Annotated in this window: 60 protein-coding genes, 1 tRNA gene and 1 pseudogene (1 of these 62 running past the window's edge); 30 read left to right on the forward strand and 32 right to left on the reverse strand. The window is 56.0% G+C overall.

Annotation, left to right across the window (positions count from 1 at the left end; genetic code table 11):
- On the forward strand, positions 1-813 hold an 813-nt coding region (locus tag BN1135_RS15160; RefSeq protein ID WP_052443853.1), incomplete at its 5' end, for a FimV/HubP family polar landmark protein.
- On the opposite strand, the gene BN1135_RS15165 is transcribed toward BN1135_RS15160, so the two are convergent.
- The 17 genes from BN1135_RS15165 to BN1135_RS15250 all read right to left on the reverse strand — a co-directional run bounded on the left by BN1135_RS15165 (position 810) and on the right by BN1135_RS15250 (position 8,399).
- Entirely contained in the window at positions 810-1,223 is a 414-nt protein-coding gene (locus BN1135_RS15165) for a type IV toxin-antitoxin system YeeU family antitoxin (protein WP_082186815.1), read from the reverse strand. The genes BN1135_RS15160 and BN1135_RS15165 overlap by 4 nt on opposite strands.
- A gap of 2 nt (positions 1,224-1,225) precedes the next feature.
- Complete coding sequence (locus tag BN1135_RS15170) at positions 1,226-1,540, reverse strand: hypothetical protein (protein ID WP_042022555.1); 315 nt, start codon at positions 1,538-1,540, stop codon at positions 1,226-1,228.
- An 89-nt stretch (positions 1,541-1,629) separates the two neighbouring features.
- Positions 1,630-1,926 (reverse strand): hypothetical protein, encoded by a 297-nt coding sequence (locus BN1135_RS15175; protein ID WP_042022559.1) that lies wholly within the window; start codon positions 1,924-1,926, stop codon positions 1,630-1,632.
- A 32-nt stretch (positions 1,927-1,958) separates the two neighbouring features.
- Positions 1,959-2,300: a hypothetical protein gene (locus BN1135_RS15180; protein WP_042022561.1), complete on the reverse strand. Its 342-nt coding sequence runs from the start codon at positions 2,298-2,300 to the stop codon at positions 1,959-1,961.
- Between the two features lies 1 nt (position 2,301).
- Positions 2,302-2,844 (reverse strand): hypothetical protein, encoded by a 543-nt coding sequence (locus BN1135_RS15185; RefSeq protein WP_042022563.1) that lies wholly within the window; start codon positions 2,842-2,844, stop codon positions 2,302-2,304.
- A 203-nt stretch (positions 2,845-3,047) separates the two neighbouring features.
- On the reverse strand, positions 3,048-3,209 hold the full coding sequence (locus BN1135_RS22470; protein ID WP_223290144.1) for a hypothetical protein: 162 nt from the start codon (positions 3,207-3,209) through the stop codon (positions 3,048-3,050).
- Positions 3,206-3,568: a hypothetical protein gene (locus BN1135_RS15195; protein WP_042022566.1), complete on the reverse strand. Its 363-nt coding sequence runs from the start codon at positions 3,566-3,568 to the stop codon at positions 3,206-3,208. Before BN1135_RS15195 ends, BN1135_RS22470 begins: the two co-directional genes overlap by 4 nt.
- On the reverse strand, positions 3,565-3,780 hold the full coding sequence (locus BN1135_RS15200) for a hypothetical protein (protein WP_042022569.1): 216 nt from the start codon (positions 3,778-3,780) through the stop codon (positions 3,565-3,567). Before BN1135_RS15200 ends, BN1135_RS15195 begins: the two co-directional genes overlap by 4 nt.
- Entirely contained in the window at positions 3,780-4,286 is a 507-nt protein-coding gene (locus BN1135_RS15205; protein ID WP_042022570.1) for a hypothetical protein, read from the reverse strand. The genes BN1135_RS15200 and BN1135_RS15205 overlap by 1 nt, the downstream gene beginning before the upstream one ends.
- Before the next feature lie 153 nt (positions 4,287-4,439).
- Positions 4,440-4,913 (reverse strand): hypothetical protein, encoded by a 474-nt coding sequence (locus BN1135_RS21735; protein WP_082186816.1) that lies wholly within the window; start codon positions 4,911-4,913, stop codon positions 4,440-4,442.
- Positions 4,910-5,407, reverse strand: coding sequence for a RadC family protein (gene radC, locus BN1135_RS15220; protein ID WP_042022573.1), 498 nt, complete (start codon positions 5,405-5,407; stop codon positions 4,910-4,912). The genes BN1135_RS21735 and radC (BN1135_RS15220) overlap by 4 nt, the downstream gene beginning before the upstream one ends.
- A gap of 91 nt (positions 5,408-5,498) precedes the next feature.
- Positions 5,499-5,807, reverse strand: coding sequence for a hypothetical protein (locus BN1135_RS15225; protein ID WP_042022575.1), 309 nt, complete (start codon positions 5,805-5,807; stop codon positions 5,499-5,501).
- Positions 5,782-6,210 carry a hypothetical protein gene (locus tag BN1135_RS15230; RefSeq protein WP_042022577.1) on the reverse strand — a complete coding sequence of 143 codons (429 nt, stop codon included), beginning with the start codon at positions 6,208-6,210 and terminating at the stop codon, positions 5,782-5,784. Before BN1135_RS15230 ends, BN1135_RS15225 begins: the two co-directional genes overlap by 26 nt.
- A 10-nt stretch (positions 6,211-6,220) precedes the next feature.
- Positions 6,221-6,646 (reverse strand): DUF2787 family protein, encoded by a 426-nt coding sequence (locus BN1135_RS15235; protein WP_042022696.1) that lies wholly within the window; start codon positions 6,644-6,646, stop codon positions 6,221-6,223.
- 35 nt (positions 6,647-6,681) lie between these two features.
- The gene (locus tag BN1135_RS15240; protein WP_042022579.1) at positions 6,682-7,245 is read right to left on the reverse strand and encodes a lecithin retinol acyltransferase family protein; all 564 of its coding nucleotides are present in this window, start codon (positions 7,243-7,245) and stop codon (positions 6,682-6,684) included.
- 84 nt (positions 7,246-7,329) lie between these two features.
- Positions 7,330-8,016, reverse strand: coding sequence for a hypothetical protein (locus BN1135_RS15245; protein ID WP_042022584.1), 687 nt, complete (start codon positions 8,014-8,016; stop codon positions 7,330-7,332).
- Between the two features lie 17 nt (positions 8,017-8,033).
- On the reverse strand, positions 8,034-8,399 hold the full coding sequence (locus BN1135_RS15250) for a hypothetical protein (RefSeq protein ID WP_042022585.1): 366 nt from the start codon (positions 8,397-8,399) through the stop codon (positions 8,034-8,036).
- 271 nt (positions 8,400-8,670) lie between these two features.
- Here BN1135_RS15250 and BN1135_RS15255 point away from each other — a divergent pair, with 271 nt between their 5' ends.
- From BN1135_RS15255 to BN1135_RS22670, 7 genes are all read left to right on the forward strand, one after another.
- The gene (locus BN1135_RS15255) at positions 8,671-9,015 is read left to right on the forward strand and encodes a helix-turn-helix domain-containing protein (RefSeq protein ID WP_042022586.1); all 345 of its coding nucleotides are present in this window, start codon (positions 8,671-8,673) and stop codon (positions 9,013-9,015) included.
- Between the two features lie 261 nt (positions 9,016-9,276).
- The gene (locus BN1135_RS15260; RefSeq protein ID WP_042022588.1) at positions 9,277-10,047 is read left to right on the forward strand and encodes an RNA polymerase sigma factor; all 771 of its coding nucleotides are present in this window, start codon (positions 9,277-9,279) and stop codon (positions 10,045-10,047) included.
- Complete coding sequence (locus tag BN1135_RS15265) at positions 10,047-10,616, forward strand: hypothetical protein (protein WP_042022590.1); 570 nt, start codon at positions 10,047-10,049, stop codon at positions 10,614-10,616. The genes BN1135_RS15260 and BN1135_RS15265 overlap by 1 nt, the downstream gene beginning before the upstream one ends.
- 2 nt (positions 10,617-10,618) lie before the next feature.
- Positions 10,619-14,002: a UvrD-helicase domain-containing protein gene (locus BN1135_RS15270; protein WP_042022592.1), complete on the forward strand. Its 3,384-nt coding sequence runs from the start codon at positions 10,619-10,621 to the stop codon at positions 14,000-14,002.
- Positions 14,003-14,086: 84 nt separating this feature from the next.
- The gene (locus BN1135_RS15275) at positions 14,087-14,836 is read left to right on the forward strand and encodes a multiubiquitin domain-containing protein (RefSeq protein WP_042022594.1); all 750 of its coding nucleotides are present in this window, start codon (positions 14,087-14,089) and stop codon (positions 14,834-14,836) included.
- Positions 14,811-15,992 carry a ThiF family adenylyltransferase gene (locus tag BN1135_RS15280; RefSeq protein WP_034165690.1) on the forward strand — a complete coding sequence of 394 codons (1,182 nt, stop codon included), beginning with the start codon at positions 14,811-14,813 and terminating at the stop codon, positions 15,990-15,992. Before BN1135_RS15275 ends, BN1135_RS15280 begins: the two co-directional genes overlap by 26 nt.
- Positions 15,993-16,069: 77 nt before the next feature.
- Positions 16,070-16,444, forward strand: coding sequence for a ubiquitination-like system serine protease family protein (locus tag BN1135_RS22670; protein ID WP_237753739.1), 375 nt, complete (start codon positions 16,070-16,072; stop codon positions 16,442-16,444).
- Between the two features lie 459 nt (positions 16,445-16,903).
- On the opposite strand, the gene BN1135_RS15285 is transcribed toward BN1135_RS22670, so the two are convergent.
- Positions 16,904-17,878 carry a YagK/YfjJ domain-containing protein gene (locus BN1135_RS15285; protein ID WP_223290145.1) on the reverse strand — a complete coding sequence of 325 codons (975 nt, stop codon included), beginning with the start codon at positions 17,876-17,878 and terminating at the stop codon, positions 16,904-16,906.
- Between the two features lie 374 nt (positions 17,879-18,252).
- Positions 18,253-18,456: a helix-turn-helix transcriptional regulator gene (locus BN1135_RS15290; RefSeq protein ID WP_024945106.1), complete on the reverse strand. Its 204-nt coding sequence runs from the start codon at positions 18,454-18,456 to the stop codon at positions 18,253-18,255.
- 491 nt (positions 18,457-18,947) lie between these two features.
- On the opposite strand from BN1135_RS15290, the gene BN1135_RS15295 reads away from it, so the two are divergent.
- From BN1135_RS15295 to BN1135_RS22205, 12 genes and pseudogenes are all read left to right on the forward strand, one after another.
- Positions 18,948-20,021 (forward strand): hypothetical protein, encoded by a 1,074-nt coding sequence (locus BN1135_RS15295; protein ID WP_139245248.1) that lies wholly within the window; start codon positions 18,948-18,950, stop codon positions 20,019-20,021.
- 98 nt (positions 20,022-20,119) lie between these two features.
- Positions 20,120-20,521 (forward strand): H-NS family histone-like protein, encoded by a 402-nt coding sequence (locus tag BN1135_RS15300; protein ID WP_042022607.1) that lies wholly within the window; start codon positions 20,120-20,122, stop codon positions 20,519-20,521.
- 168 nt (positions 20,522-20,689) lie between these two features.
- Positions 20,690-20,765, forward strand: a tRNA-Thr gene (locus BN1135_RS15305).
- A 322-nt stretch (positions 20,766-21,087) separates the two neighbouring features.
- A complete protein-coding gene (locus tag BN1135_RS15310) occupies positions 21,088-21,468 on the forward strand; it encodes a hypothetical protein (protein WP_042022609.1) in 381 nt (126 codons plus the stop codon).
- 168 nt (positions 21,469-21,636) lie between these two features.
- Positions 21,637-22,437, forward strand: coding sequence for a helix-turn-helix transcriptional regulator (locus BN1135_RS15315; RefSeq protein ID WP_042022612.1), 801 nt, complete (start codon positions 21,637-21,639; stop codon positions 22,435-22,437).
- Positions 22,438-22,665: 228 nt separating this feature from the next.
- A complete protein-coding gene (gene hcp1, locus BN1135_RS15320; RefSeq protein ID WP_042022613.1) occupies positions 22,666-23,184 on the forward strand; it encodes a type VI secretion system effector Hcp1 in 519 nt (172 codons plus the stop codon).
- 313 nt (positions 23,185-23,497) lie between these two features.
- Complete coding sequence (gene tssI / locus BN1135_RS15325; protein WP_042022616.1) at positions 23,498-25,351, forward strand: type VI secretion system Vgr family protein; 1,854 nt, start codon at positions 23,498-23,500, stop codon at positions 25,349-25,351.
- Between the two features lie 9 nt (positions 25,352-25,360).
- On the forward strand, positions 25,361-25,768 hold the full coding sequence (locus tag BN1135_RS15330) for a DUF1795 domain-containing protein (RefSeq protein ID WP_042022619.1): 408 nt from the start codon (positions 25,361-25,363) through the stop codon (positions 25,766-25,768).
- Between the two features lie 132 nt (positions 25,769-25,900).
- Positions 25,901-30,172, forward strand: coding sequence for an HNH/ENDO VII family nuclease (locus tag BN1135_RS15335; RefSeq protein WP_082186818.1), 4,272 nt, complete (start codon positions 25,901-25,903; stop codon positions 30,170-30,172).
- A complete protein-coding gene (locus tag BN1135_RS15340) occupies positions 30,169-30,600 on the forward strand; it encodes an SMI1/KNR4 family protein (RefSeq protein ID WP_042022622.1) in 432 nt (143 codons plus the stop codon). Before BN1135_RS15335 ends, BN1135_RS15340 begins: the two co-directional genes overlap by 4 nt.
- Before the next feature lie 209 nt (positions 30,601-30,809).
- Positions 30,810-31,859: pseudogene (locus tag BN1135_RS15345) on the forward strand (SEL1-like repeat protein); the annotation flags it as partial.
- Between the two features lie 162 nt (positions 31,860-32,021).
- On the forward strand, positions 32,022-32,321 hold the full coding sequence (locus BN1135_RS22205; protein WP_189987092.1) for a hypothetical protein: 300 nt from the start codon (positions 32,022-32,024) through the stop codon (positions 32,319-32,321).
- A 175-nt stretch (positions 32,322-32,496) separates the two neighbouring features.
- On the opposite strand, the gene BN1135_RS15350 is transcribed toward BN1135_RS22205, so the two are convergent.
- From BN1135_RS15350 to ilvY, 5 genes are all read right to left on the reverse strand, one after another.
- A complete protein-coding gene (locus BN1135_RS15350) occupies positions 32,497-33,273 on the reverse strand; it encodes a substrate-binding domain-containing protein (RefSeq protein WP_042022624.1) in 777 nt (258 codons plus the stop codon).
- Positions 33,274-33,435: 162 nt separating this feature from the next.
- The gene (locus tag BN1135_RS15355; protein ID WP_042022626.1) at positions 33,436-34,644 is read right to left on the reverse strand and encodes a tyrosine-type recombinase/integrase; all 1,209 of its coding nucleotides are present in this window, start codon (positions 34,642-34,644) and stop codon (positions 33,436-33,438) included.
- Between the two features lie 442 nt (positions 34,645-35,086).
- Complete coding sequence (locus tag BN1135_RS15360) at positions 35,087-37,669, reverse strand: bifunctional acetate--CoA ligase family protein/GNAT family N-acetyltransferase (protein WP_042022629.1); 2,583 nt, start codon at positions 37,667-37,669, stop codon at positions 35,087-35,089.
- 73 nt (positions 37,670-37,742) lie between these two features.
- Positions 37,743-37,934 (reverse strand): hypothetical protein, encoded by a 192-nt coding sequence (locus BN1135_RS15365; protein ID WP_005339486.1) that lies wholly within the window; start codon positions 37,932-37,934, stop codon positions 37,743-37,745.
- Positions 37,935-38,260: 326 nt separating this feature from the next.
- Entirely contained in the window at positions 38,261-39,154 is an 894-nt protein-coding gene (gene ilvY, locus BN1135_RS15370; protein WP_042022630.1) for an HTH-type transcriptional activator IlvY, read from the reverse strand.
- Between the two features lie 253 nt (positions 39,155-39,407).
- On the opposite strand from ilvY, the gene ilvC reads away from it, so the two are divergent.
- Complete coding sequence (ilvC, locus tag BN1135_RS15375; protein ID WP_042022632.1) at positions 39,408-40,889, forward strand: ketol-acid reductoisomerase; 1,482 nt, start codon at positions 39,408-39,410, stop codon at positions 40,887-40,889.
- A 156-nt stretch (positions 40,890-41,045) separates the two neighbouring features.
- On the opposite strand, the gene pgi is transcribed toward ilvC, so the two are convergent.
- The 5 genes from pgi to coaBC form a co-directional block, all read right to left on the reverse strand.
- Positions 41,046-42,695, reverse strand: a complete 1,650-nt coding sequence (gene pgi / locus BN1135_RS15380) for a glucose-6-phosphate isomerase (protein ID WP_042022633.1) — start codon at positions 42,693-42,695, stop codon at positions 41,046-41,048.
- A 347-nt stretch (positions 42,696-43,042) separates the two neighbouring features.
- Positions 43,043-43,879, reverse strand: coding sequence for a mechanosensitive ion channel domain-containing protein (locus tag BN1135_RS15385; protein WP_042022635.1), 837 nt, complete (start codon positions 43,877-43,879; stop codon positions 43,043-43,045).
- Between the two features lie 166 nt (positions 43,880-44,045).
- Positions 44,046-44,642, reverse strand: coding sequence for a nucleoid occlusion factor SlmA (gene slmA / locus BN1135_RS15390; protein WP_033113593.1), 597 nt, complete (start codon positions 44,640-44,642; stop codon positions 44,046-44,048).
- Between the two features lie 68 nt (positions 44,643-44,710).
- Positions 44,711-45,169, reverse strand: a complete 459-nt coding sequence (gene dut, locus BN1135_RS15395) for a dUTP diphosphatase (protein WP_033113594.1) — start codon at positions 45,167-45,169, stop codon at positions 44,711-44,713.
- 86 nt (positions 45,170-45,255) lie between these two features.
- Positions 45,256-46,458 (reverse strand): bifunctional phosphopantothenoylcysteine decarboxylase/phosphopantothenate--cysteine ligase CoaBC, encoded by a 1,203-nt coding sequence (coaBC, locus tag BN1135_RS15400; protein ID WP_042022637.1) that lies wholly within the window; start codon positions 46,456-46,458, stop codon positions 45,256-45,258.
- Positions 46,459-46,605: 147 nt separating this feature from the next.
- Here coaBC and radC (BN1135_RS15405) point away from each other — a divergent pair, with 147 nt between their 5' ends.
- From radC (BN1135_RS15405) to BN1135_RS15430, 6 genes are all read left to right on the forward strand, one after another.
- A complete protein-coding gene (gene radC / locus BN1135_RS15405; protein WP_042022638.1) occupies positions 46,606-47,280 on the forward strand; it encodes a RadC family protein in 675 nt (224 codons plus the stop codon).
- Positions 47,281-47,417: 137 nt separating this feature from the next.
- On the forward strand, positions 47,418-47,654 hold the full coding sequence (gene rpmB, locus BN1135_RS15410; RefSeq protein ID WP_005321271.1) for a 50S ribosomal protein L28: 237 nt from the start codon (positions 47,418-47,420) through the stop codon (positions 47,652-47,654).
- Between the two features lie 11 nt (positions 47,655-47,665).
- The gene (rpmG, locus tag BN1135_RS15415; protein ID WP_005323752.1) at positions 47,666-47,833 is read left to right on the forward strand and encodes a 50S ribosomal protein L33; all 168 of its coding nucleotides are present in this window, start codon (positions 47,666-47,668) and stop codon (positions 47,831-47,833) included.
- A 93-nt stretch (positions 47,834-47,926) separates the two neighbouring features.
- Complete coding sequence (locus tag BN1135_RS15420; RefSeq protein ID WP_042022642.1) at positions 47,927-48,382, forward strand: hypothetical protein; 456 nt, start codon at positions 47,927-47,929, stop codon at positions 48,380-48,382.
- 24 nt (positions 48,383-48,406) lie between these two features.
- On the forward strand, positions 48,407-49,219 hold the full coding sequence (gene mutM / locus BN1135_RS15425) for a bifunctional DNA-formamidopyrimidine glycosylase/DNA-(apurinic or apyrimidinic site) lyase (protein WP_042022644.1): 813 nt from the start codon (positions 48,407-48,409) through the stop codon (positions 49,217-49,219).
- Positions 49,220-49,395: 176 nt separating this feature from the next.
- Positions 49,396-50,268, forward strand: a complete 873-nt coding sequence (locus BN1135_RS15430; RefSeq protein WP_042022647.1) for a VirK/YbjX family protein — start codon at positions 49,396-49,398, stop codon at positions 50,266-50,268.
- Between the two features lie 93 nt (positions 50,269-50,361).
- Here the strand turns inward: BN1135_RS15430 and coaD are convergent, their stop codons facing one another.
- Positions 50,362-50,844: a pantetheine-phosphate adenylyltransferase gene (coaD, locus tag BN1135_RS15435; protein WP_042022649.1), complete on the reverse strand. Its 483-nt coding sequence runs from the start codon at positions 50,842-50,844 to the stop codon at positions 50,362-50,364.
- A 232-nt stretch (positions 50,845-51,076) separates the two neighbouring features.
- Between coaD and BN1135_RS15440 the strand changes: the two genes are divergently transcribed.
- Positions 51,077-52,114: a glycosyltransferase family 9 protein gene (locus tag BN1135_RS15440; RefSeq protein ID WP_042022651.1), complete on the forward strand. Its 1,038-nt coding sequence runs from the start codon at positions 51,077-51,079 to the stop codon at positions 52,112-52,114.
- Between the two features lie 51 nt (positions 52,115-52,165).
- On the opposite strand, the gene BN1135_RS15445 is transcribed toward BN1135_RS15440, so the two are convergent.
- Positions 52,166-52,942 (reverse strand): glycosyltransferase family 2 protein, encoded by a 777-nt coding sequence (locus BN1135_RS15445; protein WP_042022653.1) that lies wholly within the window; start codon positions 52,940-52,942, stop codon positions 52,166-52,168.
- A 389-nt stretch (positions 52,943-53,331) separates the two neighbouring features.
- Here BN1135_RS15445 and waaF point away from each other — a divergent pair, with 389 nt between their 5' ends.
- Positions 53,332-54,366 (forward strand): lipopolysaccharide heptosyltransferase II, encoded by a 1,035-nt coding sequence (gene waaF, locus BN1135_RS15450; RefSeq protein ID WP_042022654.1) that lies wholly within the window; start codon positions 53,332-53,334, stop codon positions 54,364-54,366.
- Position 54,367: 1 nt separating this feature from the next.
- Positions 54,368-55,633 (forward strand): lipid IV(A) 3-deoxy-D-manno-octulosonic acid transferase, encoded by a 1,266-nt coding sequence (waaA, locus tag BN1135_RS15455; RefSeq protein WP_042022656.1) that lies wholly within the window; start codon positions 54,368-54,370, stop codon positions 55,631-55,633.
- Positions 55,634-55,729: 96 nt separating this feature from the next.
- Here the strand turns inward: waaA and BN1135_RS15460 are convergent, their stop codons facing one another.
- Positions 55,730-55,829, reverse strand: partial view of a PTS ascorbate transporter subunit IIC gene (locus tag BN1135_RS15460; RefSeq protein WP_042022703.1) — the 3' end only. Its footprint extends 1,160 nt past the window's final position; only the last 100 of its 1,260 coding nucleotides appear in the window; its start codon lies off the right edge, out of view; its stop codon occupies positions 55,730-55,732.

Here is a 55,829-nt window from a genome sequence, read left to right on the forward strand (position 1 = left end):
ATCGCTTGGGCTTTTTTCTTGCCTGAAATTTGGGTGTGCCACGCAGTGTGCCACAGGGCCTTGGCTGTCCTTCTCCTCTATCGCATCTCTTTGGACACCTTGTGTTCAGCTTTTGGTAAGCTGGTCTGCGGTAACATGGCTGCTGTGTCAGTCATCCGTTACCCTGCAAACCAACCTACAGGAGGAACAACCAACACCGTGAACCGAATGACCGCCCCCCTATTGATCCTCTGCCTTATGGCCATTCCCGCTTTTGCTGCCTCTACGTTCAGCTTTGAACGGTATGATGTGAAAAGCAACCAGCTGTATATGCATCTGGTGAGCCCAACCACGCAGGGGGATGTCTTGTTGCAGGTTGGTGAAAAGATGCTCCCCCTCAAGAACGCCAAGCTGGAAGGCCTGTTCATGCTCAATGTTCAGGTTCCTTGTGAGCAATTGACTGCTGGCACGACGCTTTATTGGGCTACTGGGCGTTCGTTGTTGCATGCCCCTATTCCGCCCCAGAATTGTCAGCTTCCCCGTGAGGTTACCCCTGTCACGGTCTTTGACAAGCAAGGCGAGTGTTGGCTGGATATCGGTGATAACACCTTGTGGCGAGCCGCGACCGAGGTGAGTAAGCTAAACAAAGCGACCGTGTACCAAAATATGTATGCCCTTTTTCTGGCTAATCGTACAGCCTTCTCCGGTGAAGACATCAACCGCCTTAAAAGCCCTTTGCTGCGATGCCCACCAGATCAGTTGATTGAGCAAATCCCCCCTCAAGATGCCCATCGCTTGTTTAAGGAGATGCTGGAGTTTAAAAAGCAATCCTAGGTAGAGGGTACATTTGTGGCATGATCTTTGGCTGTCTGCGCAGCCTGGTAAATCGCAATGTAGATGTATCCGTGGCTGCCCAGGCTATCGGCTTCGCAGGTAAATCCTGCGTGCTGGACGGTAATGCGTTGCTGGCGTTGGGCATCGAGTTCACCCGTCAGCAATTTGCCCTCCAGTTCCTTGATGATGCTAGGAAAGGCAATTTCCAGCTGGTCTATTGCCTCCTCTACCAATTCGCCTACGAGTGATGCCCGATCTGACAGAAAGTGCAGCCGGTGATGCTCCTGAATGAGACGAGCGCCAAAGCGCGGTGTAACAGTATGGGGCAAGCCCCACTGCGCAAAGATCCGGGTGGGCAGGTCTGGTGCTTCAGATTGTTGGCCATTGGTGTGGGTGGTTGTCGTGGTCATGATCAGCGATACCTCAATCGGGTGTGGATGATGGTGCCTGGCACATTGTGGCGCTGGCGCAGTCTGGTCAGGTGATCTGGGAGTTCGATCAGATTTACCAGTCGCCCTCGGTAGAGCTGGGAGAGATTGACGTAGTCGGGATGGCTCACGGTGATAGTCACCTGATGCCCTGGCTGCCAGCAGCCAAACAGGAGAGCTTTGGCCTCTTTGATGGTGGTGATGCCGGGAGCGGGTAACGTTTGGCGGTTGCGCAGATGCAGTTTGTTAAGCTCGGGGGCATAGCGATGTACCTCGAGCCCGGCGATAAGACGGGTCATGTTCGGTGACTCCAATGATGCCAAGGGCCAGCCTGTGAGGGCTGGCCCTTTATGTTGTTTGTGGATGAGCGATGAGATGGTCGCGGTGGCTAGTCGTTGTAAAACAGGATGTAGCTCACCCCAGCTTGCGTTGCTGCTGCGAGCAAGGGCTGTAACGTTGGCGGGTAGGCATCGAGCTCCAAGGCCAGGTTCAACATATATTCGTAGGCGGAGTCATCCTTCACACCGACATGTTCATGGGAGGCCATACGCTTGACCCATTGCCATTCAGGCACCTGGTCTGCGTCATCGTAATCGCCCACGATGGTGCTCATGGCGACATCCAGCATTTTCATCACCGGATAGCCGACCTGTAGGGCGGGTGTTGTGGGGAAGAGAGGGGTCATTGCATCGTTCCTTGTTGTCGTCTGGGCGGTGGTTACTGTTGATTGATAACCGGCTTGCAATTGAGGCGGTCCAGCAGGTGTAGCGAGCCGTACTGGGCTGACAATCGGTCTATGGCTATTTGGGCGCAGGCTGCTCTGCTGGGCTTATTTTCAGGTATTGCGTAACGCGCAGTGAGCCAGCCGCCGAGCAATGCGATGCGGTAGCCACTCGGGATGTGGGTGAGCGAGGTGCCTATGCCCCTCCCGTGAATGAGGAAAGGCACAGCCTGCCCGCCGATGTTGATATCAATGCGCTGGCCCTTGAGCTCAAAGGTGGTGAGCTCGCCAGTTTGCGGATGTTTGCCGGGCACCTTGATAGTGATGTTCTTTGCCATCTCACACCTCCGGCTTGTGTTCAAAGTGGCGAGTCACAACGCCCGCCTCTGGGTCGATACTGATAAACGCCGGGGCCTGCGGGTGGTACTGATAGAGCCGCGCCAGTTCGGCACGAAAGGCCTCGATGTTTGGTGCAATCACATGGTTGGTATCCCCCTCGGCATAGGTAAAGGTCTCGAGCTTCTCTGTGTTAATCCAGATGCCGAAATACCAAGCATCTTCCTCGGTGTCGTACTGCTGCCAGCCCTTGGCTAGCAGTGTCCGGTCGTAGTAGTAGCGGTCAGCCTGATGGCTGCCCCGGTCGAGTCGGCAGCCTGTCACTGTGAGCTCAAGCGGGATACGTCCCGTCTTGTGAGCTTGCTTTACCCGGCGCAGCAGCTTGAGGGCCTTGGCTCTGCTACGGCCATTACCGAGCGGATGGGGTTGCCTGGCCCGCAATGCGAGGTGGGTCATTATCTTCGGCGCGATATTGTGGTTGAGCTGGCCGATGGCGGCGGTGAGCTGCCGGGCAGTCAGGGTGTTGTAATCACGCAGGTCGTGCATGGTTGGGGTTCCTTCAAATGCAAACAGCCCCTCGGCGTGAGGGGCTGCATGAGGTTGTGGGGAGGATTTGTCTATAGCCATTGCTTGAGGCGCTTGATGTCTCGCTGATAACGACGGCGGTGGCTGTGCCAAATCACCCGCTCGGCAGCAGCTTCCAACAGTGCGGTGGTCACGGTGCGAGGCAGGACCAGATTTGCCCCATCTCAGTTATCCAGGTCCAGCACGCCGCAACGCACCAAACTTGCCAACTGCGTGTCGAGCTTGTCGGTCAGCTCCAGTGCGATGAACTCCTCGATATGAGCTCGGAGACTGGCGATAGCGGCCTCGGTCTCCATTGGTGATGCAGTGGGCGTTGCCATGGTCACGTGTGGCTGCTCCAATCCGGCGCATCATTGCTGCCATGGTTGACGTAGGCACCGACTATCATCCGTTGCCACTCGCCGACCGGCTGACCCGCAGCATTACAGGCACAGCGAAAGCGGGCGAAGTGAATCTCTCGCGGCAGGTGCTCACGCATATCACGAGGACTGACAAAGAGCGTGGTCTTGTGCAGTACCGGGTTGGGGGCTATCAGTGGACCACCAATACGCCGTCCCTCCACATCGTGGGCATAGGCAAAGCCCGGCAGCATCAACTGCTTACTGATGAGCTTGGCGAGCCCTGAATGGGCACACATGGCCTCTGCCACGGCGGCCTGGCTAAAGCTGTCATTGAACTCAATCATTGATGTTTCTCCCTTTCTGCTGGTGCACGGTAAGCCGCTGCCAGCAGCGCAAACTGTTCGACTAGGTAACTGATGCTGATGCCCAGTTCATCACTGACCCCATCACCCAGACGGTGATGCAGGTGTGCCATGTCATCGGCGACACGTTGGGCTAGGTGGGCCGTTGAACTCGGTGGCGAGCTTGTCATCGTCAGGGTGATGGAGAGAGCCATCACATCTCTCCCCAGGGGGCTTGTTCCCACAGTGACAACCGGGTCAGCACGTCTTGCGCCAGCGCCTGTTGCAACTGCTCTATCACCTTCACTAGCCGTGGGGCCTGCTCAGGACTCCCGCTCCATTCGCTCGACTGGTACAGGGCGCAGCAGGTGAATTTGTAGAGGGCTACCAGTTCGGCATCGGTGAGTGGTGCCTGATGGTAACGATGGGCAGGTTTAAGCGGCCCCAGCTTGGTCGAGCGGTGCTGACGTGGTTCCTTGTGGTCCTGCTGACGCCCAAGCTGATAGCGATGCCAAACTGCACGCCGGTTGGCGAGCATCATCAGCCGTACCAGCCGGTCTACCCGCCACGTCCAGGTACTGGTGACATCCATTGGCGAGTTCCACCAGAGGGTGCGTAGCAACTCAAGGGTGTAGTGCGGTGGCAACGGGGCATTACAAAAGCGGTGTAACTGCACGGTAAAGGCAAGATAGTCCTTGCGATCGATCATGAAGGCAGACATGGGAATAGCTCCTTGAAATGCAAAAGGCCACCTGTAGTGAGGTGGCCTTGCTGGGGGGATCGGAATATCCGGATCATGGTGTTGGCGCGGATGATCTGGGTGATCGGGTGGACACGTGATCGGCATGAATGTTATTGGGCGATCGACGGTTCGTTATTGGTGATCCTGGAGTGTGTCGGGGAGAGCCGCATCAAACAGGATGGTGTAGAGCGCACAATCAATGCCGTTGACGGCATCGTGATGCGGGTAATAGGGCGGTGCGTCTCGGGATCGCTCGAAGTAGTCGCCAAAGCAACTGAGGCACTCGCGGATCTCGATGGTGGATCCTTGCAGCAAGGTCTCTTCAAGCTGCTTGGCATAACCCTCGTCGTCACGCGCCTTAGTGACGGCTTTTTTCAGCAACGTCTGTGCATCCTCGTTGCAGGCGGTTATCAGGCCATGGCGCAGCTGATGCAGCAGCGCATCGATGGCCTCGACACAATCGCTCTGGGTGAGTTGGTAGCCGCTCGGCAGGTGAGCCACGATGGCGGGCTCTGCCTGCATCTGGACGTTATCTGCCAGCCAGCCGCGCAGCTCGAGGAGGATATCGAGGGCGGTGAGGTGTGCTTTATTTGGGATAAGGTTCATAGCTGACCTCGTTCGGCCAGGGATAGCACGCCCTCAGCACCGACCACCAGATGGTCGAGTAGCCGGACATCGACCAGCGCCAAGGCCTCTTTGAGGGCTTGGGTGAAGACCCGGTCAGATTGACTGGGTTCAGGGTCACCGCTGGGGTGATTGTGCACAGCGATGATTGCCCCGCAGTTCAGTAGCAGGGCACGCTTGACCACTTCCCGTGGGTAGATACTGGCGCTGTCCAAGGTGCCACGAAACAGCTCCTCAAAGGCCAACACGCGATGTTGGGAGTCGAGGAACAGTGCACCAAACACTTCATGCTCCCGGTCCTGCAGCAGGGTTTGCAGCCGCTCAGCGGCCTCGGTGGTGCTGGTGATGGCGGAGCCTTTGGCAAGACGCTTGCGAGCAATCTGATTGGCGATGTGCAGCAGGTCTTGTTCGGTCACGGGTTCGGTGACGACATAGGTGCCGGGGCATTCCCCGGCTTTGAGCTTGTGGTAACGCATAGTGGAGTTCTCCAAATAAACAAAACCCCGGCACACATAAAGCATGTCGGGGTCAAAGGTAGAGCGGTTGTTGGTTCACTTTGAGGGTAGTTCAGTTGGTCTTGGTGGCGGCTTCTGCTCCTGATCCGGCTGTAGGGGCACGCTTCACCGGCATCAGCGGTCCGGGGACCAGTACGTTGAGCGGGATAGCGAGGGCCACACTCAGCTGTTCCGCCAGTTGGTAGGCCGGTCCTATGGTGTCGTAGTCAGCTACCCAGGTGGCCAGCGCCAACCCACTGCCCTCCACAGCCCGCAGGTAGACGCTGTAGCCGTGCACGGTCAGGCCGCTGTCACGTACCACCTGCGTTTCCCCCTCTCGATTGATGGCTTCCAGCTCAACGGCTATCGGATGTTTGGGCATCGCGTGCCTCCTCTTGGGGTAAGGGATCACTCTCCACGCGATAACCGTGATTAGTGCAGGTACGCTGCAGCTCAGCTAGGAAACTTGCCAACACACGAGGTTGCTCAGTGAGAGAAACAGGCCCTGCTTGGCAGCGCCAGAAACACCGATGCTTGGGGTCAACGCAGATTTCATCCACGGGTTGGCTCATGGTGTGCCAGTCCTCGGCATTGGTGAGAGAGATCAGTTGCCACAGCACCCCAGACCAGCGCAAATGCAGCGTGACGGTACGGGCGTTTGGGCTACCAGGAGTCAGGTGCAGTAACCAGCGCTCGCCTTGGCGAGTCGGCAGCAGTTTGGCTTTAGCCGCGACCAGTCCCAGCCACTGGCGTGAGTAGTGGGACAGAGGCAGTTCGTTAGTCATCACACACCTCCTACTCCCCACTGACCGTGACGGTGAAATACCCCAACTGGGCGTAGCTAATGAAATTGCTCTGCCACATTGCAAACAGTTCCCGCGCTTCCACGCCGGGCAGTGGCCCCCAGCCTTGCAGATAGTGCTCGTCGCAGGAGAGGTTGAAGTCGAGCTCCTTGCAGAGCTCGGCATCCTGGCCCAGGCCCTGGTAGCTGAAGTCGGTGATGTAATCGAAGACCCAGCCGTGTAATCCCCGAATAAGCCGCAGCTCTACCGGATGGACACCACCCGTTTCGGCACTGTAGCCGGGGCTGCGAAAGTTAAAGGTCAGGGTCGAGAGGTGGGTGAGGTCGAGCTGTTGTGCCCGCACGACTTTGCGCAGCAAGTCAGGTAGCTCGGGTGAAATCGGCAGGGCCATCCCTGCCAAGTGAAATGGCATGGTCATCATGGTGTGTCCTTTCGTATCGAATGTGAGACGCGTTAATCCCTGAACCAGCGCCAGGCGCGGTAGAGGCCGTAGGTTGCTGCCAAGGGCGCCGCCAGCGAGGTGGCCGAACTCCCAAGCAGCGCACCGACTGCGGCGGTCACAGCGGTAGTTGCTGATGGGTTCAGTGCCGTGCTGGTGGCCATGCCAGGCAGGGCCGCAAGGGTGGGCTGATGGGCCACAGTGCGAAGCGCCTGATGTGCGATACACCCCGTGGCAATCAGCTGGTTAATCTGCTTGCTGTAGTGAAAGCCCTCGATGCACCAGAGCACAAAGTGCTCGCAGTTGTTAAAGAGCGTGCTGTAGTGCGCCTCTCCAAGGCGGGAGTAAGCACGGTCGATACTCTCCTCCCGGTTGAACGCTCGTGCGCTATAGTGCTGGATGCGATAGCCCCGCCCTTGGCTAAACTCGGTAAGCGTGGTGATAGCTATCTGACCGGAATGTATACCGGCACTGACTCCCTGGTAGTGGATGACCTGATGGTCTCCCAGATAGATACCGTGGTGCTGGTAACCGGTGCGGGGGGAAACAAGGTGGTCCCCTGATTGCGGTAATGGCATGAACAGTTCCTTAAATAAAATGCGGCATAAAACAGAGGGCACCCGAAGGTGCCCTGATGGTGGTGAGTGTGTGGTGGCTGGTGGTCAGGATTGCTTGCGCAGCGTCAAGCTGTTGGCATCCCATACCCAGCGCTGGCGAGGATTGCCGGGCAGGTCGAGGATAAAACCGTTGGGTTCGGAGGTCAGCTTGCCTTCATCACTACAGGTACCAAAAGGCGATGAGAGCATGGTCAATGCCCCCGTCTGAACGACCGCTAACTGATAGAGTACCGGGCATGCCACACCGCCACTGTTCAGCTCAAACAAGACCGCCTGCCCGTTAGCCAGCGGCAAACGGTGCGTGAGTTTGATGGCGTCATATTCATCGGTGCGCAGCAGCACCTCACCCCCATGCCGGATCTCGATACTGTCATCGTCATTTTTCACGATGGTAAATGACGTGGTACTTGATGCAGCTGACGCAGGTGCAAAGGAGGGCTCGAAGTAACGACTGCCATCGGAATAGGTGAGCATAAAACCGTTCAGGGCAACCGGCTGGCTGACACTGGGGATGAGCGTTGGCTCATCTTCATCCAGCGGCATCAGCATGATGCGCTCCCCTTTCGAGGTCTCTATCCAAAACTGCATGCTGGCGAAATTGAGGATGCCCTCAACGTTGGCCGGTACCCGTTTAGTGACTGTTGGCACAGTGAATTCAGGCGCAGCCCAGGTCGGTAAAGCAAACAGCGATAACCATGTGCACCACAGTGCCAGTCTGATTTTTTCTGTCATGTCACTCTCCAAACGAGTTATTCAATGGTGTAAGAGGCATTGCCCAGATTGGTGAAGAGGGTGACCTCTCTCAATCGGCACGGCTCGGTCATGACCAGCCGCCAGCTTTCGGTGTAATTGAGCTTGAGTGGGAAATAGGTTCCTCCCACCGACCCCATCAAGTCACTGCGCAGCATCACCCGGCATTTACTCTTGCCGCCATTAATCAGCACTTTTTGAATGGTGACTTGATCGTTGAGCGAGGTGACGACTATCTGAGGTCGCCCGATAGCGGTGTATTCCACTTCCAGACTGAATTCTGGGCTATTAGCGGATGCTGTATCGCAAGCGCTCAGTGATAAGCCACAAGCCAACAGTAAGGGATAAAGCAGTGTGCGATTCATGATTTCTCCTTAATAAAAATGGCAAAAGGATGCCTGACCGACGAGGCGAGCCTGTCGGGCTAACGGGTGTAAACGTAATGGGTTAATGGTGGTGCAGGCTGATAGCCAAATGCCACCAAAGGGATGGGTTGAGGTTAGGTCGTGTCGAACTCCTTTCGATGTTGGGGTAACTATTTCACTGGATTAGATCTAATGAGGTGATCCTCATCGCAAAGGGTCCTTAATGTCAATAAAAGTCCATAGTCAACTATAAGGGTTGACTGGAGGACTTATGAAAAGCATCAACTCTGAAGCGCTGGCCAAGAGCGTGGGCAAAGCGATTGGGCGCCAACGCCAGCAGGCGGGGCTGACTCAGGAGCAAGTGGCAGAGCACTTGAAGATAGGTATGGAAGCCGTCTCCCGGATGGAGCGAGGCCTCGTGGTGCCGACCGTCGTGCGGCTCGCAGAGTTGGCTCAGCTGTTTGGCTGTGAGCTTGCAGACTTTCTGCGTGAGACCAGCAACCGCCCCACCGAACAAGGCATTGTGCTCAGCCAGCAGTTGGCCAAACTCGATACAGCTGACAGAGCGCTGGTGCTAGAGGTGGTAGATAAGCTGGTGGCGCGACTGGCGCCTTAATGACTCACAGTGCGCATCGATGACAGACCGATGGGATACCAGGACCGATAACTTGGGAGGCCGCAATGGCGCTCCCAAGCGGACTTACGGCGATCTTTGCTTGGTGTCTCCTGATGATATCTATCTGAGATTGTATTCAATCGCACTGACTGCGATGATAAGCTCTGTACGGGTACTTATAGCGTAGTAATACACCTAAATTACTTTACTTAGCGTCCTTTACTAAAAGGGCCGGAGTATAAATAAAACAGAGGAATATCTGTGGTTCGCCCTCTTCGCAAAAGCAAACTTGATGGAACCTTGTACTCCCGTCGTGAAATTGTTGAAGCTGAAATTCAAGAGTTGGCAACCGTTAGCCAAGCGGAACTTGAATACAGAACGTCAATTCTCTCACCTACCGATCCCTGCTTTGTTTCATCAGAAGCATTAGTGCATCTTGTTCGGAATTTGGAAGAAGGGGGGCATCGAAAGAAGCTAATCGAATTCTTACTCCAACGAGTTTACTGTCGTCTTCCTCGCGCTGAAAATTCAGATGAATCAACCCTCTCACTTACCAAGGCAAACATCCGAGATGATGTTGTAGACCGATTCATCGATCTATTACTTAGTGACAGGTCGTCGTACGACGACCGGCTGGACTACTACGAGATCAACTTCAATTCGGCCATCGCGAAAGACCGTGCGGATGCTAGCAATCGCCATTGGAAGCATGAAAATCGGAGTGAAGAGTTATTCACAGATGATGTATCTCTTGCTGCTGGGGCAGCAATCAGCGGCTATGATCCTTTTGACCCTCACGATCTCGATCAAAAATCTTACCGGCTACAGCTCGACAATGCGATTGATGGTCTACCTGAAATCCAAAGAAGAATCATCGAAATGCTCCTTCAAGACATTCCCATCGACTCTCAAGAGCCCTCTGCCGTTACCATAAGCAAAGCGTTGGGCAAGAGTGAGAAGACTATCCGTACACACCGTGACAAGGCCTTTGCAACTTTACGATTGCGCCTTGAACGCAAGGGGAAACAGTGATGACTAAGCGTTCGCCTATTTCTAGCGAAGACGTCATGAACGCTTTCGCGATGGATTTCGAGCCTAAGACTGACATCCTCAAACATTATCTAGCTGACTATCCCCAGTTTGCTGCCGATCTTGTCGATCTTGCCAGAGAGCTTTCTCGGGAAATCGACGAGGACCTTCCGTTGAGCGTGCAAGAGCTTGCCGCCATAAGCGCTAAAATGGATCGGCTCCGCGAGTCCACAGTCACGGTAGAAACGCTGCAGACTGCTTCGCCAAAGATCTTCGCTGCCGCAGCCAAAGCTCTCGGATTACCCATACAAGTCGGCGTCGCCATTCGCGAGCGACGAATAGATGTTGCGACGCTGCCAAGCCGGTTTCTCACACGTTTAGCGAACGAGTTACAAACATCAGTAACTGTTATTCAGTCATTTCTCCTTTTGCCTGCGCAGGTCTCATCAGTTCGTTCAAACAAGTCCGATGACAAACCCGCCTTAGCCGAAAAAGTCCCGCTTGAACGCCTTTTAAGAGAGGCGGGAATGGATGAGGCAAGCATTTCAAAGCAACTGCTCGACGATGAGTGACCATGGACCCAATAGAACTTGCTCGACAGTACGCGAAACACTTGCATGATGAAGCTGTCCAACACGGCAGCGATCCATGGTTTCCTTATCGGTTCGCCGAAGACATAGCGGAGAAGCTGGGCATCTTGGTTGAAAGATGCGTCCCCGGTGCTTCAATCCTCGATGGGGCACGCGCAACGTTTGATGCCGCCTTGCCGCTGATTGTTCATGAGGACTTAGGAACTCCGTTCGAGCAAGCCTTTCTCGTAGCTCATGAAGTCGGGCACGCCGTGCTTGGCGACGGTGAGGAAGAGGAAGGGTCAGCATTTCAAATCGATCCAACACGAACCTCTGAGGTCTCGCCAGTTGGGATAGAGCGAGTGGTCGATTACAGCCGACGGCAGCGCCGAGAAGTCCAGATGGACCTCTTCGCGAGAGAGTTGCTGTTGCCAAGGTCGCGAGTCTTCGACTTGCACGTCACTCAAGGGAAGACCTGTTCGGAGATTGCAAACCGGTTGGGGGCTCCCTTCGAGGTCGTCGCACAGCAGATGCTTGATGCGCTTTTGCTCCCCCCAGTGCCAGTAGTTGCAGCAGAAGCGCCTGTCGAAATTCCACTCAACGAGAAGCAACAAACAGCAGCCAACCATCGCGGGGCTGCGTTCCTTCTCCAAGCAGGGCCAGGCACCGGGAAGACCCGTACGCTGGTGGCGCGAGTTGAGAGCTTATTGGATGAGGGGGTTGATCCAAGACGTATCCTTCTCCTAACCTTCTCGAACAAGGCTGCTGCGGAGATGTCCGAGCGGATTGCGCTGAAGCGGCCAGCGGAAGCCGCAGCTCTTTGCATCGGAACCTTCCATAGCTTTGGCTTGGACATCCTCAGACGATTCAACGATCGATGTGGCCTTCCGGTCGATCCCCGCCTAATGGACCGAACCGAAGCAGTAGAACTGCTTGAAAACGAATTTCCTCGGCTAGGTCTGACCCACTATCGCAATCTTTACGATCCATCCCAGACAGCTGCGGATATCCTGACCGCGATCTCACGAGCCAAGGATGAAGTTGTTGATGCGGCGGCCTATCTTGCGCTAGCCAATGCAATGGCTAACGCGGCGAGTAACCCGAGCGAAGTGGAGGCTGCGGAGAAAGCAACAGAAGTCGCCAAGGTCTACGCTTGCTATGAAGAGCTCAAAACACTCGCTCAATGTGTCGACTTTGGCGACCTAGTTATGCGCCCGGTTCAACTACTGGAGAGCGATGAAGCCGTTCGAAGGCAGTTGCAGAGCGACTATCACCACATTCTGGTCGACGAGTATCAGGACGTGAACCACAGTAGCGTTCGGCTTCTTACGACACTGAAGCCGTCAGGTAATAACCTCTGGGTGGTGGGGGACGCCAAGCAGTCAATCTATCGGTTCCGCGGCGCCTCTTCGTTCAACATGGCCCGATTCGGTTGCCAAGATTTCCCTGGAGCGGTACGGGACAGCCTGAAAATCAACTACCGTTCCACCCCTGAAGTTGTCCATGCTTTTTCTGCTTTTGCTGCAGGTATGTCCGCAGCTGATGGAGAAGAGGCCCTTGAGGCGGATAGAGGCCCAAGCGGAACGCTGCCCGAAATCATCATAGTGAACAACGCCCCCCTGCTGACTTCGGCCATCGCTGATGGCATTCAAGAGCTTAGTAAGTCGGGCTATCGGTATCCGGACCAGGCAGTTCTTTGCCGGGGCAACGATCGACTTTCGGAAATTGGACGTGAGCTCGAGCGCGCCGGCATTCCAGTGCTTTTCCTAGGCAGCCTGTTTGAGCGCCCGGAAGTAAAAGACCTTGTCGCGGTGCTATCACTACTTGTGGATCGGCGCGCGATGGGGATGATCCGGACGGCTTGTTGGCCAGAATTCGCCATGAGTTTGGAGGATGTAGTTTGTGTCTTTGAACATTTACGAGGTACCGACGCGGAACCTGGCGCTTGGCGACTTAGCATTCCAGCTGAACTGACACCTGCTGGTCAGGCAGCTCTGTCTTACCTCAATGCAGCTCTTGCAGGCTTCGACGCGGCCTCCCAACCTTGGATCGTGCTGGCAACCCTTCTGCTCGACCGGACTAGACATGCTGCCCGCATTGCGTCTTCAGCCTGCGTCTCGGACCAGGCTCAGGGCATCGCAATCTGGCAGTTCATGAACTTCGTTCGGGCGCAGCCGAACGGCCAGGGTCTCCCGATCCAGCGGCTTTCTGATCGCATGAGGAGACTGCTGCGCCTTCGGGACGACAGAGATTTGAGGCAGCTACCCACGGCAGCCCAGGGGATTGATGCGGTTCGCCTGATGACTATCCATGGCTCGAAAGGGTTGGAATTTCCAGCGGTTCACATTGCCGGCGTCAATAAGGACTCCATCCCAGGGGCACTTCGGACATCAAAGTGTCCCCCACCAGCAGGCATGGTCGCAGGTGGTCAAGGGAGTGCAGAGGACATTGCACGGGCGGCTCACAACGAAGAGCAGGAGTGCTTGTTCTACGTCGCAATGTCCCGGGCGAAGACACGCTTGGCGTTTTACGGAGCGACCTCAACATCGAATGGGCGTGCCAGGCCGCTATCGCAGTTCTTGGATCGCATTGGTCCAGCTCAACGGCGTGCCGTCACGCCTACTACGGTATTACCTCCTGCCCCGGACGATACGCAAATACCCATCGTCTTCTCGGGAACCCCGCGGTTCAGCTCAGATGCGGTCGCGCTTTACGAATCGTGTGCACGGCGATTCCTCTACACACACTTGCTTCAGGTGGGTGGCCGGCGCTGCATGAGTTCATTTATGCATATGCATGAAGCGATTCGTGAGGTCTACCGGAAGATCGTCGTGCAGGGCAGCTCTAGTGCTGAGTGGGAGGATCTGCTTTCTCAGGCCTTCGCGGCTCAGGGGCTTCATGAACATGGCTATTTCGATGACTACCGTGAGATAGCCTCCACCATGCTCCAATACTTCCAGGCATCGAGGGCTGGCGCGCAGGTTGAAGCTCCGACCCCGCTGCGAATTGTGTTAGACGGCCATGAGATCGAAGTAACACCGGATGATGTTATCGTGAAAGACGGAAAGCGGGCCATACGTCGGGTAAGAACTGGCCATGCGCCCAGCCGTGACAGCAAGGACGTCGGTGCAGCTGCATTTGTACTAGCGGCCCAAGCGGAGTTCCCGGGTGCCGAGCTGGAACTGGTCTACCTAGCTGATGCTGAAAGCAAGCCGTTGAAACTCAGCCCCAAAGAGTTGAGCAATCGCCAAGAAAAATTGGGCGAGATTTTCCGCTGCATCCGAGGCGGCCAGTTCCCAACAAATACTTCGGACGCCACTTGCCCGAACTGCCCGGCCTTTTTTGTGTGTGGCGCAGCCCCCTATGGAACCCTCTTAAAACAATTCTGAAAAAAGTTTACCGGCGGCAGTCACTGGGTCCGATTAGAGAGTTGAAGGCAGAACAAACTCTGTCGCAACACTTTAGAGGACCATATGAAAAACTATCCGTTTGACGACGTTGGTGACGCGATCCGTGAGGATCGTCCACTGCGAGAGGCCGGCGCCTATCGCATCCGCTTCGGCTTGGAAGGACTGACCTTCCGCAACATCGACGTGCCTGACCCGGTACCCACCGGTCGGCAAATCTTGGACAGCGCGGGGCTCGATCGCCGAAGCGACTATCTACTCTACGCACTTCTCACCTCGGGCGATTTTGAGGACGTCCGTCTCGACGAGACAGTGGATCTGCGAGGCAAGGGGGCTGAGCGCTTCATTGCATTCAAGTCCGACCGAACCTTCAAGTTCTCCTTGAACGATCGCCAGATGGCCTGGGGTCACCCGGAGCTGTTGGGCAGCGTTTTGTATGACCTAGCCGACGCCTCGCCCGAAGAGGCCATCTTCCTGGAAGTACGGGGCGGCGAAGACATCCTCATCGAGCCGGATGACAGGATCAATCTCGACAGCCCTGGCATTGAGCGGTTTATCACCGCCCTCAAGCCGCAAAAGGGCTACGTCATCGTGGTCAATGCTGTCGAGGAGATTGTGCCGGACAAGCATGTCACCTTCGAGCAGGTGGTCAAGTTGTCCCATCCAAACGCGCCGGCAGAGACCAACGTCAAGTTCTCAATGACATACCGCAATGCTGCCTCGCACCCCCATGCTGGTGAACTCGCTGAGGGTGGCTCCGTTGAAGTCAAAAAACAGGGGACAATTTTCAATGTCACACGCACTGTTCAGTCTTAATGCCGATCTGGCCCGGTTGCGTACGGAGGGCTACTTCGTTCGCATTCAGGGGAGTCTCCTAGTCATGCTGGAAGTGCCCTATGTCGACGCTCAATGTCGTGTGCGTACCGGCACGCTGGTGTCCAACCTTGACTTGGCTGGGGATCGGACGCGCAAACCAGAGACACACGTAATCCACTGGGACGGCGACTTCCCCTGCAGCGCGAATGGAACGCCCTTGCCAGGCATTTCCCATGCGTCGCCCAACACCGACCTCGGTTACGGGCTCACCGCAAGGCACAGCTTTTCCAGTAAACCCAATCCGGATGGCTACCCGGACTATTACACTAAGATGGCTACCTACGCGACCATCTTGGCCGGCCCTGCGGCCGTCCTGCAGCCCGGAGTCAGCCCACGGCTGATCCGTGGTGCTGACGATGAGAATGAGCCCAGCGTCTTCAACTATCTCGATACAGCATCCAGCCGGGTAGGCCTAGGCGCGCTATCTAGCAAGCTGGAAGGTGAGGTGGTGGGCATCCTCGGCGCTGGTGGTACCGGTGGGTACATCCTCGATCTGGTCGCGAAAACGCCGGTGAGGGAAATCCGGATCTTCGACGATGACGATTTTCTTTCCCACAACGCGTTCCGCGCGCCCGGGGCTCCATCGCTCGAGGAGTTGCGGGACGCCCCCAAAAAGGTGCACTACCTGAAGGGCATCTATGAACGGATGCATCGCGGGATCGTGGCTCACCCCGTGAAGATGAAAACGGAGACGCTGGGGCTGCTTGACGGCATCACATTTGCGTTCATCAGCATGGACGCGGGTGAGGAAAAGCGGGCCGTGGTGGCGAAACTCGAAGCACTTGGTGTGCCATTCATCGACGTCGGGATGGGGCTTGAACTTAGCAACGGTAGCTTGGGCGGCATTCTGCGGGTGACAACGAGCACGCCGGCGAAACGCGAGCATGTCCACGCAGGGCGAATTTCTTTCGCTGGTGGCGGAGGTCAGGACGTGTACGCATCCAATATCCAAGTGGCCGACCTTAACGCCTTGAATGCTTGTCTCGCAGTCGTGAAGTGGAAAAAGCTCTGCGGATTCTATCGCGACCTAGAGAGCGAGCATCACAGCACGTACACGACCGATGGGAGCATGCTGCTCAACGGAGATCAAACATGATTCGCTATCAGACTCTGGAACATCGTTTTGTGCGAAATGTTCCACGCGAGCTGGAGCCAGGCATCTTGTATATCTCGATGGACTATGCAACCGCAGTGCACTCATGCTGCTGCGGTTGCGGGGACCGCGTGGTGACCCCATTCACCCCGACCGACTGGCGAATGACGTTCGATGGAGAGTCCATCTCGCTCCAGCCCTCCGTAGGCAACTGGAATCAGAAATGTCGGTCGCATTACATCATTCAGCGAGGACGTGTTTTAGAGTCGGGACCTTGGTCGCAAGGCCAGATAGAGGCGGAACGCTTACGCGACAAAAAAGCCAAAGCAGCACATTACCGTGTCTTGAATGAATCATGTACTGAGTTGTCGAATGCTATTCCTCCCCGAGAACAGTGTTCTCCTGCCCAGTCAATTAGTATCTGGGCTCGACTTAAAGCATGGCTTCAACGCTGACTGTAGATTTAGAGCGATAAGCTTACAATCAGTTTCGAAAGTGCCAAGGGGTATCGTTTAACATTGATTCGGATTAGCCGGTGAATTTCATCCTCTGCTTGAACCGATATGGGAGCACTCCAATCTTGAAGAGCTTACAGCGATGAGACTTATGTAGCATCGCTGTATCTATTCTCTGGTCTGTACTTGGAAGAAATTCGGGTCGAGGAAAAGGCACTGGTTAGTGCGCTCGTACAGGAGCTGGCTGATCAAGAAAAACAGGTGAGGACTATCGTGTTAGCCCCCTAGTTCGACCATACATTGGTTAAGCAGTAAGCCTGCTACTCTGCATTGTCTACCAGCAAGTGATCAAATCTATCACACCGTTGACAAGGCCCAGCGTCCTAAAGCGTATAATGTGTCCTTTCCATACCAACCAACTTGACCACGACAAGAAGAAGGACAGAATATCCCTTAAAACTATCGACTCTCCTCCTCTCTCCTTGGCCTGCCAAGGCGAGGTTGGCGTGATGGTCTCTCCATACGCCCGAAGGTCCGACGACCGGCTGGCAATATTGCCAGTATTTGCGTATCCAGCTTGGTCAGATAACTCAGCGCATTAATCAGGTGTATACGCTTGACTGTATCGCTGTAGTGCACCATCCCAATCCCATCAGTACCCCATCTCTGATATTCCTCCCGCCTGACCTGGCAGTTGTAATAGATCCCGTTATTGTCGGTAATATCCTTCCACAGCTCCCCTATCGCTCTACTCAGCGAGATATCTCGTTGGTGTACAGCCCCATTAAAAATGAACGTAACGTGGGTATGAAAACGTCTATCAACACCGTACTCCAGTTTCCAGATATACCCCACCAATGCAGAGTATTTGTTCTGTATTCGACGAAGGTAACAATTCCGGTCATCCATCACGAGGTCTAACTTTAACTGGTCGTAGTAGTCTTCGTGATAGCCGATATCCAATCGGATGACTAATAGTTTGGCATGCTGGTCGAATAGGCTATTAACATACGTCGCTATACTGAGCTGATTGCGGTTCTCAACGCGTTCAAGGTTCTTAAGGCGCTTACGGTGTGCCTTACTCTTGAACTCTCTTAGAAACGCATACAGCGCGTTATTGATATCCCTGGCTAATTCGTCACCGACATCACTATCGAGAGATCTCTCATGGATGAGGTGCAATCCATAAACCTCTCGCATATGCGTTAGGAATAGCGCTACCGTTGGATGCGCTGACGATACCTCCTCATGACAATAAAAATAATCACACACGGTATCCAACGCATTAACGAGTTTGGTTGATTGCCTACGGTCAATGCAAGTGATGCGTGACTTACCTGGGGCTGAATCAACAGCCCTGACAATAGGATGCGTTGTATTTTGGAGCAGGTCTGTTATGGATAGGATATCTAATAGTCTGATTGAGTTAAACATGATGGCCTCGCTTAGGCAGGAGTAACCCTACGCTGTGTGATAGACACACTCGTATACAGGGGCGATTGGTGGAATGGTATTGGCTACCTATGCTGGTGGTAGCATGACCACCACATGGGAGTGGTGTAATGGTACGCGATAGTGGTAATGGTTATTGGGTGTATATGGGTGGCTGTACATAGCGTAGTGATGTTTAATGAATGGAAGTGATATTAAATAATAAATAAACCTAAACGCGATACGCCTGCCTCACCTACGAAAATACCAAAAAACATATATAAGAAGAAATGGCTATTCCCCTAACCCATGAGCCTATCAAGGCATGATTTATAACACTGGAAGTTATGGAGCTTACTAGGGATGGAAAAGTACATTCAAGACTGGCTTCTACCAATAAGCCAGCTATCAACATCGTGCTCAAACCAGCCAATAGAGGACTGCCCTATCTTGAAGGGTTTAGGGAAGGTCTCGTCATAACGAGGAGACTTGGGATTAAGCCAGTCATAGATAGTAGACCTGGCCATGCCAATCTTGTTGGTGAGGTCTTTGATGCGCAGGACTTTGATGGTGTTGTTCATGGTGTACTCCTGATGATGTAGTGGGTTGTTTCATCAGAAGAGCGGGTCAGTGAAAAAAAACAGCTCTACTCAGGCTCGAGGTATAATCAACGAGAGACTTACAGATATAGCTCTATGCACACCAAATGGCTTCAGCTTTATATCTCCTTAGGCGTTCTGTTCTGTTCTGGGATGGATCATCTGGTGAGGTAGTGAGGAGGGGCCAGGCTGCCCCCGAGCAGGTTATCCAGACCCTCATCGAGGAGGTGAGAGGGACCCCTATGGGGGGGGGCGGGGACATAATTCACTCACTCCTGCATGCACATAATCAACCAAAGTTCAACAGAAAAAAGCCAATATTTCAACTCAAAAGCCATCGGAAATCGACCGTTTACATCTTAAAATCTACATGGTAATGTTCATATCGCTTGGTTTGGTGCAGAGTCTTTTGCTACCGGCACAAGCATGGATGGGACTCCTTAGAGGTATGCTTGCTTGTGTCTCCCGAGGGCGTGGTAGATATCGATGGTGGTGAGGTTGAGATGGCTGAAGTGACGTGGAATACGAAAAAAGAAGAAAGAGAAATTATGTTTCTTTATGATCTTTTCGCTGATGATGCTGGGTGGCGAGGGCGGCGAAACAGAGATGTATCGATGCCTGCAATTGATGTTGCTGCTAAAAAACTTGATGCATTCATATTAGATGTTCTTAGCGAACGAGTAGAAATGGATATCTTGTTTGACAAGCTAAGAGATATGAATATAAAGGCAAGAGACGTTAGTTTCGAAGACCCTTTTAAAATAAAATACTTGATGAAGGATATTTTTGACTGCTGCAATTTAACGTCAGACGCCTTTGAGTGGATATCATCCGATAATCAACGACAGTGTGACTTCATCTGGACATACTTAAGAATGTCTGATGAACGCCGTGGAACATTAGAATATAAACAATCGCTTACCATTACCAATGAGTATGAAGAGTTTGATGAAAAGGATAGGGGGCGACTACCTACGGTTAACCTCTTTGGCTTAAAATCAAATCTCTATGAGAGTCTAGGGCTACCTACGTTAGTAGACGGTAGTCATGCAAAAAAAGAATGTATTATTCGGTTCTTTGATTTGTGGGATGTATCTAGAGAAAGAAAAGAAGACGAAATGGAGGCGCTTGTATATGCATGGAATAAAATTAAAAACAAATCAAAAATGGCTGATTGGTTAAATAAAAATGATAATATGGCTGGCTGGGCGTGGACCTATACGTTAAAGAGATTTTTGAGTTTCGATACACCAGCATGGGTTGATTTATCAAACTCTAAAAATGAAGAAAAAGAGAAAAATGCATTGATCACGCTCTACGATATGCTCTCCGTCAAAGATCAGGCACTGTTAATGGCATCTTTGAGCAAAAGTGGTGCAGTGCAGAAACATAGAATAAATTCAAACAATCGTAAGCCTATGAGCATTCCGTTATCTGATGAGCATAAAGACATGCTTAAACAGATAGCAAGGGATTCCAACCGAAAGATCTATCAAGTGGTAGAAGAGATGATCGAAACAGCGTATCAGCAGCATTACGCTAACTAACCAAAGTACCTTTCCCTATTGCCCGTACAGAATTTGATAAATAATGCTAAAGATGATATTACATCCTCGTTTTCGATATTTATAGATAGGTGATTATAATGAGTGAATTTCTGAAAGTGCTGTTGAACATCCGCAGCCTGCGGGCTGCACTGCGTGAGTTGTCTTTGGAGCAAGTTAAAGAAGCCCACGAGAAAATAGAAATGATTTATCTGGAGCGTTTAGAGCAGGCAGAAAAAGAGCAAGCTGCCAATGCAGAACGTCAGCAAAAGCTGGCTGAGTTCCAAGCGATGTTGGCTCAAGCAGGTATCGACCCGATTGAGTTGGTAGGCAGTGCCCCAGCAGCAGCGACTGCGGCAAAAGCGAAACGAGCACCGCGTCCCCCGAAATACCGTTATGTTGAAAATGGCGTAGAGAAAACCTGGACCGGTCAGGGCCGTACCCCCAAGTTCCTGACTGAGCAACTCGGGCAAGGTCGTCAGCTGGACGATTTCCTCATCTAAATAGACAAGGCCATGCCCTCACGGTGTGGCCTTTCTGTTTACGCGCTCCATGGCCAATTAATGCCAGCTCTCATCGTTATGAACCAGGAGTATTCGGTAATGTTCTGTCGCATGACTGAGGTCAGCTGTAATGACATTATTAAAAACATCCTTTAGCATGCGCATGATGTTGGCTTAGCTCAGTAGGTAGAGCAACTGACTTGTAATCAGTAGGTCACCAGTTCGATTCCGGTAGCCAGCACCACGATTATCACCGAATTCCTCATAGCCGATCCCGATGCCAGCCATAAAAGACTTAGACGCAGAACGTACCGATTTGGATGCACGATTACGTGAAGCCATTGATAGTTGGGATCCACGTCGCCCCAGACGCTGGCTAGCGAAATATGGCGGTTGGCGAGTTGAAAAGCGTTCCCTCCTCACGCAGCGATATTGTGCGATACGCGACGAAGCCCAAGCCTTGCTGACGAGTAGTTAGCCTGGGTATTCACTGTGATTACCTGAACAAATTGCTCCATGGGTAGTCCAATGTGCCTACCCATCACCCAGCGTAATGACGGAATGACATGTCAATCGATCCGAAGCAACCTTTGCCGCGTTACTTGCAAGTAGCACATTGGCTGCACGAACAGCCGCGAGCAATCAGCACACGTGAAGCAGCAGACGTATTTGGTGTTTCGTCTTGGTCCATAGAACGCGATTTTGCCAGGGTTCGAGCGTTGTCCGGGATCGTGGTGTTCGATGAGCAACGAGTACCCAGCAAAGGTGGGCAGCAATATCTACTGCGGGTGCTACAGATTTTCCCCTACTGGCTTGACGAACACCAGCAACCCCATCAGCAGCTCGCCAGTTCCTGGGAGCTCAACGCCCCCCTCACGTGGCGAGACCTGCTCTGCCGTCCTTGGTGTCAATTAGTCGCCCGACATCAACGCAGCATCGACGATTGATCCTGCTTGTATCGTGCGCTTGTCTATCTAGAGGGCCAAGCTCTTGGGGAAGGCTGCAGGAACAATACGCAGCTCATTCCAGGCCTTATCAACAACCGATTAAATATTGTGTCACCTGATTAATTGTTGATAGTATTTAGTATGTTTACTCGCTTTTAAGCCGAATGATTGACCATTACTCCGCTCTACTTCCTCAATACCACCGATGCACTGACGTTGATCACCAAGTTCGGTACCGCTACTGATGAGCAGTCTATCGTGACCTTACTCCGCTCACTCTGTCAGCAGATGGGATTTGACCATTTTCGTTTGGGGTTCATTTCCCCCAGCTCGATACAGCGTCCTGACGTGCGGATCTTCAATGGCTGTCCTGCTGAATGGGTTCAAGTTTATAACGAACGGGACTTTCTGACTGTCGATCCGGTCGTGCGTAAAGGCATGGTCTATAGCACGCCAATCCTGTGGGCCAATCTCATCACTGAGTGTTGCGGCCAACAGGATGCTGCTGGATTGGAGGTCATGATGCTAGCCCAAGAGGCTGGGTTACGCGATGGCATCACCATCCCCTGGCATGGACCTAATGGTCATTTGGGGCTGCTCTCTCTTATCACGCGGACACCACGCACGGAACATCAATGGCTTAGCGCGATCCCATTTCTGAGCTGGTTGGCGACACACATTTTCGAAGCCGTTGCTCGAGTTTATCTGTCAGGTGCCGCGCCTCGTGAGTCGCTGAGTCAGCGGGAACTGGAGGTATGCCAGTGGGCGGCAGAAGGGAAGCAGGTCAGTGATATCGCCAAAATCCTGGGCATCACCCCTAGAACGGTGACCTTTCACCTGGAGCGTATTGCCGAGAAACTGGGTGCCAGCAATAAAAGCCAGGCGATATCCTGGGCGCTCAAGCAGGGGCTTGTGCGGCTCAATATCGATGCTGCGTTAGTGGGAAATATCAGTGAGCTTAGTGAGTAATGCTAACTGGCGCAACAATTCGCTCGCTTTATGGTGCAATCCACTGTTTGCGTAACCTTTGCTGGTCGATGTGCTCATTCTGAGCGAGTTCTTGCTCAAACCTAAGCGTGCGAGGAAGGCAGGCGGCACTAACTCATTGATAAGTAACGATTGCAATGGTTGGCATGGTCGCTGCTACGGGTTGGTCGAGTGCTATCTCGTTTAACCAACCTATTCAGGAGCATACCCATGCCAACTCCATGTTATATCAGCATCGAAGGTAAAACCCAGGGCAACATCACCGCCGGTGCCTTCACCTCTGACTCCGTCGGCAACATCTTCGTACAGGGTCACGAAGACGAGATGCTGGTGCAAGAATTCCAACACGTTGTAACTGTACCGACTGACCCGCAATCCGGTCAGCCTGCTGGTCAGCGTGTCCACAAGCCGTTCAAGTTCACTGTTGCACTGAACAAAGCCGTGCCGCTGATGTACAACGCCCTGGCCTCCGGTGAGATGCTGCCGAAGGTAAACCTGAAGTGGTACCGCACCTCTGTTGAAGGCAAGCAGGAGCACTTCTTCTCTACTGTGCTGACCGATGCCGTTATTGTGGACATCGACTGCCAGATGCCGCACTGCCAAGACCCGGCGAAGTCTGACTTCACCCAGCTTATCCAGGTCTCTCTGGCCTACCGCAAGATTGACTGGGAGCACACCGTTGCCGGTACCTCTGGTGCTGACGACTGGCGTGCGCCTATCGAGGCGTAACGGCTCGTTTTCCTTTCTTTGTTTTAGTTCTCTAGTAGTGCTTGTCCACGTGGTTCGTATCCGTAGCACGTAGATGTTTCCCCAGCCTGATGAATCCCGCAGGCTGGGGCCTTTATGTTTTGCCATCCCCCTGTTCTGATGTTGAGAGCGGAGTGATTGCAAAGCAATAAGGGGTGTTCTGTTATGCAGACACAATCAGTGTATTACCCGTCATCTTACTTATCTTTGGTTTTCGCATGTGTACCAGAGAGGGCGGTAGCGTGGTGTTTTGACTGGTGTCTGACTCAGTGTCGAAAGGTGATAGGGGGATTTCATGGCAAATAAGACCGGATTGCAGTTTACCGTCAACGTCGGGGCGTTGCCTGAGCCCACTTTCGTGGTGGCGAGCTTTGAATTTGACGAGGGGCTGAATAGTCCCTTTGAGCTTCACCTCGAGTTGGCCAGTCGCCAAAGTGATATCGATTTTGGTGCCGTACTGGACCAGCCCTGTGAGCTGCTGGTGTGGTATGAGGGGCGACTGCAGCGTCGCGTCAGTGGTGTGGTGGCGCAATTCGCTCAGGGCGATACCGGATTTCGCCGTACTCGATACAGCATGGTGGTCAAGCCTGCGCTGTGGCGTCTCTCCTTGTGTACTAATGCCCGCATCTTCCAGGCGCAGAAGCCTGAAGAAATCCTCTCCATTTTGCTGCAAGAGCACGGCATCACCGACTACGCCTTTGCCCTGAAAAACGAGCATGCCCAGCGGGAGTACTGTGTGCAATACCGTGAAAGCGATTTGGCGTTTGTGAACCGCCTGGTCGCAGAAGAGGGGATGTTCTACTTCCACGAGTTTGAAGCAGGCAAACACCGCATTGTCTTTGCTGACGATGCTGCCGCGCTGCAAGAGGGGCCTGCACTCTTTTTTAATCTGGCCAATCAAGGGTTGCAACAGGGCGCATTTGTGCGCCGGTTCCATTATCAGGAAGCGGTGCGCCCCTCGGATGTGGAGCTCAAAGACTACAGCTTCAAGACCCCAGCCTATGGTCTCTCTCACAAGAAAATGGGGGCAGAGCTGGAGCATCAACGTGACACCTACCAGCATTTTGACTACCCGGGTCGCTTCAAGCAGGACCCGAGCGGCAAGGCGTTTGCCCAACATCGGTTGGATGCACTGCGAGCCGATGCAGTGACGGGGAATGGCCGCTCGACAGAGGCAGGATTGATGCCGGGGCTGAGCTTCATGCTATCAGAACACCCTGCCCCTTCACTCAATATTGCCTGGCAAGTGGTGCATGTCACCCATACTGGCAAGCAGCCTCAAGCATTGGAAGAAGAGGGTGGCAGCGGCCCGACCGTCTACTACAACGAATTTGGGGTGGTGAAAGCCAGTACCACCTGGCGTGCGCAGATGCCCCATAAGCCTATGGTGGATGGGGCGCAGATTGCTACTGTGGTAGGGCCTGCTGGTGAAGAGATTTATTGCGATAAATATGGTCGGATAAAGCTGCAGTTCCCCTGGGACAGATACGGTGCCAGTGATGAGCACAGCTCTTGCTGGGTGAGGGTTGGTCAGGCTTGGGCGGGGGGAGGTTATGGCATGATGGCTATTCCGCGAATAGGCCATGAGGTGATTGTCTCGTTCCTTGAGGGGGATCCCGACCAGCCCATCGTTATTGGCCGCACTTACCATGCGACCAGCCTTCCTCCTGAAGGACTGCCTGCCAATAAAACCCGCATGTCGCTGCGTAGCAGCACCCACAAGGGCAAAGGCTTTAACGAGCTGCGCTTTGAAGACAAAGCGGGTCAGGAAGAGGTATTCCTCCACGCTCAGCACGACATGAATACGGTGGTGCTCAACAATCGCTCTACCTCTGTGAATGCCAATCATGATGAGCAGATAGGAGGAAGCCAGACTGTCACGGTTCAAGGTAACCAGACGGTGTCGGTCAAGCTGGACCAAGTGACCGAGGTGCAAGGGGAGCAGACGATAGCGGTCACCAAGAATCGCAGCACTATGGTCAATGACAATGAATCGCTGCAGGTGAAGAACAATATCGCCATCCAATCGCAGGATGGGGGCATTCTCATTGCCACAGCCGGTGGTTATATCGCCATCGACAAAGAAGGCAACATCGCCATTACCGGCAAGGGGCTGGTGTTGAACGGCACCCGCATTGATTTGAATTAAGGATGTGACATGTATCAGATGAATGAAGGTGCGCTGTTGATACCACAGCAGTGGCGTGATGAGTCCCTCCATGTGTTTGTATTGCCGGGAGACACCGTCAATCTGGTGGTCAATCGCTCACCGTTCGAGTTTGGATTAGCGCCAGAGACAGTCTATCAACAGACGCTTTCGCAATTTGCGGCTCACCTCAAGGGGTATCAGGAATTGGCGAGTTGGGAGGTGCAGCTGGATGGGCAGGCCGCCCCAGCCATCGAGTACACCTGGCGCTCAACGGAGGGGCCGATGCACCAGGTGGTGGTGATGCAGGTGAGGGGCACGTTGCTGCTAACCTTTACCATCACGGTAGCCGGTACCCTGCAAGATGAACAGAAACAAGCCTTGCTTGACGTGATAGCCACCTTTAAAGCAGCGGGCTAAGGGGGAGGCATGCTTGGCGATATCTTAACACGGGTAGCGCGAGTCGGCGCGATGCATGCGGGAAACCGCCCCTCTCCGCCAACTGACAGGCCCAAGCCTGGCGAGGGTAAGCCTCCTACGTCCCCTGGCAAAATGATTAAGCACAAGAGCTTTCTGGGCGCGTTGGCGGGGGCGATAGCTGGTGCCCTGGTCGCGGCAGCCGTGTTTGCAGCGGCGGCGGCAGTGGTAACGGCGGCCGTCGCATTGACGGGCGTGACGGGTGGAATGGGACTGGCATTGGTGGTGGGGGTCGCCAAGCTTGGACTGGGCATTGCTGCCACCATAGGCGCGGGGGACCTTATCGCCAAGGTGTCAGGAAGTGTGTCTGGCATGGTTGATAGTGCATCCCCGTCCTTCGGTCCGGTCGCAACTGGTTCGGCCAATGTGTTTGTCGAAGGGTTGCCGGTCTCCCGTGCACTGGTTGATACCGTCGCGTGCACCAAGCATTCGGTTCCACCCATCATTGCCCAAGGCAGTGAGTCTGTTTTTGTCAACGACAGTCCCGCAGCACGAGTAGATGACCAGATGGCCTGTGGCGCCACCATCAAAGAGGGGGCTTCCACCGTGTTCTTTGGCTCAGGTCAGGGAACTTATGCAGAGATAGCAGATGAGTTCAGTTGGTGGGAAAAGGCCCTGCTGATTGCGGTTGAATTTATCGTGCCCCCCAGTCGCGGTATGTTTAAAGGACTGGGTAAGCTGCTTGCCAATCCGCGCAGGGCATTACGGGGTGCATGGGTTGGTGCTAAATGGGCCGCTCGCACATTTAAGCGCACCTCACTGCGTTGCATGAGTCAGGGGTTCAAAAATAACAAAGGACTGGCACGCTTCAAGGAAGCCGCCAAGGGTTTTCTTAAAGACCCCGTCTATATCCCCAGTGGCGAGGTGATTGAATCCCGGCTGGATGTCGAGTTGGGGCAAACCTTGCCGCTGCGCTTTGAGCGCACCTACCTCACCGCATCCGCCCATACGGGGCTGCTCGGTAAGGGGTGGCATGACAGCTGGAGTGAAGTCGCCAGCGTCAGTCAGCAGGGTCTCGACACCATCGTGACCATCACCCTGGCACAGGGCTATGACATTGATTTCACTTTCCATCGAGACGTGACCTGCGTCTATTGCCCGCACTATCCCCAGTTTACCTTGACACGAACTGAGCACGGTTTTTTGTTGTGGGACCGAGACAGTCAGCAGACCCGTCACTTTATCCATCAGCAGGGTGGTCTGTACTGGCTCGGTGCGCTGTCAGACCGTCATGACAATCGCATTATCTTGGTACGCGACCAGACCGGCAAACTCTGCCGGGTGCGCCACAGCGATGGCATCGAGCTGGCGCTGGCGTGGCAAGATGACTATCTGCAACACATTGTCCGGGTAGATGGCGGCCAGCAGACGCGCTTGGCCCACTATACCCAAAACCGCGCCGGTCAATTAGTCGAAGCGGATGCCAGCCATCACTACCACCTGTTTTACGAATACGATGGCCAGGGGCGGCTAACGCGTTGGCATGATAACGACCAGACCTGGGCGCGTTATGAATATGACGCGCAAGGGCGCTGTATTTACACCACCTGTGCTGATGGTATGCTCACCGCCCGCTTTGACTATCAGCCTGGCAAGGTGGTGATGACCGACGGGATGGGTCGCCACGAGTATGAGCTTAATGAGCTCGACCTGGTGAGCGCAATCCGCTCCCCCCTCGGCCATGTGACCCGCTTTGACTACGACGAATTCGGTAACCTGTTGCGGGAGATTTCTCCGGCCGGACGGGTGGTCGAGTTTGAATACCTGGATGACACCGGGCTGGTTACCCGCTTTGTCGACGGGAGCGGTCACGCGTGGCACTACGAGTATGATGACCAGCAGCGGTTGTGCGCCGTCGCTGACCCGCTCGGGCGCAGCTGGCAGTGGCGTTTCGATGAAACGGGTAATCCGGACAAACTGACGGGGCCGGATGCCAGCGAAGTGCATTTTGGCTGGAACCGTTATGGACTGCTGACGGCGGTGAGTGACCAAAGTGGCAAGGTGCAAACGCGCCTGCAGTATGACCACCGCCAGCGCCTGCTCAGCCAGACCGATGCCGAGGGGCGCACCGAGCAGTGGCGCTATGATGGCCAGGACCGGATTGCCCAGTGGCAACGGGCCGACGGCGCTCGCTATCAGTTAGGCTATCGCCGCCCCAGCTGGCAACTGCCAGAGCAGCTCAAACGGCCCGATGAGGTAGAAGAGCAACGCCGTTACGATCGCCACAAAAACCTGACCGACTATGTCGATGGTAATGGTCAGCACTGGCGCCAACGCTTCGGTGCCTTTGACCTGCTCCTTGAGCGCACCGATGCCAGTGGCCGTAGTTGGCGCTATCAATACGACAGCGATACCCAGCAGCTGATAAAGGTCACCGGGCCAGACCAGCAGATGTGGGAGTGGTGGCTCGATAATGATGGCCGGGTGGTCCGTGAGCAAGACATGGCGGGCACCCTCACCCACTACCGCTATGACGAAGATGGTCACTGCATCGAAGTCCGCAATGGCGAAGGTCAGGCTCGTCACTTCCTGTTTGATGGCCGGGGTTTGCTGCTACGCGAAACCAGTGACGATGACACCATTCATTATCACTACGACGGGGCAGGCAGATTGCTGGAAGTGTCATCCAACACCAGCCACCTGCGCTTTGAATATGACACCCGCGACCGGGTGGTACGTGAAGAGCAAAACGGCGCCACCATTAGCCGTACCTATGACGAGCAGGCCCGCACCCTGACCCGAACCCTGAGCTGGCCTGAGACGCACCAAGAGAATAAGGAAGACGAACCAGCCCCACTGACCACCACCTTTACCGTCAACAACGTCGGCGAATTGACCCGTGTTGGCTTGCCAGATGGGGCCGAGCTGACCCTGGGGCACGACCTGGCTGGTCGGGAGGCACAGCGCCAGGGCGGTGCTTTTGGTCTGAAGCAAGAGTATGACGCTCTGGGCCAGCTCACTCGCGCCCAAAGCGGTCAACTGCAAGAGGGACGCTTGCTGGCGGGGCTCACCCGCGAGTACGGTTATGACCGTGCTGGCAACCTGATTGGTGAACGGCGCGGGCGCGAGGCGCAGGGCTATCGGCTCGATGCCTGTGGTCGGGTGCTGGAGACCCTCAGCAGGCTTCCCAACGCCGGTCGCCAGCGGGAGGCGCAATTTAGCTACACCCGTCAGGGGTTGCCATTAACCGACGGCGAGCATACCCAATGGCAACAAGGGCGGGTCAGCCAGCGGGGTGACACCCACTACGACTATGACAAAGCGGGCAGGCTTATCGGCAAACGTCAGCTGCGTCCGGGCTTTCGGCCCGAACAGTGGCACTACCGCTGGGACAGTCGTAACCAGTTGAGGGTGGTCACCACCCCCGAAGGCTCTAACTGGTTTTATCGCTACGACCCGTTTGGTCGGCGCATCAGCAAACGCTGTGAGCAGAGTGGCGAAGAGGTGGGTTACCTGTGGGATGGCGACCAGATAGCCGAGGTCCGTCATTTCAAGCAAGGCACACTGCAACTGCGCCGCCACTGGGTCTGGCGTGGCTGGGAATTGCTGGTGCAGCAGCGTCAAGAGATACAAGCGCAACCTGGCCTCCAAGCGTATGCACCAACGGCCTACATCGAACAAGGCCTGCAAGTCGCTGCTGAAAGTTGGCAGACCGACTTTGTCGTCAGCCAGCAAAACGGCGAACTGCTGGGGTTTTATAACCGGCAAGGGGAGCTGCACTGGCAACCAACAAAAACCAGTCTGTGGGGCCAGCGGTTAAGCAACCATGCTGATAACCGTGACCCCGGTCTGGCATTTGCGGGCCAACTGCGTGACGACGAGAGTGGACTCTGCTATAACCGTTTTCGGTACTACGACCCGCAAGGTGCCTGTTATATCTCCCCCGACCCGATAGGGATACTGGGTGGGGAGAATAACTACGGCTATGTGCCTAATCCGGTAAATTGGGTTGATCCGTTCGGGTTGGCGGGGTGTCCGACTGCGAGAGGTTATTGGAAAAATGATCCTGTACAATTTAAAGGGAATAAGGTTTATCAACGTAGTGATTTGTTTGATCCTAATCAAATGACTGCTTGGCGTGATAAGGGGAAGGTTTTTAAAGGCACGAATATGGATAGGATGGCTACAGGCAGAGCACCGGTTGGCTATGATGGGAAAGCTGTAAACTTACACCATATGTTGCAAGCACAAAATGGACCTATTGCGGAGATAAGCCAAACATACCATAAGAGTTATCATGGTATAATTCATATTAATCCCAACACAACCCCGTCAGGCATCAATAGAACAGAGTTTAACTCTTGGCGAGAAAAATATTGGGTAAATAGAGCGAGTGAATTTCAATGAACAAAAATGAATTAATATGTTTCCTGAAAAATAATGAAGGTCTTGTTAATTTCGGTACCTCAGATGATGCGCCGACATCTGAGTGGATTAACAAGGCAGAGCAAGCTCTTGGTGTGATATTGCCAGAAGAATACAAGTGGTTTTTAAGTCAGTTTGGTGGCGGTGATATATGTGGGGAGGAAATATATAGCATTTACTGCTTGCCGTTTGATGAAGCAGTTGGTGGCGACTTGGTTTATCAGAATATGATTTCTGAAAACAATATATCTATTGGGAAGATTGTTTTATCCAACACCGATTTTGGTGAGGAGTTTTATTTAAAAGTCGAACATCCTAATAAAGTATTCGTTTCTATTGGGCATAAAGAAGATTTATATGCAAGTGACTTTATTGAGTATCTTTACAAAAGAGTAATGTCATACGTTTAAGCAAAATCCGGAAGTGTTTCAAAGAACCTTCCAGCTTACTATTCTCTGTTGCTCAGACCCAAAAGCTAAATAGCTGTTCCGAATAGTAGATCACTGGAGGAAGGGAGCTCAGTCCAGTTTGTGCGATCTCATTAGTCGCCAAACAAAACAAGCCACACCCAAAGGACTGAGTTGATGCCTATCCTACCACCCCTGCCACGACCACAACGGCGCTCGCTACACAGTGGTGGCAGCGCTCGGCTCGCCTTGGCAACACCCATGCCAGCTATCGGCTGGGGCTGATGTGCCAAGAGCAGCATCAGGGCAAACCGGCGAGCGAATGTCTTGACTGGTTCGAGCAAGCTGCCAAGCGGGATCATACCGAAGCTCAGTTGATCCTAGCCCGGTGGTACAGCAAACAACCGGGGGCAGATACGGACGCCATCAAGTGGCTTGAGCGGTCCGCAGAACTGGGTAACCGTGATGCCCAGTACCTGTTGGGTGAGCGATATGCGCAAGGTAAAGGGGTAGTCAAACGACCAGATCTCGCCCAACGCTGGAATGACAAAGCGGCTGCTCAGCAGCAACCTGATGCTTTGCTACAGCAAGCGAAACAGGCCACCCCCACCAATGCTCTCGCTACCTATCAGCGCGCTGCCAATACGGCTTCTGCTGATGCAGAGCTCTGGCTAGGGATGGCTTATCTGGCAGGGGAACAAGTTCCTACAGACCCCGCTTTGGGTCGTTACTGGCTGGAGCTGGCAGCCGGACACGGTTCCCACGAAGCAGAGTACCAACTGAGCTTGCAGCAGGTGGATCGGGAGCTGCGGGTCTACTGGGTAGAGAAAGCAGCTGACGGTGGCGTGACCAAAGCTTGGTTCGAGCTGGCGGAGCTACAGCATAAGCAAGGTGAACTGGAGCAGGCCAGAGCTAGTTATGCCAAGGCTGCCCAACAAGGACACATTCTCGCGCAGTACACCTACGGTGAAATGCTGCGCCAGGGACAAGGTGGCAAAGTGGATTATGCACAAGCTCTTAAGCAGTATCGCTTGGCGGCCCAGCAAGGTGACCGCATGGCCCAATCCCGAATGGGAACACTGCGAGAGGAAGGCCTGGGGGCTCCTCGTAACCGGGTACACGCCTATGCTTGGTTGTCACTGGCGGCGACAGAAGGGATGACAGAGGCTGTACAGGCCCGTGACGAGCTGGAAGCAGCAATGACAAAGCCGGAAGTCAAACAGGCTCAGAAGCTGTCGGAGCACTGGTTTGGTAAACTCTAATCTGTTAACGATAATGCGAGAAAGAAGGGGGGTAGGATATAATGAATATTATTTTTTCTTTAACTTTTAATTGAGCAGTGTGATGGTGAAAGCGTGAAGTATCAATCATATTTTTGGGGGGAGGTATGTAGGATTTCTTAATTTCATTAGGAATATTACTCCATGCACGTTCTTCTTGTGTTTGCAAAGATTGCCATAGCAAGGGACCTCTCTGGCATTCATGTGTTTATGGCTTGGGGCTTGATGATAATTGCATTTTATGGTGCTATTGCAAGCATATGTTTATTTATGCGAAAAGTGCATGTTTATTACGGTTTTTTATTTTCATCAGCGAAGGATGGTTATCCAGAATTAATACTAAGCGCTGTAATGAAAGTTATAGAGATTTCGGCTTTACAATTTATATGTTGTCCATTTCTTTTTTATTGCCATATGTATCACTTTGGCGAGCAAAGGTGCTAATTAATATTTATTTGTTATTGGTTCGATAAAGTGACAAGTTATAAAACATCTCAGAATGAAGCGGCCAGATGGCCGCTTCATTCTTGCTTAATGATACTCTGTTATTGTTAGGTTGAGCATATCACTTTAAATAGTGAGTCGCCCCCTTTTTTATACGTCAGATATCTTTTGTTTATTAAAGTTTTATCTTGTCAGACCAGCCGAATTGCTGAAAAATATTTTTTGATGTTTCGCCCTTTAGATAATTAGCAAATTTCAGGCTATCTTCACTTGGCGTTCGCTTCAATACGATATTGACATCTCGGTAAACGACCAAGTTATTCTCAATTCCTACGACATCACCAAAATCAGGGTTGCTCTTGGCCCAATCAGCCCAAGTTACCCAGGCATCAACCTTCGGGTCTTCCAAGAAAGCCTTTCTAGCTCCGCCGCTATTGGGAGTGAACAGTACTATATTTTTTCTGAAATTAGCGACGAGATTGATATCCCCGGTGCGGCCAATCATATCTTCCCAAACACCGGTGCCTGATGTATTACTGACCCCTGCACCATCCGGAACAACAATACCTACTCCTGGTTTTGTTAGGTCAGTTAAGCCTTTGATATTTTTCGGGTTCCCATTTTTAACTAGGATGATTGCCGGACGTAAGTAGAGCGGTGTGATGCTATGAATATCAAAATTGTCAGCATGACCAGTGGCAATTGCCAGAGCAGATTGTTCTGATGCTCCAAATAGGATATCGGCGTTTTCTTTTGCTTTGTCATTCCAGCTTGCCTGAGGGCCAAAGTGTACATTCACTTTAACACCTGTCTCTGCTTGAAACGCTTCGGCAACCTTAATCAGTGCGGTATGCGGACCACCTGGTCCATACAGATTCACATCGGCTAACACAGAAAAACTCGGTAGACTGAACAAAATTGCTGCTACCAGAGGGTTGACGGTCAGTTTCATTTTTTTTCCTTGTATTGTTGTGAATGTTCAAGGATAACAAGACCGTATTAATCTAGGATTAATTTCAGGGAGAATGAATTTTTTCTGTCCCTTGTGGTTTGGCAAGATGTCATCAATGGCTAAAAAAACATAGAGAGAAGCGGCCTACCAGGGCCGCTTCTCTTATTGGATCGGTTGTTCTCCAACAACAAACTCAGCCCAGGCATCCATCATTGGACGGCGCTGATCCAGCAGATCGGTGCGGTGATAAGCCGCTTCCACCTTGTTCTGGATGAGATGCGCGAGTGCTCGCTCAGCCAAGTCTCTGGGATAGCCTTGTTCGCTGCACCAGTCCCGGAACGTCGAGCGAAAGCCATGAGCCGTGGCCAGCCGTTCAGGCGTCGTGCTCTGGGCCTCGACTCTTCTGAGCAAGGTGGTCAGCGCCATATCCGTCAGTGGCACTTGTTTACGTGGGGAAGGAAAAACCCATTCACCATGTAGCCCTCGCACTTTCTCCAATACAGCCATAGCCTGAAGAGATAACGGAATGCGGTGAATGACTTGGGTCTTCATCCTATCAGCCGGAATGGTCCAGATTGCAGCATCTAGGTCGAGTTCTTCCCAGCGCATGCTTCTCGCTTCACCAGAGCGGCAGCCGGTCAGGATCACGAACGACAGTAGGGCTCGGCTGACATCAAAGCGCTCTGCATTCGCCAAGTGCTGTTGGTAGAACGCTGGCAGTATCCGCCAATCCATCGCTGGTTGGTGCTGGGTGCGAATTGCTTTACTGGGCTGTAGTGGCAGAAGCTTATCCACGACATCGACAGGGTTTGCTTGGCAGAAGCCATGCGCCCACGCCCAAGCCATCACGGCGTGTAACCGCTGCTTCACGCGGGTGGCGGTTTCCGGGATCTTCAGCCAGATAGGCTGTAGTACACTGGCGATATGTGCCGGGGTGATGGCGTTGATAGGCTGCCGACCAATGATCGGGAAGGCGTATTGCTCTAGGGTTGAGATCCATTGCTTCCCATGCTTGGGGTTACGCCAGCCGGGTAACAACTGCTCGTGCACCTGACGAGCCGCAATTTCCACTGTGGGTATCGCAGGCTTACTGGCTTCTTCTTTCTTTACTTCCAAGGGGTCCAGCCCCTTGGCCAGTTGCTCACGCATCAGGCGAGCCTGGTTGCCCGCATCGGCAATCGAGATTTCAGGATAGATACCGAGCCCAGCGTTACGGCGCTTGCCGGTAACAGGGCTGACATAGCGAAATACCCATTTCCCACGACCTTTTGTGGTGGATGGATGCAGAGTGAGACCGGAGATCCCTCCATGTGGTATCGGCTTATCGTCGGGTTTGATGCTACGCGCTTTTGCATCAGAGAGGAGTGCCATAACAGATCCTTGATAAAAGCATAGTGTGCCACGCAGTATGCCAGTTTACGTTGGCTATGGTTAAGTGTGATTGGACAGGGATGAACTGGGTTTTAATGTAAGCGCATGATTTTGATTAGTATAATGAGCTTGCTTGGCGTGTGTCGGACTTGTTTATAGCGGTCGTCCGCTCCGCCACTAATTTTAAAGGCCTTCCCGATTGGGAAGGCCTTTTTGCTATGGGCAGATTTTGTCCATTGAACCTCATTTTTGCACACCAGACGAACAACAAAGCCCGTTCTCTCGACCGGGCTTTGTCATTTTTAGTATGTAAAACAGCCAACATCTGGCTTTTTCCTACCGGAAGATGGCTCAAAACCTGTCATTCCCGCCATTTTCTATCTATATCAGAGCCTTATCAGCTCAATCTACAGCCATTTGAATGGTGCTATGACCGACCAAATCAGACTTCTGCCGCCTGTTGGCTACAGGGCAGTTCCATATTGACCACCCCATCCTCCATCTGGACATCTATCTTGAAGCCGAGCCGCTTGGCGAGGTTGACCATGCCGCGATTGCTCGGCATGGTCATGCCGGATAGCTGACCAATCCCCTGCTCTTTGGCATAACGGATGATCTTCTCCATCATCAATTTGCCAAGGCCCACCCCTTTCAAATCCGATCGCACCAGAATGGCAAACTCGGCATCGCTCAGGTCCGGAGTCGAAATGGCGCGCACCACGCCAAGGATCTGATCCTGCAGCTCGCCATCTTGCCCCACCGCCACGAATGCCATTTCCCGGTCGTAATCGATCTGGGTCATGCGGGCCAGCTCTTCATGGCCCAGTTCGCCCACATCGGCAAAGAAGCGCTTGTACCTGTCTTCATCGGAGACTTGCAGTACGAACTGCTTGTGAGCCGGTTCATCTTCCGGCCTGATCGGGCGCAGCAGGATGTGGCGCTGGTCTTTCAGCCAGGCACCCTCCTCCAGTTCGGTGGGATAGGGGCGGATCGCCAGTCGGTTGCTGGTCGGGATGGCGGGGTCAGCCAGCGTAAGGCTGGCATCCAGTACCACCATCTCGGTGCCGCACGCTTGTAGCGGGTGCAGGTCCAGCTCCTGAATCTCCGGAAAGGCGAGCAATAGCTCGGAGAGCTGGCAGAGCACCTGACCGAGGGCATCGATATCCAGTCGCTCCGGTGTCGCCTGTTCGCGGATTTTACGGCTTTTTAGCGCGCCGATGATCTGGTAACGAGCCAGCGCCTGATTGAGCGGCGGTAGTGCTGCTACCATCTCCTGCGGTTCGGCGCCCGACTCGCCCAGCAGGATGACAGGGCCAAAGATGGCGTCTTGCTGGATACGTACCCGTAACTCCAGGCCGCCGCTGCGGCGAGCCATCCGCTGCACCAGCAAGCCTTCGATGCGGGCGCCCGGATCATGTTGTCTGACCCGATCCAGAATGGCATCTGCAGCTTGCGCCACTTCGGCCGAGGTGCGCAGGTTGAGCACTACACCGTGCACGGCAGACTTGTGGAGGATATCGGGGGAGCGCAGTTTCACCGCCACCGGATAGCCGATCTGCTCGGCAGTCAGGGTCGCCTCGATGGCGTCGGTGACGATCCAGGTTGGCAGGGTCGAGAGACCGGCAGCCTGCAAAATCGGGTGCACCAGATGGGTATCCAGCCTCAGCTGTTTGCGGTCTTGCGCTTGGCGGATCAGCTGCTGGCACAGCTCGACATTGAGCTGGTTGCCGTGCAGTGATGCCGGAGTTTCCATCAGTTGCTTCTGGTTGCGGCGGTATTCCACCATGTGCATGAAGGCCGCCATGGCGCTTTCCGGGGTACGGTAGGTCGGGAAGCCCGCTTCAGTAAAGAGTTTACGCCCCTCCTGCGCCGAGTATTCGCCCGCCCAGTTGGTGAGGATATTGAAACGGCGCGCTCTGGGGTGCTGTTTCAGATGGGCGATAAGATGGCTGGCCAGCGGCGCGCTCGGTGCCGTGAGCGAGGGGGCGTGGATGATCAGGATGGCGTCGATGCCATCTTCCTGCAACACGCTGTCCAGCGCTTCCTGATAGGTGGTGATGGTGGCATCGCTGCCGATATCGAGCGGCGGGCGTGCCAGCTTGCCGCCCCGCTCCAGCAGCACATCCACCGCCATATTGGCCAGTCCGCGGCCGTTGGAGATGATGGCGAGCCGCTCCCCTTTGAGGGTCATGGAGTGGCTGAGGGTTTCGACCGCGGCAAACAGTTCGTGGGTATCCCGCACCCGCAGCATACCGGCGCGGCGGATGGCGGCATCATAGACATTGTCGAGGCCGTGGGCCGGATCGTGGCGCCCGCTTTTCAGCACCAGGATCGGCTTGTTGCGCGAGGCTGCCCGCGCCGCCGAGAGAAAGTGGCGGGCGTCGTGCAGTTTGTCCATGTAGATCAAAATGGCGCGGGTGACGCTGTCGCGGGAGAGCTGGTCCAGCAGCTGGCCGAAGTCGATATCGCAGTGATCGCCAAGGGAGATGAAGGCGGAAAAGCCCAGCTCATGCTGTTTGGCCCAATCCAGAATGGTGGTGCTGACGGCGGCGGATTGCGAGAGAAAAGCGACCTGTCCCGGCTTGGCGGCAATGGGTGAAAAGCTGGCGTTGATCCCCTGGCCGGGCAGCAGCATCCCCATGCTGTTGGGGCCGAGCAGGCGAATGCCATATTGCTGGCAGACCCGTTTCAGCTCCAGCCGCTCCTTGGGGGAAAAGTCGGCGGCCAGTATGATGGCGGCTCCCGCGCCCTTTTGGCCGAGCGCTTCCAGTAACGGCAAGACCCGTTCCCGCCTGGTGCAGATGATGGCGAGATCCGGGGTCAGCGGCAGACTGGCGATATCGGGATAGGCCAGCACACCAGCGATGGCCTTGTTGCGCGGGGTGACGGGGAGGATGGGCCCTTTGAACTGGCCCGCCAGCAGGTGGCGCACGATCACGTGACCCGCCTTGAGCGGGTCGGTCGAGGCACCGATCACGGCGATTGATTGGGGTTTGAACAGCCGGTCCAGACCGCTTGCGTTCATGGGCACTCACGACAAAAGGGGGAAGATACCAGTCTAATACGCCTTTGCTGCGGGTTCTGTGACCGGATCCTGATCACCGTTTGTTCAGGGCATTGGCACGTAGATAAAAGCGCAGTTCGCCTTGCACCCGGCGAATTGCGCCGAGGTGGCGTTCCTGCAGATAGATATCCTGCTCACGGTCCAGCGCCGTGCTGGGCACCCCCATGCTTTGCAGATACTCGTCAAACAGGGTTGAACCCTTGATCTCTACCAGATGCTGTTTCATGGCTCTCCTCCCTGCGCCTTGGCATTTGTTGATGAACGCCCAGTCTGCGATGACCTGCCGAGTTTGCCTATTGTCACTTTTGACACGAAATTTGAAACGAGAACGCTCACACATCTTTCAGAGAGGGCACAGTTGAGGCACTGGCTGGCGTTATAGTATGGCGAGGAGCACGAGGCACGGATGGTGCGCAGGATGATCAGAGTCTGGTGGTGGTGCATGGCACTGTGGACGGTTGGCGTATCGGCAACCGAGCAGCCTATCCGCGCCCGTAATTTTCATCCCTCTGCCATCTAACTGCGGCCTATCGCGACCGCTATCAGCCTATTTCAGCGCAGTGAACCCTGATTCTGCGCAGTATCCCAGAAGGCGCGGATCAGCGGCTCTTCCAGCCGCTTCTTGAGCACCCCGATCCCCACATCAAATGGCTTGAAGGCGGGCTTGAGGTCAATGATCCGCACTTTGTCGCCGAGCGGGCTGTGGTCGATCACCGCCGCCGGCACCAGCCCCACGCCGCAACCGAGCGCCACCATGGCGACGATCCCCTCGTTACCCGCCACTTCGGCGTAGATGTTGGGGGCTATCCCCTTGTTGCGAAACCACTGATCGCTGCGTTTGCGGGCCAAGCCCTGCTCGGAGAGGATCAGCGGTAGCTGCTCCCAGTCGGGCTCCCCTTGGCGGAACCACTGGTTCAGCTGGGGGGCGTTGCGCGGCGCGATAAAGACCAGCGGCACCAGCTGCAGGCTGGCAAATTCCAGCTTGGCGGGCAGGGCATCGGGGCGGGCGGCGATGGCGAGATCGGCCTCGTCGGCCAGGATCTTGTCCACCGCCAGCGCCGGGTCGCCGGTCTCCAGCTTGATCTCCAGCTGGGGGTAGCGGCGGCGAAAGCGCTCCAGCACTTCGGGCAGCAGAAAGTAGCTGGCAGTGACCGAACAGAACACCCGCAGCCGCCCTTGCAGCGGTTCGTCGCTGCGTTTGAGCTCCTGTTTGAGCTGACGCCACTCCTGCAACAGGCCGCCGCCGAATTCGCGCAGCTTCTCGCCGGCGGGGGTGAGCCGTACCGAGCGGTTGTCCCGTTCGAACAGGATGCAGCCGGTCTCCTGTTCCAGTCGCTGGATGGCGCGGCTCAGGGTGGAGGGGCTGACCGCCATGGCATCGGCGCTCTTGCCGAAGTGGAGGGAGTCGGCGAGGTGGAGAAACAGCTCGAGATTGCGAAGGTCCATTGATCACTTCCTGCTGCAGTCAGGGCATAAATTCATGCCGAACCGTTCGGCTCGGGCAACCGCGTCCCCGGATAATTCAGCGGCAATTTTGCTGAAATGGGGAGTCACATGGGGTGAAATTGCCAAGAATCATCTTTCAATTCTTGCAACATACTGTTTCGAATATATCAGTTCAGGCAATAAGTGTCCCGCGCTATAGTGGTTCAGACAACGCCGCTACCCGGCATGGAATCAATCGAACGGAGCAATCACCATGGCTAACTATTTCAACACCTTGAACCTGCGTCAGCAGTTGGCCCAACTGGGCAAGTGTCGTTTCATGCAGCGGGCGGAATTCGCCGACGGTTGCGACGTGCTGAAGGGCAAGAAGGTGGTGATTGTGGGCTGTGGTGCCCAGGGGCTGAACCAGGGTCTGAACATGCGTGACTCCGGGCTGGATATCTCCTACGCCCTGCGCAAGGCTGCCATCACCGAGAAGCGCGCCTCCTGGCAGAAGGCCACTGACAACGGCTTCGCGGTCGGCACCTATGAAGAGCTGATCCCGACCGCCGATCTGGTGCTGAACCTGACCCCGGACAAGCAGCACTCCGACGTAGTGAAAACCGTGATGCCGCTGATGAAACAGGGGGCCGCGCTGGGCTACTCCCACGGCTTCAACGTGGTGGAAGAGGGTCAGCAGATCCGCGGCGACATCACTGTCGTCATGGTAGCGCCGAAGTGCCCGGGTACCGAAGTGCGTGAAGAGTATAAGCGTGGTTTCGGTGTGCCGACTCTGCTTGCCGTCCACCCGGAGAACGATCCCAAGGGTGAAGGCATGGCCATCGCCAAGGCGTGGGCCTCTGCCACTGGCGGCGACCGTGCCGGGGTGCTGGAATCCTCCTTCGTGGCGGAAGTGAAATCTGACCTGATGGGCGAGCAGACCATCCTCTGCGGCATGCTGCAGGCCGGTTCCCTGCTCTGCTACGACAAGCTGGTTGCCGAAGGGACTGACAAGGCCTACGCCGGCAAGTTGATCCAGTTCGGTTGGGAGACCATCACCGAAGCCCTGAAACAGGGTGGCATCAGCCTGATGATGGACCGACTCTCCAACCCAGCTAAACTGCGCGCCTTCGAGCTCTCCGAGCAACTGCGCACCCTGATGCGTCCGCTGTTCGAGAAGCATATGGATGACATCATCGCCGGTGAGTTCTCCCGCGGCATGATGGCCGACTGGGTCGAAGATGACGTCAAACTGTTCACCTGGCGTGAAGAGACCGGCAAGTCTGCCTTCGAAAACGCCCCGGCGTTCGCTGGCAAAATTGCCGAGCAGGAGTACTTCGACAATGGCGTGGTGATGGTGGCCATGGTCAAGGCGGGTGTCGAGCTGGCGTTCGAGACCATGGTGGCTTCCGGTATCTACGAGGAGTCCGCCTACTACGAATCCCTGCACGAGCTGCCGCTGATCGCCAACACCGTTGCTCGCAAGCGTCTGTACGAAATGAACGTGGTCATCTCCGATACCGCCGAGTACGGTAACTACCTGTTCGCCAACGCTGCAGTGCCGTTGCTGCGCGAGCACTTCATGCCGACCCTGAAAGCGGGCGATCTGGGTGCCAGCAAGGCGGAAGGGCAGAGCGTCGACAACCTGGCGCTGCTGGCTGCAAATGAGGCGACCCGCAACCACCCGATCGAAAAAATCGGCCAGGTACTGCGCGGTTACATGAAAGACATGAAACGCATCGCCGTTGGCGGTTAAGCCGGCATCGGGCTGGATGATGAAGGGGCGGGGATGACGATCCCCGTCGCCGGTCGGACTGGACACCCGCTCGGCCAGCCAGAAAAATCAGCCTGACAGTCATAAAAAAGCCCCGCTCATCGAGCGGGGCTTTTGCATTCAGAAAGGCCCGATAAATCAGGCTTTCCACGCTTTCCAGGTGTTGATCAGACCGTTGGTGGAGCAGTCGTGGCTGGTGACAGCCTCGTTGTTGCCCAGCTCCGGCAGGATCTTGTTGGCCAGCTGTTTGCCCAGCTCCACGCCCCACTGGTCGAAGGAGAAGATGTTCCAGATTGCGCCCTGTACGAAGATCTTGTGCTCGTACATGGCGATCAGGGCACCCAGGGTTTTCGGGGTCAGGCTCTTGAACAGAATGGAGTTGGTCGGGCGGTTGCCTTCGAACACCTTGAACGGCACCAGATCCTTGACCTGCTCCAGGGTTTTGCCTGCAGCCAGGAACTCGGCTTCGACCTCTTCCTTGCTCTTGCCGAAGGCCAGCGCCTCGGTCTGGGCGAAGAAGTTGGCCAGCAGTTTCGGATGGTGGTCACCGATCGGGTTGTGGCTGATGGCTGGTGCCAGGAAGTCACAGGGGATCAGCTTGGTGCCCTGATGGATCAGCTGGTAGAAGGCGTGCTGGCCGTTGGTACCCGGCTCACCCCAGATGATGGGGCCAGTCTGGTAGTCAACCGGATTGCCGTTGCGATCCACGTACTTGCCGTTGGATTCCATGTTGCCCTGCTGGAAGTAGGCAGGGAAGCGGTGCATGTACTGATCGTACGGCAGAATGGCTTCGGACTCGGCACCGTAGAAGTTGTTGTACCACAGGCCAATCAGGGCCAGTAGCACCGGCACGTTCTGCTCATAGGAGGCAGTGGCGAAGTGCATGTCCATCTCGAAGGCGCCTTGCAGCAGCGCTTCGAAGTTTTCGAAACCAACGGACAGGGCGATGGGCATGCCGATGGCAGACCAGGAGGAGTAGCGGCCGCCAACCCAGTCCCAGAACTCGAACATGTTGTTGGTGTCGATACCGAACTCGGTCACGGCCTTGCCGTTGGTGGAGAGGGCGGCGAAGTGCTTGGCAACGTGGGCCTTGTCACCGGCGATCTTGATGAACCAGTCGCGAGCGGTCAGGGCGTTGGTCATGGTCTCCTGAGTGGTGAAGGTCTTGGAGGCCACCAGGAACAGGGTGGTTTCCGGATCGATCTTCTTCAGGGTCTCGGCGATGTGGGTGCCATCGACGTTGGAGACGAAGTGCATCTGCAGGTGGTTTTTGTAGGGGCGCAGTGCCTCGGTGATCATCACCGGGCCGAGATCAGAGCCACCGATACCGATGTTGACCACGTGCTGGATCGCCTTGCCGGTGTAGCCTTTCCACTCGCCGGAGATGATCTTCTCGCAGAAGCCTTTCATCTTGGCCAGTACGGCGTTCACTTCCGGCATCACATCCTTGCCGTCGCACTCGACGGGGCGGTCGGAGCGGTTGCGCAGGGCCACGTGCAGTACCGAGCGGCCTTCGGTCATGTTGATCTTCTCGCCATTGAACATGGCGTCGATCGCGCTGCGAAGATCGGTCTCTTTGGCCAGATTAACCAGCAACTTGAGGGTATCTTCGGTGATCAGGTTCTTTGAGTAATCAACCAGGATGTCGCCGCCGAAGGTGAGGGAAAACTTGTCAAAGCGCTTCGGGTCCTGCGCGAACAGATCCTTGAGTTGTGTCTCTTTGTTTGCTGCAAAGTGGGCTGCCAGTGCCTGCCAGGCCTGGGTTTGGGTTGGATTGATATTTTTCATAGGATTCCTGAAATGCCAAGTTGTGTTTGAACCTTGCAGGCAAGGTCCCGCCAAACCTTATTATCCGAGCATTATAGCGAGCCGATCGGGCGGCCCGTGTAACAGATTTTTACCGATTGTCTTTTACCGCAATGGGTCACTGTCGGGAGCATACAACCAGAACATTGGGATTATGAGTCACGAAAGCAAGGCGGATCTTGCGCTTGCTCATGATTGGGGCCACCCCGATGGCCTGAAATTGTTTTCATCCGGTTGGCTTGGTTATGCATCGCAACGGCCATGGGCCGGGGCCAGAAACGACAATGCCAGCCCGAAGGCTGGCATTGTGTATTGCAGCAGAACCGCGATCACGCCTGCGGTTTTTGCATGTGCATCACCATCTGCGGGAAGGGGATCTCGACGCCCTCGGCATCAAAGGCCAGTTTCACCTTCTCGTGGAAGTCGAACCAGACACCCCAGTAATCAGCGGTTTTCACCCAGGGGCGTACCACGATATTGACCGAGGAGTCTGCCAGTGCGGCGACGGCGATGGTGGCAGCCGGATCTTTCAGGATGCGCGGCTCTTCGTTCACCAGCCGCTCGAGGATCTGCTTGGCCTTGCGCAGGTCTGAGCCGTAGCCAATGCCGAAGGTCATATCTACGCGGCGGGTATCCATCCGTGAGTAGTTGACGATGGTGCCGTTGAGGATGGCGGAGTTGGGCACTACCACCATCTTGTTGTCAGCGGAGGTGAGGGTAGTGGTAAAGAGCTGCACGGACTGCACCACACCCGCAGTGCCCGCCACTTCGATAAACTCACCCGCCTTGATGGGGCGGAAGATGATCAGCAGGAAGCCAGCGGCGAAGTTGGAGAGCGAGCCCTGCAGCGCCAGACCGATGGCCAGACCGGCGGCACCGATAATGGCGACGAAGGAGGCGGTCTGCACGCCAACACGGCCCAGCGCGGCGATCACCACGAACACCAGGATGGCGTACTTGAGGATGCTGCCGACGAAGTGAGTGATGGTGATGTCGAGCTTGCGGGTTTGCATCACCTTGACCACGCCGCCGCTGAGCAGGTTGGCGGCGATATAGCCGACCAGCAGGGTCAACAGGGCGGCGGCGATATTGACGCCGTATTCGATCAGCAGTCCCTGATTATTGACCAGCCAGGTCTGCGCTTCGGTAATGATTTCGGGTTCCATAGGATGTCCTGTCAGGTTCTAAAAGGTTTATGGTGGATGAATCTAACACCGCAGCGCGACAGTCCGGGTCGCATCTGGTACTTCTTTTCTGCCATAAAAAGCTGACACAAAAAAGAAGGGAGGCCAAGGCCTCCCTTCTTTTTTGCCGAATGACGCTAAAAAACCATCAGCTCTGCAGCAACTGGCTGCGGATAAATTGCCACTGATCCTCGAACCCGGCGGTCGGCTTGAGCTTGAACTCGGAGCGCACAAACTGACTGATGCGGCCTTCGGTGTAGGCCAGCAGCAGATTGGCCAGCATGGTCTCGTCGAGCTGGAAGCCCTGACCCTCGCGCAGCCGCTTCTCGCGCAGCACCTGTTTGAGCTGGGTCTCCAGCTTGTCGAACAGGATACTGATGCGATCCCGCAGCCGATCGTGCTCACCCAGCAGGGCGTCGCCGTTGAGGATACGGGTGATGCCGGGATTGCGCTCGGCAAACACCAGCAGCAGCTGAAGGATGTGGTGGCAGCGCGCCATGGTGTCCTTCTCTTCCGCCATGATCAGATTGACCCGTGACAGCAGGGAATCCTCGATAAAGTCGATCAGCCCCTCGAACATCCGCGCCTTGCTGGGAAAATGCCGATAGAGGGCTGCTTCAGATACGCCGACCTCGGCCGCCAGACGGGCCGTGGTGATGCGCTGCCCCGGACTGGTTTCCAGCATATGGGCGAGCGCTTGCAGGATCTGATCGCGCCGACTCTGTTTCTGATTACTGCTTGCCATGGATTCCCCTAAAAAAACAATGGCTTGGTTCTATTATTAGACACCGCCCAAAGGGGTGGTGTGGTCTGTTATTGACGACCAGAAGAACCAAAACCGCCTTCACCCCGTTCGCTCTGATTGAACTCATCGACCAGTTGGAAGCTGGCCTGAACCACCGGCATTATCACCAGCTGGGCGATGCGCTCGCCGGGCTGCATGGTGAACTCATCTTTGCCACGGTTCCAGACCGAGACCATCAGCTGACCCTGGTAGTCGGAATCGACCAGACCCACCAGGTTGCCCAGCACGATGCCGTGCTTATGGCCGAGGCCGGAGCGGGGCAGGATGGTGGCACACAGAGCCGGATCCTGAATATGAATGGCCAGACCGGTCGGCACCAGGGTGGTATCACCGGGGGCCAGGGTCAGCGGCGCATCCAGCAGGGCGCGCAGGTCCATACCGGCAGAGCCCGGTGTGGCGTAGGCGGGCAGCGGGTACTCGGTACCGATACGGGCATCCAGAATCTTCAGTTCAATTTGTGTTGTCATGAATCGCTTGTTCAGTTGGATCTTGTGTCGGCGCCCCTCTTGGCACGGCAAGGGGGGGCGTCATGAGTCTTGCGTTATCGGGACGCTCAGCGCCGGTAGTGGCGCGCAATCAGGGCGATCAGGTGACGGGCCAGCGTCAGCTTGTCGGCCAGCGGCAGCGGGGCCTGGCCCCCTTGCCAGAACACGGTCAGGGCGTTGTCATCGGCGTTGAAGCCTTGCCCCTCGCGGGACACATCGTTGGCGGCGATCATGTCCAGCCGCTTACGCTGCAACTTGTCGAGGGCGTATTGTTCCACATCCACGGTTTCGGCGGCAAATCCGACGGTGAAGGGTTTGTCTGCAAGGGCACCAACGGCCGCGATGATGTCGGGATTCTTCACCAGCTTCACCACCATCTGGTCGTTATCGCCGGTCTTCTTGATCTTCTGGCTGGCCACCTGCTCGGGGCGATAGTCGGCCACCGCGGCGCAGCCGATGAAGAGGTCACACTCGCCGACCCGGCTCATCACCGCCTGATGCATCTGCTCGGCGCTCTCCACATTGACACGGGTAACGCCTGCAGGCGTAGCCAGCGTCACCGGCCCGCTCACCAGGGTGACTTCTGCGCCCGCCTCACGGGCGGCACGGGCGATGGCATAGCCCATCTTGCCGGAGCTGTGGTTGCTGATGTAGCGTACCGGATCCAGTGCCTCGCGGGTCGGCCCAGCGGTCAACAGCAGCTTGACGCCCGCCAGCAACGGCTCGGCGGCCAGCTGCTGACAGCAGCGATCCACCAGATCGAGGGGATCCAGCATCCGGCCGGGGCCCACGTCGCCACAGGCCTGGCTGCCGGCATCCGGCCCCCACAGTAGAATGCCGCGGCTGGCCAGGGTCTTGAGGTTGGCCTGGGTTGCAGCGTTGAGATACATCTGCTGGTTCATGGCGGGCGCCAGCGCGATGGGGGCCGGGGTCGCCAGACAGAGGGTGGTCAGCAGTTCGTCGGCCATGCCGGCGGCCATCCGTGCCATCAGGTTGGCGCTGGCGGGGGCGATCAGTATCAGATCGGCCCATTTGGCCAGCTCGATATGACCCATGCCTGCTTCGGCAGAGGGATCCAGCAGGCTGTAGGCCACCGGATGACCGGAGACCGCCTGCAGGGTCAGCGGGGTGATGAACTCTTTGGCGGAACGGGTCATCACCACCCGAACTTCGGCCCCCTGATCTTTCAGGCGACGTACCAGCTCGGCACTCTTGTAGGCGGCGATCCCGCCACTGACACCCAACAGGATGCGTTTATCGGCCAATCTCATCTGCTGTTTCTCTATCCGGCTCACTTTGACTGGTCGGCTAAGATACCACAGGCAATGGATGACGACAGGGGTTGGCATCAAGGGGTGTGGTCGGGTGCGCGCAATTTTTTGCTATGTTTTCTCTCAACAGGGATGAGGGAGAGACAAATGAGCATTAAGGAGTGGCCAGAGGATGAGCGACCCAGAGAGAAGCTGCTGCGTCAGGGGCCCGCTGCGCTCTCCGATGCCGAGCTGCTCGCGATCTTTTTGCGTACCGGTGTCAATGGCCTGAGTGCGGTGGACCTCTCGCGCAACCTGTTGAATCAATTCGGCTCTTTGCGCAGCTTGCTGGGGGCGGATCAGCAGGCATTCTGCGAGGCACACGGCTTGGGCCCTGCCAAATATGCCCAGTTGCAGGCGGTGCTGGAGATGGCCAGACGCCATCTGGCCGAACAGCTGCAACGGGGTGATGCGCTCAGCTCACCCCAGCTAACCCGGGATTATCTGCAGGCTCAGTTGCGAGATCGGCCGCGAGAGGTATTTGCGCTGTTATTGCTCGATAACCAGCACAGAGTCATTCAATTTGTTGAGCTTTTTTACGGCACAATCGATTCGGCCAGCGTCTGGCCCAGAGAAATCGTGCAGATCGCGCTCAAACATAATGCAGCTGCGGTGATTCTGGCGCATAATCACCCGTCCGGCGTCGCCGAGCCCAGCAGGGCCGACCGCCAGATCACGGATCGGATCACGGCCGCCTTGGCCCTGATCGATATTAGAGTGCTGGATCACTTGGTGATCGGTGATGGCATCACGGTTTCGTTTGCCGAGCGCGGTTGGTTATGACTGTGCTCCGGCTCCGTATTAGTTGATCTTTGATCATGGATGCTGTATAAAATGCCGCCTTCTGTTTGCCCCGCAATCGAAGGCCAGCGGGGCAGACATTTGCTCGAGCAATTGAAGTAAGATTTGGAGAGACGGACATGTCTAGAGTATGTCAAGTAACCGGCAAGCGTCCGGCCGTTGGTAACAACCGTTCGCACGCAAACAACGCTACCAAGCGTCGTTTCCTGCCGAACCTGCACACTCACCGTTTTTGGGTTGAGGGTGAAAAACGCTTCGTAAGCCTGCGCGTATCCGCAAAAGGCATGCGTATTATCGACAAGCGTGGCGTTGAAGTGGTTCTGGCTGAACTGCGCGCCAGCGGTGTTAAGGTATAAGGAATTAGATCATGGCTAAAGGTATTCGCGATAAGATTCGTCTGAACTCCAGCGCCGGTACTGGTCACTTCTATACCACTACCAAGAACAAGCGCACCATGCCCGAAAAAATGGAGATCAAAAAGTTTGATCCCGTTATTCGTCAGCATGTGATCTACAAGGAAGGCAAAATCAAGTAATTACTTGATGCTGCATTCCCAAAAACCCGGCTTCGTGCCGGGTTTTTTTATGGGCGGAATTCAGTACACTGCCGGAGCGAAAGGAGGATTGTCATGTTCAAATTGAGCCGCAAAGGCTGGAATAACGTGATCATCGTGGTGGTGCTGATCGTGATCACCCTGTTGCACCGGATGGAGAGTGCCCAGCAGGAGAACAGCGCCAAGCGGGCGCGCCCCTTGCTGCCAGATGCGGCCGTGGTGCTCACCTGGCAGGGGCCGAGCTGGCAGATTGAACGGATCGGCCAGGGCTGGCGCAGTGGGGCGGAGCTGGGGCTCAACAGTGAGCAGCTGGCTGCCCGTCTGGCCCGTTGGCAGAGCTGGTTACTGCCCCCCGGCGAGGCGGTGCGTGGTACGCCGGTGACCATCAAGGTATGGCTGGCCGGCCAGAACGATCCGGTCGAGATTGGCCTCTATCAGAACAGCGGTCAATATGGCGCCCAACTGCCATCCGGTCTCTGGCTCTCCCTCACTGCCGAGCAGTATCGCGATCTGTTGCGTCCTGCTCCCTGAGTTCCTTTTCCTTGCGAGGTTCCAATGCCTGAATTGCCAGAAGTTGAAGTCAGCCGTCAGGGGATCTCCCCCTGGCTTACCGGCATCAAGGTCACCAGGGTGGTGGTGCGGGATGGCCGCCTGCGTTGGCCGATCCCCGGTGAAATTCAGGAGCTGGTGGACCTCACTATCCATCGGGTGCGTCGCCGTGCCAAATACCTGCTGCTGGAGACCGATTTCGGCACCGCCATCCTTCATCTGGGGATGTCTGGCAGCCTGCGGGTGCTGGATATCGGCACCCCGGCCGAGAAGCACGACCACGTGGATATCGAGCTGGAGAATGGCAAGCTGCTGCGGCTCAACGATCCGCGCCGCTTCGGCGCCCTGCTCTGGACCCGTGAACCGGCCGAAGCCCACGCGCTGCTGGCCAAGCTGGGGCCCGAGCCGCTCACCGACGCTTTCAATGCCGATTACCTGCGCGAGCGTGCCAAGGGGCGCAGCACCGCCATCAAGCAGTTCCTGATGGACAATCAGGTGGTGGTCGGGGTGGGCAACATCTACGCCAACGAGGCACTCTATGCTGCTGGCATTCATCCCAAACGGGCGGCGGGCAATATCAGTGGCGAGCAGTTGGGAACCCTGGTGGCCGAGATCAAGCGGGTACTGGCCGAGGCCATTCGTCAGGGGGGCACCACTCTGAAGGATTTCACCAGCGCCGATGGCAAGCCGGGCTATTTCGTGCAGCAGTTGCAGGTGTATGGCCGTGGCGGTCAGCCCTGTTTCCATTGTCACACCCTGCTGACCGAGATCAGAATGGGCCAGCGCACCACGGTTTTTTGCAGTCATTGTCAGCGCTGAACACACTTTTTGCCCCGATCCGGGGGAAGTTGTAACAGCGTATTGCCACGCTGTTGAAGATTTGCACAGCTGTCACTAATATCCCGACCGTTCAGGCGGTTTGAGAAATAAAAATGACAGTTAAATCAATAGACTGGGAACTCCTATCCCGGCAAGAGCGCTATTGCGCAAAATCCATGGCCCGCTTCCTCTACCCTGAGGGATGTGACCGAAAAACCTTCAATCGTGGCAAGTTTGTGCTGCGTAGCCTGCTCTATCGCAAGTCGCTGAGCCGGGTCTTCAGCCTGTTTCAGTGCGAGTCGCTCAAGGCGCTGCCAGCCATCTACCCCGAGCTGCTCGACAAGCCGATGCGTCCTTACCGCTTCGCTTGTGCCAGCGCCCGTCAACGGGCCGAGATGCTGGAAGCTCACTATCGGTTGCTCCTCGAGTGTTACCCGCAGCTGATCGATCCGCTCTATCTGGGCGAGGGGATTGAGCTGGGGCACTATCCCCAGAGCGATTGCCGCATCCTGCTGCGCCATGACGGCACCTTCCGCCGCGAGGCCGAGCTGGCGCTCTCCATCGTCAACGGCGAGGGGCAGCGCCTCTACAGCTGCGCCTTTTCGCTGGCGGGCAGTGCGGAGCGTTTGATGCTGATGATCGGCTCCATGCAGGGGCCGGAGCCTGCGGTCGACAATGCTCAGGATCGGGTGCGCGAGCTGACCAAAGAGGGACACGGCCTGCGGCCCAAATCCCTACTGGTACAGCTGGTGCTGCAACTGGCGCAGAGCATGGGGGCGGCAGAGGTGCTGGCGGTGCGCAAGCGGGCCCACGTGTTCCAGGCCAAGCGCTACAGCAGCAAGCAGAAAGCCAACCTGCAGGCTGATTATGACGAGCTGTGGCAGGAGTTCGACGCCCGGGATGTGGACGCCAACTTCGTCGCCCTGCAAGCGCAGCCGCGCAAGCCGCTGGAGGAGATCGCCTCCAAAAAGCGGGCCATGTACCGGCGCCGCTACGAGTGGCTCGATCTGTTGGTGCAGGGGATGACCGCGTGTTTTGCCCGCCAGTAACCGGCAAGCAGGCTGACCTCTCCATAACGAGACAGATACAACAAGGGCTACCCACGGGTAGCCCTTGTTCGTTGTTGCCAGCCGGGGAGAGTTTTACCCTTTCTGCTTAGCGGCGATGGCCTTGGCCACCACGGGATCGACAAACTGGCGGATATCACCGCCGTGCAGCGCCACCTCTTTCACTAGGGTGGAGGAGATAAAGGAGTTCTCTTCCGCCGGGGTGAGGAAGACGCTCTCCAGCTCCGGCATCAGGCGGCGGTTCATGTTGGCCAGCTGGAACTCATACTCGAAGTCGGAGACGGCGCGCAGGCCGCGGATCAGCACATTGGCCTGATGCTCCTTGGCGAAATCCACCAGCAGGCCGGAGAAGCCCACCACCTTGACGTTAGGCAACTGGCTGGTCACTTGCTGGACAAGCTGGACCCGCTCTGCCAAATCGAACAGCGGGCGCTTGCTCGGGCTGTTGGCAACGCCGACCACCACCTCGTCAAACAGCTTGGCGGCGCGGCCGATCAGGTCAGCGTGGCCATTGGTCACGGGATCAAATGTCCCGGGATAAATTACCCTGGTAGTCATGTTTGCAGTCCTGCAGCCTGTAAATTTGGTCGCATTATAGGGGGGATTTGGCTGTTATCGCGACAGCCGCCGCCTCAGAATTTATTCATTGCGCGGTGTCTGAGGTACATTTTGGCGGTTTTAATCCATGTCAGCAGGTCTCTTCGCTTGAGAATAGCCCTGCATCAGGCAAGAATACGCCCATCGCGCATCAAGCCTCCTTGCAGTGGTGACAGGGAGCAAAGGGATTTTTATGAAACGTATTCTGGTCGTTCGCAATGACAAGATTGGTGACTTCATGCTGGCATGGCCGAGCTTCGCCATGCTCAAAGGATCCATGGCGTGTCATGTGACGGCGCTGGTTCCAGCCTACACGGCGCCGCTGGCCCGGCTCTGCCCCTGGATTGACGAGGTGATCATCGATCCGGGCGTCGGTGCCGACAAGGAGCAACAGCGCGCGCTGCTCGCGCGGATCAAGGCGGCGGCGTTCGATGCGTCCATCTGCCTCTTCTCCAACTCCCGCAACGCCATGCTGGTATGGAAGGCACACATCCCCTACCGGCTGGCCCCGGCGACCAAGCTGGCGCAGGTGCTCTACAACCAGCGACTGGTGCAGCGCCGTTCCCGCTCCCAGAAGCCGGAGTCCGAGTACAACCTGGAGTTAATCCGCCGTTTCCTGGCCGATCAGCAGGTAGCCGTAGTGGAGCCCCAGACGCCTTTTCTGCAGTTCGACCCCGCAACCCTGTTGCAGGTGCGGGAACAGTTGGCGCTCAGGCTCAAGCTCGATGCCAGCCGCCCCTGGCTGATGGTGCACGCCGGCAGCGGCGGCTCGGCCAACAACCTCTCCATCGAGCAGTATGCCCGCATCATCATCAAGCTCAATCAGGCCTGCCCCGAGCTGCAGTGCGTGCTGACCGCAGGTCCGGGCGAGGAGAAGATGGCCGAACAGCTGGCGGCCGAGCTGTTGGCCCACGGCGGCAACGGCTGGATCTACCGCTCCAGCGATGGTCTGCCGATGTTCTGTCAGGTGCTCGCCAACGCGGCGTTGTTCGTGGCGGGCAGTACCGGGCCGCTCCACATCGCCGGCGCGCTGGATGTGCCGACCATAGGCTTCTTCCCGATGCGCCGCTCTGCTACCCCGCTGCGCTGGAAGCCCCTCAACAGCGAAGGTCGTCACCTTGCCTTCAGCCCGCCAGAGGATAGCGACCACCCGGAGGATATGAGCCAGCTCGATCCCAAGGCCATGGTGCCGGAGATGGCCCGCTGGGCGGCGCCCTTCTGGCAGAAGTAAGGTATCCAGCAATGCAAACAGGGCCCCGCGGGGCCCTGTTTCGTATGGCCGTTATTCCGGCTGCTGTGGCTGCTGGCGCACCCAGAGGTCGGCGTATTTGACGAAGGTGGAGTGGGCGGAGAGGATCGCCAGCAGCAGCCCCTGCTTGCCATCGAGGAAACCGGCTTTTAGCAGGTACATCTTGAGGAAGCAGCCGACGGCGTGGAGCAGCCCCTGACTGAGGGAGCCCTTTTTGCCGCGAGCTGTGCGCTGATCGGCCCAGGCACGGGCATAACCGGCGGATTTCACCAGATAGTGCTCCAGATCCCGATAGGTGAAGTGGAGCAGGTCGCCATGGAGATTGACGATCTTCATGTTGGCCCGCACTTCCACCTTCTCGTGTACCAGCGCTTCGTTGTAGCTGGTGAGTGCCTTGGGATAGAGGCGCAGCACCCGATCCGGATACCAGCCGCTGTGGCGGATAAAACGGCCAAACACCCAGGAGAGGCGCGGGATCGAGTAGATGGTATCGCTGGCTGGATTGGTCATCACCTTGGCGATAGCGGTTTTCAGCTCAGGGGTGAGCCGCTCGTCGGCATCCAGCCACAACACCCAGTCGGATTGCACATGGGACTGCGCCAGTCGGCGCTGCTTGCCAAAGCCAGGCCACTTCTGGTTGACGAAGAAGCGGGCGCCAAACTCGGCGGCAATGGCCGGTGTCTCGTCCTGGCTGCCGGAGTCCAGAATGACGATCTCGTCCACCAGTCCGTCGAGGGAGGCGAGGCACTTGCGCAGGTTGTCGGCTTCATTCTTGACGATCAGAACGGCAGCCAGAGTCGGTTTTTTCACAAAATTGGGCTCATGGTTATTGCCCGGCTGGTGGGGCGAATGGGTATTGATGGGCCATTCTAACGGAAAAATGGGCCAAAGAGAGAGCCGCCATTGCCCGTTTCTGCCTGCTGTTTTCCTGTCTCGCTGGCGTTTCATCTCGCTCGGCAGGAAGAAGGCCGTCGCTGGAAAAATGAGGCGGCGGCAGCGCCAAGCAAGGATCTTCTGTTATTTATCCGACCATTGCATGGGACGCGTAATCTCGCGGGGTGGGCAGAAGGTCACCGCTGAAAAAATGAGGCGGATGGGGGGATGAGCGAGGATCTTCTGTTATTTATCCAGTCATTCTTGGGGCATAATCTCGCCCAGTGATGATTAACAGTCGGGCCTGTCCCGAGAGAAGACGCGTGATGAAAATATTGGTGATCGGCCCCTCCTGGGTCGGCGACATGGTGATGTCCCAGAGTCTCTACAAGGCGATCAAGGCCAACCACCCGGAGTGTGAGCTGCACGTGATGGCGCCATCCTGGTGCTGCGCCCTGCTGGAGCGGATGCCGGAGGTGGACAAGGCGATCACCATGCCCCTTGGCCACGGTGACTTCAAACTGGTGGCGCGCCGCCGCCTCGGCAAGCAGCTGGCGGCCGAGAAGTACGATCAGGCCATCGTCCAGCCCAACTCCATGAAGTCGGCGCTGATCCCCTGGTTTGCCCGCATTCCGGTGCGTACTGGCTGGAAGGGCGAGAGCCGCTACGGTCTGCTCAACGATCTGCGCAGCAACAAGTCTGCCTTCCCGCTGATGGTGGAGGGCTATCTGGCGCTCGCCTATCCCAAGGCGCAGATGAAGAGCCGGGCCGATATCCCGACCATTCCGCACCCGGCACTCCACGTTGATCTGATCAATCAGAGCAAGGCGCTGGAGCGACTGGGGCTGGATCGCGCCCGCCCGGTGCTGGTGCTCTGCCCCGGTGCCGAGTTTGGCCCGGCCAAACGCTGGCCGGAGGGGCACTACGCCGTGGTGGCCCAGCAGCATCTGGACGAAGGGTGGCAGGTGTGGATCTTCGGCTCCAACAAGGATCTGCCGGTCGGCAACACCATCCGGGATCGGGTCAATCTGCTGACCCGCCCCAACTGCCACGTGCTGGCGGGCAAGACCAGCCTGCACGAGGCGATCGATCTGATGGCGCTGGCCAGCCGGGTCATCTCCAACGACTCCGGCCTGATGCACATCGCCGCCGCCCTCAACCGGCCACTGGTCGGCGTTTATGGCTCCACCTCGCCGCTCTACACCCCGCCGCTGGCGGATCGGGTCGAGATCGTCCACACCGACATCGAGTGTCGCCCCTGCTTCAAGCGCACCTGCAAGTTCGGCCATCTCAAGTGCCTGATCGACTTGCCGCCGGAGCAGGTGGTCGATGCCTGCAAGAAGCTGGAGCAGAGCCAGTAAGATGCCCTACCGTCTGCTCTACAACCTGCTGATCCATCTGGGATTGCCGCTGGCGCTGCTGGCGCTCTACAAGCCGAAAAAGGGTAAGCCCGGCTTTGGCGAGCGCTGGGCCGAGCATCTCGGCCGACTGCCTGCCACCGGACAGGATGCGCCGCTCTGGATCCATGCGGTGAGCGTGGGGGAGACGCTGGCCATCACGCCGCTCATTCGTGCCCTCAAGGCCGAGCGGCCCGATCTGCCGATCCTGCTCACCACCACCACTCGCACCGGCGCCGAGCAGGCCGCCAAGCTGGGGGAGCTGGTGGTGCATCGCTACGCGCCGCTCGACTACCCCTGGGCGGTGGCGGCCTTTCTCGACACCTTCAAGCCGCGCGCGCTCTGGGTGATGGAGACCGAGCTGTGGCCGAACTGGCTGGCCGCCTGCGAGGCGCACCATCTGCCGGTGACCATCATCAATGCCCGTCTTTCCGAGCGATCCTGCCAGCGTTATGCCCGCTTCCACGGCGCCTTCGACGCCCTGAGCCGACCGCTGACCCATCTGCTCTGTCAGCATCAGGATGACGCCGACCGCTTCGCTCGCCTCGGCATTGATCGTTCGCGGCTGGCGGTGACTGGCTCCATCAAGTTCGATATCCAGTTTGGTGACGAGGTGCAGGCCAAAGGTCGCGCCCTGCGCCAGCAGCTGGGTGCTGAGCGACCAGTCTGGATCGCCGCCAGCACCCATCTGGGTGAAGACGAGCAGGTGCTGGCCGCCTTCGATCTGCTGCTCAAACGCCATCCCGCTGCGCTGCTGATCCTGGTGCCGCGTCATCCCGAGCGGTTCGATCGGGTGGCCGAGCTGTGTGCCCCTTACGGCTGCGTGCGGCGCACCAGTCATGCTGCGGTGAGTGCCGAGGATAAGGTCTATCTCGGCGATACCATGGGCGAGCTGCCGCTGATGCTGGCGGCGGCCGATGTGGCCTTCGTTGGTGGCAGTCTGGTGAAGATCGGCGGCCACAACCTGCTGGAGCCGGCGGCGCTCGGCAAGCCCTGCCTGACCGGCCCCGCCTACTTCAACTTCAGCGATATCACCTGCCAGTTGGTGGCTCAGGGGGGCGCCGCCATCGTGGCCGATGCCGCCGAGCTGGGCGAGCAGGTGAGCCAGCTGTTTACCGACGGGAATGCCCACCGCGAGATGGGGGAGCAGGCCCGTGCCGTGGTGCTGCGCAATCAGGGGGCGCTGGCGCGTACCCTCTCGCATTGCCTCGCTGCGCTGGAAAACGACTGATTCCCGGCTATTCAAACCCGGCCATTCCTTATCGATGGCCAGCCATAAAAAAACGGAGCGCGATGCGCTCCGTTTTTTTGTTGGCGATGGCCGGGATTAGCGAACGATCAGCCCCAGCAGGATGCCCAGCACCCCGAAGTCGGAGTCGCTGAAGGTGGTGTTGGCAAAGCCGAGGTCGCCCAGCACCGGCAGCAGG

The organism is Aeromonas sobria (assembly GCF_000820145.1).
GTDB lineage: Bacteria > Pseudomonadota > Gammaproteobacteria > Enterobacterales > Aeromonadaceae > Aeromonas > Aeromonas sobria.

Coding starts and splice junctions, on each gene's coding strand:
- BN1135_RS15165 (WP_082186815.1), bottom strand. CDS start 1,223: ATGACCACGACAACCACCCACACCAATGGCCAACAATCTGAAGCACCA.
- BN1135_RS15170 (WP_042022555.1), bottom strand. CDS start 1,540: ATGACCCGTCTTATCGCCGGGCTCGAGGTACATCGCTATGCCCCCGAG.
- BN1135_RS15175 (WP_042022559.1), bottom strand. CDS start 1,926: ATGACCCCTCTCTTCCCCACAACACCCGCCCTACAGGTCGGCTATCCG.
- BN1135_RS15180 (WP_042022561.1), bottom strand. CDS start 2,300: ATGGCAAAGAACATCACTATCAAGGTGCCCGGCAAACATCCGCAAACT.
- BN1135_RS15185 (WP_042022563.1), bottom strand. CDS start 2,844: ATGCACGACCTGCGTGATTACAACACCCTGACTGCCCGGCAGCTCACC.
- BN1135_RS15195 (WP_042022566.1), bottom strand. CDS start 3,568: ATGATTGAGTTCAATGACAGCTTTAGCCAGGCCGCCGTGGCAGAGGCC.
- BN1135_RS15200 (WP_042022569.1), bottom strand. CDS start 3,780: ATGGCTCTCTCCATCACCCTGACGATGACAAGCTCGCCACCGAGTTCA.
- BN1135_RS15205 (WP_042022570.1), bottom strand. CDS start 4,286: ATGTCTGCCTTCATGATCGATCGCAAGGACTATCTTGCCTTTACCGTG.
- BN1135_RS21735 (WP_082186816.1), bottom strand. CDS start 4,913: ATGAACCTTATCCCAAATAAAGCACACCTCACCGCCCTCGATATCCTC.
- radC (WP_042022573.1), bottom strand. CDS start 5,407: ATGCGTTACCACAAGCTCAAAGCCGGGGAATGCCCCGGCACCTATGTC.
- BN1135_RS15225 (WP_042022575.1), bottom strand. CDS start 5,807: ATGCCCAAACATCCGATAGCCGTTGAGCTGGAAGCCATCAATCGAGAG.
- BN1135_RS15230 (WP_042022577.1), bottom strand. CDS start 6,210: ATGACTAACGAACTGCCTCTGTCCCACTACTCACGCCAGTGGCTGGGA.
- BN1135_RS15235 (WP_042022696.1), bottom strand. CDS start 6,646: ATGACCATGCCATTTCACTTGGCAGGGATGGCCCTGCCGATTTCACCC.
- BN1135_RS15240 (WP_042022579.1), bottom strand. CDS start 7,245: ATGCCATTACCGCAATCAGGGGACCACCTTGTTTCCCCCCGCACCGGT.
- BN1135_RS15245 (WP_042022584.1), bottom strand. CDS start 8,016: ATGACAGAAAAAATCAGACTGGCACTGTGGTGCACATGGTTATCGCTG.
- BN1135_RS15250 (WP_042022585.1), bottom strand. CDS start 8,399: ATGAATCGCACACTGCTTTATCCCTTACTGTTGGCTTGTGGCTTATCA.
- BN1135_RS15255 (WP_042022586.1), top strand. CDS start 8,671: ATGAAAAGCATCAACTCTGAAGCGCTGGCCAAGAGCGTGGGCAAAGCG.
- BN1135_RS15265 (WP_042022590.1), top strand. CDS start 10,047: ATGACTAAGCGTTCGCCTATTTCTAGCGAAGACGTCATGAACGCTTTC.
- BN1135_RS15270 (WP_042022592.1), top strand. CDS start 10,619: ATGGACCCAATAGAACTTGCTCGACAGTACGCGAAACACTTGCATGAT.
- BN1135_RS15275 (WP_042022594.1), top strand. CDS start 14,087: ATGAAAAACTATCCGTTTGACGACGTTGGTGACGCGATCCGTGAGGAT.
- BN1135_RS15280 (WP_034165690.1), top strand. CDS start 14,811: ATGTCACACGCACTGTTCAGTCTTAATGCCGATCTGGCCCGGTTGCGT.
- BN1135_RS22670 (WP_237753739.1), top strand. CDS start 16,070: ATGGACTATGCAACCGCAGTGCACTCATGCTGCTGCGGTTGCGGGGAC.
- BN1135_RS15285 (WP_223290145.1), bottom strand. CDS start 17,878: ATGTTTAACTCAATCAGACTATTAGATATCCTATCCATAACAGACCTG.
- BN1135_RS15290 (WP_024945106.1), bottom strand. CDS start 18,456: ATGAACAACACCATCAAAGTCCTGCGCATCAAAGACCTCACCAACAAG.
- BN1135_RS15300 (WP_042022607.1), top strand. CDS start 20,120: ATGAGTGAATTTCTGAAAGTGCTGTTGAACATCCGCAGCCTGCGGGCT.
- BN1135_RS15310 (WP_042022609.1), top strand. CDS start 21,088: ATGTCAATCGATCCGAAGCAACCTTTGCCGCGTTACTTGCAAGTAGCA.
- hcp1 (WP_042022613.1), top strand. CDS start 22,666: ATGCCAACTCCATGTTATATCAGCATCGAAGGTAAAACCCAGGGCAAC.
- tssI (WP_042022616.1), top strand. CDS start 23,498: ATGGCAAATAAGACCGGATTGCAGTTTACCGTCAACGTCGGGGCGTTG.
- BN1135_RS15330 (WP_042022619.1), top strand. CDS start 25,361: ATGTATCAGATGAATGAAGGTGCGCTGTTGATACCACAGCAGTGGCGT.
- BN1135_RS15335 (WP_082186818.1), top strand. CDS start 25,901: ATGATTAAGCACAAGAGCTTTCTGGGCGCGTTGGCGGGGGCGATAGCT.
- BN1135_RS15340 (WP_042022622.1), top strand. CDS start 30,169: ATGAACAAAAATGAATTAATATGTTTCCTGAAAAATAATGAAGGTCTT.
- BN1135_RS22205 (WP_189987092.1), top strand. CDS start 32,022: ATGCACGTTCTTCTTGTGTTTGCAAAGATTGCCATAGCAAGGGACCTC.
- BN1135_RS15350 (WP_042022624.1), bottom strand. CDS start 33,273: ATGAAACTGACCGTCAACCCTCTGGTAGCAGCAATTTTGTTCAGTCTA.
- BN1135_RS15355 (WP_042022626.1), bottom strand. CDS start 34,644: ATGGCACTCCTCTCTGATGCAAAAGCGCGTAGCATCAAACCCGACGAT.
- BN1135_RS15360 (WP_042022629.1), bottom strand. CDS start 37,669: ATGAACGCAAGCGGTCTGGACCGGCTGTTCAAACCCCAATCAATCGCC.
- BN1135_RS15365 (WP_005339486.1), bottom strand. CDS start 37,934: ATGAAACAGCATCTGGTAGAGATCAAGGGTTCAACCCTGTTTGACGAG.
- ilvY (WP_042022630.1), bottom strand. CDS start 39,154: ATGGACCTTCGCAATCTCGAGCTGTTTCTCCACCTCGCCGACTCCCTC.
- ilvC (WP_042022632.1), top strand. CDS start 39,408: ATGGCTAACTATTTCAACACCTTGAACCTGCGTCAGCAGTTGGCCCAA.
- pgi (WP_042022633.1), bottom strand. CDS start 42,695: ATGAAAAATATCAATCCAACCCAAACCCAGGCCTGGCAGGCACTGGCA.
- BN1135_RS15385 (WP_042022635.1), bottom strand. CDS start 43,879: ATGGAACCCGAAATCATTACCGAAGCGCAGACCTGGCTGGTCAATAAT.
- slmA (WP_033113593.1), bottom strand. CDS start 44,642: ATGGCAAGCAGTAATCAGAAACAGAGTCGGCGCGATCAGATCCTGCAA.
- dut (WP_033113594.1), bottom strand. CDS start 45,169: ATGACAACACAAATTGAACTGAAGATTCTGGATGCCCGTATCGGTACC.
- coaBC (WP_042022637.1), bottom strand. CDS start 46,458: ATGAGATTGGCCGATAAACGCATCCTGTTGGGTGTCAGTGGCGGGATC.
- radC (WP_042022638.1), top strand. CDS start 46,606: ATGAGCATTAAGGAGTGGCCAGAGGATGAGCGACCCAGAGAGAAGCTG.
- rpmB (WP_005321271.1), top strand. CDS start 47,418: ATGTCTAGAGTATGTCAAGTAACCGGCAAGCGTCCGGCCGTTGGTAAC.
- rpmG (WP_005323752.1), top strand. CDS start 47,666: ATGGCTAAAGGTATTCGCGATAAGATTCGTCTGAACTCCAGCGCCGGT.
- BN1135_RS15420 (WP_042022642.1), top strand. CDS start 47,927: ATGTTCAAATTGAGCCGCAAAGGCTGGAATAACGTGATCATCGTGGTG.
- mutM (WP_042022644.1), top strand. CDS start 48,407: ATGCCTGAATTGCCAGAAGTTGAAGTCAGCCGTCAGGGGATCTCCCCC.
- BN1135_RS15430 (WP_042022647.1), top strand. CDS start 49,396: ATGGCCCGCTTCCTCTACCCTGAGGGATGTGACCGAAAAACCTTCAAT.
- coaD (WP_042022649.1), bottom strand. CDS start 50,844: ATGACTACCAGGGTAATTTATCCCGGGACATTTGATCCCGTGACCAAT.
- BN1135_RS15440 (WP_042022651.1), top strand. CDS start 51,077: ATGAAACGTATTCTGGTCGTTCGCAATGACAAGATTGGTGACTTCATG.
- waaF (WP_042022654.1), top strand. CDS start 53,332: ATGAAAATATTGGTGATCGGCCCCTCCTGGGTCGGCGACATGGTGATG.
- waaA (WP_042022656.1), top strand. CDS start 54,368: ATGCCCTACCGTCTGCTCTACAACCTGCTGATCCATCTGGGATTGCCG.